At 69.3% G+C, this 56,324-nt stretch carries 53 protein-coding genes (1 of these 53 only partly in view); 29 read left to right on the top strand and 24 right to left on the bottom strand.

Annotated features, from left to right (window positions below; all coding sequences use genetic code 11):
- A protein-coding gene (locus tag FOH10_RS28725) for a hypothetical protein (RefSeq protein WP_143983023.1) crosses the window boundary here: on the top strand, positions 1 to 202 show its 3' portion. The gene continues 128 nt to the left of window position 1, outside the view; 202 of the gene's 330 nt are visible here — the last part of the coding sequence; its start codon lies beyond the left edge, outside the window; the stop codon is at positions 200 to 202.
- 9 nt (positions 203 to 211) lie between these two features.
- On the opposite strand, the gene FOH10_RS28720 is transcribed toward FOH10_RS28725, so the two are convergent.
- Together FOH10_RS28720 and FOH10_RS28715 are read right to left on the bottom strand one after the other, a co-directional pair.
- Entirely contained in the window at positions 212 to 622 is a 411-nt protein-coding gene (locus tag FOH10_RS28720; protein ID WP_029925341.1) for a cupin domain-containing protein, read from the bottom strand.
- A gap of 130 nt (positions 623 to 752) precedes the next feature.
- Positions 753 to 1,805 carry a saccharopine dehydrogenase NADP-binding domain-containing protein gene (locus FOH10_RS28715; RefSeq protein WP_143983022.1) on the bottom strand — a complete coding sequence of 351 codons (1,053 nt, stop codon included), beginning with the start codon at positions 1,803 to 1,805 and terminating at the stop codon, positions 753 to 755.
- A gap of 96 nt (positions 1,806 to 1,901) precedes the next feature.
- Here FOH10_RS28715 and FOH10_RS28710 point away from each other — a divergent pair, with 96 nt between their 5' ends.
- The 6 genes from FOH10_RS28710 to FOH10_RS28690 all read left to right on the top strand — a co-directional run bounded on the left by FOH10_RS28710 (position 1,902) and on the right by FOH10_RS28690 (position 8,978).
- A complete protein-coding gene (locus FOH10_RS28710) occupies positions 1,902 to 2,819 on the top strand; it encodes an AraC family transcriptional regulator (protein WP_143983021.1) in 918 nt (305 codons plus the stop codon).
- An 89-nt stretch (positions 2,820 to 2,908) separates the two neighbouring features.
- Complete coding sequence (locus tag FOH10_RS28705; RefSeq protein WP_143983020.1) at positions 2,909 to 4,450, top strand: ABC transporter substrate-binding protein; 1,542 nt, start codon at positions 2,909 to 2,911, stop codon at positions 4,448 to 4,450.
- Between the two features lie 449 nt (positions 4,451 to 4,899).
- A complete protein-coding gene (locus FOH10_RS28700) occupies positions 4,900 to 5,826 on the top strand; it encodes an ABC transporter permease (protein WP_244961414.1) in 927 nt (308 codons plus the stop codon).
- Positions 5,827 to 6,052: 226 nt separating this feature from the next.
- Positions 6,053 to 6,892 carry an ABC transporter permease gene (locus FOH10_RS28695; RefSeq protein ID WP_143983018.1) on the top strand — a complete coding sequence of 280 codons (840 nt, stop codon included), beginning with the start codon at positions 6,053 to 6,055 and terminating at the stop codon, positions 6,890 to 6,892.
- Positions 6,889 to 7,062: a hypothetical protein gene (locus FOH10_RS35060; RefSeq protein ID WP_157533574.1), complete on the top strand. Its 174-nt coding sequence runs from the start codon at positions 6,889 to 6,891 to the stop codon at positions 7,060 to 7,062. The genes FOH10_RS28695 and FOH10_RS35060 overlap by 4 nt, the downstream gene beginning before the upstream one ends.
- Positions 7,062 to 8,978, top strand: a complete 1,917-nt coding sequence (locus FOH10_RS28690; protein ID WP_221937890.1) for an ABC transporter ATP-binding protein — start codon at positions 7,062 to 7,064, stop codon at positions 8,976 to 8,978. Before FOH10_RS35060 ends, FOH10_RS28690 begins: the two co-directional genes overlap by 1 nt.
- A gap of 13 nt (positions 8,979 to 8,991) precedes the next feature.
- Here FOH10_RS28690 and FOH10_RS28685 read toward each other — a convergent pair whose 3' ends face one another.
- Entirely contained in the window at positions 8,992 to 9,744 is a 753-nt protein-coding gene (locus FOH10_RS28685) for a DUF427 domain-containing protein (RefSeq protein WP_143983017.1), read from the bottom strand.
- Positions 9,745 to 9,965: 221 nt separating this feature from the next.
- Here FOH10_RS28685 and FOH10_RS28680 point away from each other — a divergent pair, with 221 nt between their 5' ends.
- Positions 9,966 to 11,363, top strand: a complete 1,398-nt coding sequence (locus tag FOH10_RS28680; RefSeq protein WP_244961413.1) for an amino acid permease — start codon at positions 9,966 to 9,968, stop codon at positions 11,361 to 11,363.
- Here the strand turns inward: FOH10_RS28680 and FOH10_RS28675 are convergent.
- From FOH10_RS28675 to FOH10_RS28665, 3 genes are all read right to left on the bottom strand, one after another.
- Positions 11,360 to 11,605, bottom strand: a complete 246-nt coding sequence (locus FOH10_RS28675; RefSeq protein ID WP_143983016.1) for a hypothetical protein — start codon at positions 11,603 to 11,605, stop codon at positions 11,360 to 11,362. The two genes, FOH10_RS28680 and FOH10_RS28675, sit on opposite strands and share 4 nt — an antisense overlap.
- Before the next feature lie 152 nt (positions 11,606 to 11,757).
- Complete coding sequence (locus tag FOH10_RS28670) at positions 11,758 to 13,008, bottom strand: MFS transporter (protein ID WP_143984374.1); 1,251 nt, start codon at positions 13,006 to 13,008, stop codon at positions 11,758 to 11,760.
- Positions 13,009 to 13,275: 267 nt separating this feature from the next.
- Positions 13,276 to 13,776: a hypothetical protein gene (locus FOH10_RS28665; RefSeq protein WP_244961412.1), complete on the bottom strand. Its 501-nt coding sequence runs from the start codon at positions 13,774 to 13,776 to the stop codon at positions 13,276 to 13,278.
- 218 nt (positions 13,777 to 13,994) lie between these two features.
- Here FOH10_RS28665 and FOH10_RS28660 point away from each other — a divergent pair, with 218 nt between their 5' ends.
- From FOH10_RS28660 to FOH10_RS28650, 3 genes are read left to right on the top strand one after another with little or no spacing between them, the layout of a single operon-like run.
- Positions 13,995 to 14,321, top strand: a complete 327-nt coding sequence (locus FOH10_RS28660; protein WP_143983015.1) for a hypothetical protein — start codon at positions 13,995 to 13,997, stop codon at positions 14,319 to 14,321.
- A gap of 55 nt (positions 14,322 to 14,376) precedes the next feature.
- Complete coding sequence (locus FOH10_RS28655; RefSeq protein ID WP_244961411.1) at positions 14,377 to 14,814, top strand: DUF6879 family protein; 438 nt, start codon at positions 14,377 to 14,379, stop codon at positions 14,812 to 14,814.
- Positions 14,811 to 15,656 (top strand): helix-turn-helix domain-containing protein, encoded by an 846-nt coding sequence (locus FOH10_RS28650; protein WP_143983013.1) that lies wholly within the window; start codon positions 14,811 to 14,813, stop codon positions 15,654 to 15,656. Before FOH10_RS28655 ends, FOH10_RS28650 begins: the two co-directional genes overlap by 4 nt.
- 87 nt (positions 15,657 to 15,743) lie before the next feature.
- On the opposite strand, the gene FOH10_RS28645 is transcribed toward FOH10_RS28650, so the two are convergent.
- The 5 genes from FOH10_RS28645 to FOH10_RS28625 form a co-directional block, all read right to left on the bottom strand.
- A complete protein-coding gene (locus FOH10_RS28645; protein ID WP_143983012.1) occupies positions 15,744 to 16,787 on the bottom strand; it encodes an acyl-CoA dehydrogenase family protein in 1,044 nt (347 codons plus the stop codon).
- Positions 16,788 to 16,995: 208 nt separating this feature from the next.
- Positions 16,996 to 18,018, bottom strand: coding sequence for an acyl-CoA dehydrogenase family protein (locus FOH10_RS28640; protein ID WP_143983011.1), 1,023 nt, complete (start codon positions 18,016 to 18,018; stop codon positions 16,996 to 16,998).
- A gap of 16 nt (positions 18,019 to 18,034) precedes the next feature.
- Complete coding sequence (locus FOH10_RS28635) at positions 18,035 to 19,165, bottom strand: acyl-CoA dehydrogenase family protein (protein WP_143983010.1); 1,131 nt, start codon at positions 19,163 to 19,165, stop codon at positions 18,035 to 18,037.
- Positions 19,166 to 20,047 carry an enoyl-CoA hydratase gene (locus tag FOH10_RS28630; RefSeq protein WP_143983009.1) on the bottom strand — a complete coding sequence of 294 codons (882 nt, stop codon included), beginning with the start codon at positions 20,045 to 20,047 and terminating at the stop codon, positions 19,166 to 19,168.
- Positions 20,044 to 21,714, bottom strand: coding sequence for a FadD3 family acyl-CoA ligase (locus tag FOH10_RS28625; protein WP_143983008.1), 1,671 nt, complete (start codon positions 21,712 to 21,714; stop codon positions 20,044 to 20,046). Before FOH10_RS28625 ends, FOH10_RS28630 begins: the two co-directional genes overlap by 4 nt.
- Before the next feature lie 100 nt (positions 21,715 to 21,814).
- On the opposite strand from FOH10_RS28625, the gene FOH10_RS28620 reads away from it, so the two are divergent.
- The 6 genes from FOH10_RS28620 (at position 21,815) to FOH10_RS28595 (ending at position 28,481) form a co-directional block, all read left to right on the top strand.
- Positions 21,815 to 23,005 carry an acyl-CoA dehydrogenase family protein gene (locus tag FOH10_RS28620; RefSeq protein WP_438804750.1) on the top strand — a complete coding sequence of 397 codons (1,191 nt, stop codon included), beginning with the start codon at positions 21,815 to 21,817 and terminating at the stop codon, positions 23,003 to 23,005.
- Complete coding sequence (locus FOH10_RS28615; RefSeq protein WP_143983007.1) at positions 23,002 to 23,796, top strand: SDR family oxidoreductase; 795 nt, start codon at positions 23,002 to 23,004, stop codon at positions 23,794 to 23,796. Before FOH10_RS28620 ends, FOH10_RS28615 begins: the two co-directional genes overlap by 4 nt.
- Before the next feature lie 120 nt (positions 23,797 to 23,916).
- Positions 23,917 to 24,651: a hypothetical protein gene (locus tag FOH10_RS28610; protein ID WP_143983006.1), complete on the top strand. Its 735-nt coding sequence runs from the start codon at positions 23,917 to 23,919 to the stop codon at positions 24,649 to 24,651.
- Positions 24,652 to 24,687: 36 nt separating this feature from the next.
- Positions 24,688 to 25,302, top strand: coding sequence for a TetR/AcrR family transcriptional regulator (locus FOH10_RS28605; protein ID WP_029925372.1), 615 nt, complete (start codon positions 24,688 to 24,690; stop codon positions 25,300 to 25,302).
- A gap of 42 nt (positions 25,303 to 25,344) precedes the next feature.
- Complete coding sequence (locus FOH10_RS28600) at positions 25,345 to 26,496, top strand: acetyl-CoA C-acetyltransferase (protein ID WP_143984371.1); 1,152 nt, start codon at positions 25,345 to 25,347, stop codon at positions 26,494 to 26,496.
- Positions 26,497 to 26,654: 158 nt separating this feature from the next.
- A complete protein-coding gene (locus tag FOH10_RS28595; protein WP_143983005.1) occupies positions 26,655 to 28,481 on the top strand; it encodes a multicopper oxidase family protein in 1,827 nt (608 codons plus the stop codon).
- A 1-nt stretch (position 28,482) separates the two neighbouring features.
- On the opposite strand, the gene FOH10_RS28590 is transcribed toward FOH10_RS28595, so the two are convergent.
- Positions 28,483 to 29,916, bottom strand: coding sequence for an FAD-dependent monooxygenase (locus FOH10_RS28590; protein ID WP_244961410.1), 1,434 nt, complete (start codon positions 29,914 to 29,916; stop codon positions 28,483 to 28,485).
- A 106-nt stretch (positions 29,917 to 30,022) separates the two neighbouring features.
- Here FOH10_RS28590 and FOH10_RS28585 point away from each other — a divergent pair, with 106 nt between their 5' ends.
- The 5 genes from FOH10_RS28585 to FOH10_RS28565 all read left to right on the top strand — a co-directional run bounded on the left by FOH10_RS28585 (position 30,023) and on the right by FOH10_RS28565 (position 33,996).
- Positions 30,023 to 30,598, top strand: coding sequence for a TetR/AcrR family transcriptional regulator (locus FOH10_RS28585; RefSeq protein ID WP_143983004.1), 576 nt, complete (start codon positions 30,023 to 30,025; stop codon positions 30,596 to 30,598).
- A gap of 168 nt (positions 30,599 to 30,766) precedes the next feature.
- Positions 30,767 to 31,219: a YbaB/EbfC family nucleoid-associated protein gene (locus tag FOH10_RS28580; RefSeq protein WP_143983003.1), complete on the top strand. Its 453-nt coding sequence runs from the start codon at positions 30,767 to 30,769 to the stop codon at positions 31,217 to 31,219.
- Between the two features lie 196 nt (positions 31,220 to 31,415).
- The gene (locus FOH10_RS28575) at positions 31,416 to 32,798 is read left to right on the top strand and encodes a uracil-xanthine permease family protein (RefSeq protein ID WP_143984369.1); all 1,383 of its coding nucleotides are present in this window, start codon (positions 31,416 to 31,418) and stop codon (positions 32,796 to 32,798) included.
- Between the two features lie 68 nt (positions 32,799 to 32,866).
- Complete coding sequence (locus FOH10_RS28570; RefSeq protein ID WP_221937889.1) at positions 32,867 to 33,499, top strand: hypothetical protein; 633 nt, start codon at positions 32,867 to 32,869, stop codon at positions 33,497 to 33,499.
- A gap of 68 nt (positions 33,500 to 33,567) precedes the next feature.
- Positions 33,568 to 33,996 (top strand): DUF4189 domain-containing protein, encoded by a 429-nt coding sequence (locus FOH10_RS28565; RefSeq protein ID WP_143983002.1) that lies wholly within the window; start codon positions 33,568 to 33,570, stop codon positions 33,994 to 33,996.
- Positions 33,997 to 34,001: 5 nt separating this feature from the next.
- On the opposite strand, the gene FOH10_RS35310 is transcribed toward FOH10_RS28565, so the two are convergent.
- The 5 genes from FOH10_RS35310 to FOH10_RS28540 all read right to left on the bottom strand — a co-directional run bounded on the left by FOH10_RS35310 (position 34,002) and on the right by FOH10_RS28540 (position 41,377).
- Positions 34,002 to 37,448: an AfsR/SARP family transcriptional regulator gene (locus FOH10_RS35310; protein WP_221937888.1), complete on the bottom strand. Its 3,447-nt coding sequence runs from the start codon at positions 37,446 to 37,448 to the stop codon at positions 34,002 to 34,004.
- 446 nt (positions 37,449 to 37,894) lie between these two features.
- Positions 37,895 to 38,983, bottom strand: coding sequence for an NAD(P)H-dependent flavin oxidoreductase (locus FOH10_RS28555; protein WP_143983001.1), 1,089 nt, complete (start codon positions 38,981 to 38,983; stop codon positions 37,895 to 37,897).
- The gene (locus FOH10_RS28550; protein WP_143983000.1) at positions 38,980 to 39,735 is read right to left on the bottom strand and encodes a CoA-transferase subunit beta; all 756 of its coding nucleotides are present in this window, start codon (positions 39,733 to 39,735) and stop codon (positions 38,980 to 38,982) included. The genes FOH10_RS28555 and FOH10_RS28550 overlap by 4 nt, the downstream gene beginning before the upstream one ends.
- Complete coding sequence (locus FOH10_RS28545) at positions 39,732 to 40,607, bottom strand: CoA transferase subunit A (protein ID WP_143982999.1); 876 nt, start codon at positions 40,605 to 40,607, stop codon at positions 39,732 to 39,734. The genes FOH10_RS28550 and FOH10_RS28545 overlap by 4 nt, the downstream gene beginning before the upstream one ends.
- Positions 40,608 to 40,612: 5 nt before the next feature.
- Entirely contained in the window at positions 40,613 to 41,377 is a 765-nt protein-coding gene (locus tag FOH10_RS28540; RefSeq protein WP_039809088.1) for an enoyl-CoA hydratase family protein, read from the bottom strand.
- A gap of 50 nt (positions 41,378 to 41,427) precedes the next feature.
- On the opposite strand from FOH10_RS28540, the gene FOH10_RS28535 reads away from it, so the two are divergent.
- The 5 genes from FOH10_RS28535 (at position 41,428) to FOH10_RS28515 (ending at position 46,904) form a co-directional block, all read left to right on the top strand.
- On the top strand, positions 41,428 to 42,222 hold the full coding sequence (locus FOH10_RS28535) for an SDR family oxidoreductase (RefSeq protein WP_425326108.1): 795 nt from the start codon (positions 41,428 to 41,430) through the stop codon (positions 42,220 to 42,222).
- Positions 42,223 to 42,358: 136 nt separating this feature from the next.
- A complete protein-coding gene (locus FOH10_RS28530) occupies positions 42,359 to 43,270 on the top strand; it encodes an SDR family oxidoreductase (RefSeq protein WP_143982998.1) in 912 nt (303 codons plus the stop codon).
- Positions 43,271 to 43,689: 419 nt separating this feature from the next.
- Positions 43,690 to 45,057 (top strand): hypothetical protein, encoded by a 1,368-nt coding sequence (locus FOH10_RS28525; protein ID WP_143982997.1) that lies wholly within the window; start codon positions 43,690 to 43,692, stop codon positions 45,055 to 45,057.
- 10 nt (positions 45,058 to 45,067) lie between these two features.
- Entirely contained in the window at positions 45,068 to 45,586 is a 519-nt protein-coding gene (locus FOH10_RS28520; RefSeq protein WP_029925400.1) for an ImmA/IrrE family metallo-endopeptidase, read from the top strand.
- Between the two features lie 292 nt (positions 45,587 to 45,878).
- Entirely contained in the window at positions 45,879 to 46,904 is a 1,026-nt protein-coding gene (locus FOH10_RS28515) for a hypothetical protein (protein WP_143982996.1), read from the top strand.
- Between the two features lie 485 nt (positions 46,905 to 47,389).
- On the opposite strand, the gene FOH10_RS28510 is transcribed toward FOH10_RS28515, so the two are convergent.
- Positions 47,390 to 47,806 (bottom strand): helix-turn-helix domain-containing protein, encoded by a 417-nt coding sequence (locus FOH10_RS28510; RefSeq protein WP_011207048.1) that lies wholly within the window; start codon positions 47,804 to 47,806, stop codon positions 47,390 to 47,392.
- Positions 47,807 to 48,166: 360 nt separating this feature from the next.
- Entirely contained in the window at positions 48,167 to 49,333 is a 1,167-nt protein-coding gene (locus FOH10_RS28505; protein WP_039809188.1) for a steroid 3-ketoacyl-CoA thiolase, read from the bottom strand.
- Positions 49,334 to 49,482: 149 nt separating this feature from the next.
- Here FOH10_RS28505 and FOH10_RS28500 point away from each other — a divergent pair, with 149 nt between their 5' ends.
- On the top strand, positions 49,483 to 50,724 hold the full coding sequence (locus tag FOH10_RS28500) for a cytochrome P450 (protein ID WP_143984366.1): 1,242 nt from the start codon (positions 49,483 to 49,485) through the stop codon (positions 50,722 to 50,724).
- A gap of 122 nt (positions 50,725 to 50,846) precedes the next feature.
- Here the strand turns inward: FOH10_RS28500 and FOH10_RS28495 are convergent, their stop codons facing one another.
- The 4 genes from FOH10_RS28495 to FOH10_RS28480 are packed head-to-tail and all read right to left on the bottom strand — an operon-like array spanning position 50,847 to position 54,486.
- Positions 50,847 to 51,272 (bottom strand): nuclear transport factor 2 family protein, encoded by a 426-nt coding sequence (locus FOH10_RS28495; protein ID WP_029925404.1) that lies wholly within the window; start codon positions 51,270 to 51,272, stop codon positions 50,847 to 50,849.
- A complete protein-coding gene (locus FOH10_RS28490; protein ID WP_143982995.1) occupies positions 51,269 to 52,435 on the bottom strand; it encodes a thiolase domain-containing protein in 1,167 nt (388 codons plus the stop codon). Before FOH10_RS28490 ends, FOH10_RS28495 begins: the two co-directional genes overlap by 4 nt.
- Complete coding sequence (locus FOH10_RS28485) at positions 52,432 to 53,508, bottom strand: thiolase domain-containing protein (protein WP_143982994.1); 1,077 nt, start codon at positions 53,506 to 53,508, stop codon at positions 52,432 to 52,434. The genes FOH10_RS28490 and FOH10_RS28485 overlap by 4 nt, the downstream gene beginning before the upstream one ends.
- A gap of 15 nt (positions 53,509 to 53,523) precedes the next feature.
- A complete protein-coding gene (locus tag FOH10_RS28480) occupies positions 53,524 to 54,486 on the bottom strand; it encodes a Zn-ribbon domain-containing OB-fold protein (RefSeq protein ID WP_143982993.1) in 963 nt (320 codons plus the stop codon).
- Positions 54,487 to 54,548: 62 nt separating this feature from the next.
- Between FOH10_RS28480 and FOH10_RS28475 the strand changes: the two genes are divergently transcribed.
- Positions 54,549 to 55,586, top strand: coding sequence for an LLM class F420-dependent oxidoreductase (locus tag FOH10_RS28475; RefSeq protein WP_143982992.1), 1,038 nt, complete (start codon positions 54,549 to 54,551; stop codon positions 55,584 to 55,586).
- Between the two features lie 22 nt (positions 55,587 to 55,608).
- On the opposite strand, the gene FOH10_RS28470 is transcribed toward FOH10_RS28475, so the two are convergent.
- Positions 55,609 to 56,304: a maleylpyruvate isomerase family mycothiol-dependent enzyme gene (locus tag FOH10_RS28470; RefSeq protein WP_143982991.1), complete on the bottom strand. Its 696-nt coding sequence runs from the start codon at positions 56,302 to 56,304 to the stop codon at positions 55,609 to 55,611.
- Positions 56,305 to 56,324: the final 20 nt, after the last annotated feature.

Below are 56,324 nucleotides of genomic sequence, written 5' to 3'. Positions count from 1 at the left end.
CTGCGGGACCGAGGTGCTGGTGCGCAAGCACAGCACCCACCAGAAGACGGTGCAGTGGACGGTCGACCCGGCCGCACACTGCCCGGTCTTCCGCCGCATGGCCGAAGCCGGGCCGATCTTCGGCAAGCCCGACTCCTGCCCCAATCTGGAGAAGACCATCGAGCACGCCGTGGCCGAGGGGATACTCGAGATCGATTCCTGACGTATTCGGCTAGTCCAGCCGGAAATCCGCGAAGTCGAAGCCCGGGGCGACCACGCAGCTCACCAGCACGTAGTCGTCGCCGAGCGGGCGGGCCGCCTGCGAGACGCCGCCGGGCACGATCGCCTGCGGTCGCTGGCCCCGCTCGACATCGGGGCCGAGGATGATCTCCTCGCCGTCGATGTTCAGCGCCAGCGGTCCGCCGCGATGCCACAGCCACAGCTCGTCCGAGGTCACCGTGTGCGGGGCGGACTTCTCGCCGGGCAGCAGCAGGAAGTAGATGGCCGTGGCGCTGGCGCGCGGTCCGCCGTAGCCCGGTGGCGTGAATTCCACCGGGCTGCGCCAGGTTTCCCGATACCAGCCGCCTTCCGGATGCGGGAGCAGATCCAGTTCGGCGGCCAGTGGCGGTCGGTCGTCGCTCATGCCCACCAATCTAGGCTCATGCCCGCCACGTTGAGGCCGCCGCGCTGGGCAGTGCCGCGCTGACGCTGCCGCGCTGGGCAATGCCGCGCTGACGCTGCCGCGCTGAGCCCCGCCGCATGACCGTCACCAACTAGCCCTCGATGCGCCACGTGATGCCGTGCGGCGCTAGCGCGTCCAGCACCTCCGCGGCGTCGAACGCCTCGGCCGGGGCCAGCGCGCCGGACTTGGCCGTTCCGGCGGTCAGCCGGACGCCCACCTCCACCGCCATGAGGGCGGAATCTCGGTAGGAGTCCACGCCGCTCACCACCCCGCGCACCCGCTCGCCGCGTGCCCCGAAAGCGTCCACCACCAGGTCGTAGCGCAGATCCGAACTCGGCTCGTCCGGCATGGCGGCCAGCGCCTCGGCGGTGAATCCGCTGAGGTGACCGAGGATTCGGGTATCGAGCGCACCGGCCACGTACGACACCTCGGAATGTCGGGGCACGGTCAGCACCGGCGGCTGCGCGAACTTCGCCACCTCGGTCGGGGCGCTGTCGCCGGGGAAGGTCATGGCGGTGTGGCGGGCGGTGGGCCCGGTGCGCAGTTCGCCGCCCTCGTAGTGCCAGCCGCCGGAGATGAACCAATCCCGGCTGGCCAGAATCGTTTTCGCGCTGCCCTTGGAGCCATTGCCACCACTGCGGCTCAGGTGGCTGATCACGATCTCGGCCGGGCCGGACACCCGGCGCGCGGTCAGATGGGACAGCAGATCGCCGGGCAGGTTGCTGTCGGTGATGCCGGAAACCACTGTGACACCGGCGGCTTCGGCGCGTGGCCCGTACTCGTCCAGGACGCGTTTCAGGAACAGCTGCTCCCCGGAGGTGTCGGTGTAGTGCGCGCCCGCGTCGATAGCGGCGGCCAGGATCGGTTCGCCGAGTTCGACATAGGCGGGCAGGGTGCTGATCACCGTGTCCGCTCCGGTGAAGGCGCGGACCAGTGCGGCGTGATCGCGCACCGCGGCGACTCGGATATCGGCGGCGGGGATTCCCGCCGCCGCGGCGGCGGCGCGCAGCCGGTCGGCATCGCGGCCGACCAGGATCGGGGTGAGCTCGCGGCGGCGGAGTTCGGCGAGCACGTATCCGCCGGTGTGGCCGGTGGCCCCGTAGACGGCGATGGTGGGCTGCGCGGTGCTGTTCGTCGATGTCATGGCACCGACGGTATTGCGTCGGAGTGAGCTTATGAATGGTTGTGAAGCTCAGATATATGTTCTTAACGCTCACTCGGTGAGCGCTATGGTGTAGCGGTGGACGTTCTCAGCGAGACCATCGCCGCCATCCGCACCGGCAACCCCACCTCCGGCATGTTCATTCGCCACGCACCCTGGGGGCGGCACTACCCGGTCATGCCCGGCGCGGGCTTCCACGTGATCCTCCAGGGCTCGTGCTGGCTGCTGCGGCCCGACGCCGAACCCGTCGCGCTCGGGGTGGGCGATGTGCTGCTCATGCCGCGCGGGGCCGATCACACGCTGGTCGACAGCCTGGACAGTGCGGTCACCGAGACGGCGCGCCCCGGCGAGCCGCGTGAGATCGCCGGGACCGGCGCGCGGACCGCATTGCTGTGCGGCGCTTACGAACTCGGTCGGCAGCGCAGCCATCCGATACTCGACGACCTGCCCGAGTTCATTCATCTGCCCGCCCGCCCCGGCCGCCATCCGGCGCTGCGCGGAGCCGTCGACCTGCTGGCCGCCGAGGTCGCCGAACCGCGGCCCGGCACCGATGCGGCCATTCCGGCACTGCTGGACACCCTGCTGCTGTTCTTCCTGCGCGCCTGGTTCGACGAGCAGGCCGAGGCTCGAACCGCCGGGTGGGCAGGCGCTTTCGCCGATCCCGCCGTCGCCGCCGCGCTGCGCGCCATGCACGCCGACCCCGGCCGCGCGTGGACGGTGCCCGAACTCGGGGCCGCCGCCGGGGTCTCGCGTGCCACGCTGGCCCGCCGCTTCACCGCCACCGTGGGTGAACCGCCGCTGTCGTATCTGACCCGCTGGCGTCTGCTCACCGCCGCATGCCTGCTGCGCGACACCGACACGCCCCTGGCGGCCGTGGCGCGCCGGATCGGCTACCGGTCCGAATTCGCCTTCGCCAAGGCGTTCAAGCGCGAATACGGCCTGGCCCCGGGGCAGTACCGGCGGGCCGTGGACAAGCCCGAGGTGATCGCGGTCTGAACGGCTGTGTCCCGGCCGACTTGTGTACGACAATCAAACAGGGTAGGCAAACCTAATCGTATTGTGTCGCCAGTCGAAACGAGGACGACGTGGATCTGTCCAGACGCCAGTTGTTCCAGGCCGGTGGCGGGCTCAGCCTCGCCCTGCTGCTCGCCGCCTGCGGCGGCACCGAAACCGATGCGCCGGTCGATGAGTCCGGACCGCCGCGGCGGGGCGGCACGCTGCGGGTGGGAGCGCTGGGGCGGCCCGGGGCCATCACCCGCGACCCACACGGGTCGCAGGCCAACGAGAGCGACTACCTGATTCTCAGCCTGCGTTACGACACCCTCACCGTGCCGGGCGAGAACACCATCACCGCACCGCGATTGGCCAGTGAATGGCAGGCGTCGCCGGACCTGAAGACCTGGCGCTTCACCATCGCGCCCGGTGCGACATTCCACGACGGCAAGCCGGTCACCGCCGCCGATGTCGTGTATTCGCTGCGGCGACTGCGGGAAACGCCCGCCGGGGCCTCGCGTCTACCGGGCATCCAGGCGCGCAATATCACCGCCGACGGCGACGGCACGGTGGTGCTCGTCTCCGACTACCCGAATGCCGAACTGCCGCAACTGACCCGGCTCACCACCTTCGTGGTGCCCGACGGAACCACCGATATCGAGAACGCATCGGGCACCGGGCCATTCGTGCTGGAGTGGTTCCGCGGCGGCAATGCCCGGCTGGTGCGCAACGAGAAGTGGTACGGCGGCGAGGTGCATCTCGACGCCATCGAGGTGAGCATTTTCGAGAGCCCGCAGGCCATGGCCACGGCGCTCATGTCCGGGCAGATCGACCTGGCGTCCAATGTGGGCGCGGTGGCGGCTCGAACGGCGGAGGGCCGCGGGGATATTCGCACCGTCCGGCGCGCCGACGACATGGCCATGCCCATTGTCATGCGCACCGCCGAGGGCAGCCCCTTCGCCGATCCACGAGTGCGGGAGGCGCTGCGGTTGGCCGTCGACCGCGAGGCCATGGTGGCCCAGGTGCTGTCGGGCTACGGCACCGTCGGCAACGACATCCTCGGCACCGGCGATCCGGAGTACGCCCGCGACATCCCGCAGCGGACCCGAGATCTCGACGCGGCGAAGAAGCTGCTGCGCGAGGCCGGATTCGACACCGCCAAGACCTACTCGCTGTACACCACCGAGGACATCGCCGGGCTGGCCGAATCGGCGACGCTGTTCGCCACCCAGGTCCGCGAAGCCGGGGTGAAGGTGGAAGTGGTCAAACAGGAGTCGGGCTCGTTCTGGGACGACACCTGGTTGAAAGGCGACCTCTACACCACCTACTGGGGCACCAACGACTCCGTCCTGTTCTTCGCCAGCAAGACCATGGTCTCCGACAGCGGGCAGAACGAAGCCGGTTGGCGCGATAGCGAATTCGACGACACCTACCGCACCGCCGTGGCGACCGCCGACGCCGGGGCGCGCGCGGACCTGCTGCGCAAGCTCCAGAGCATCCAGTACGACCGCTCCGGATACCTGCTGTGGGGCATGGCCGACGGCATCGACCTCGCGGGCTCGGCCGTCCGCGGCCTGCCGAAGCTCCCCGGATACGGAAGGGTGCAACTCGAAGGCGCATGGCTGGCCCGCTGACACCCCTCGACCACACCGCCGACCCGGACGAGCCGGGCCGGGCGGCGGTGCCGGGCTCAGCTGTGTCGGGCGCGGCTGTGTCGGGCGCGGCTGTGTCGGGTGGGGCTGTGTCGGAGTCGGTGTCTTCGGGCGGGATTGTGCCGGACGCGGCGGCATCGGCTGGGCCGGTGTCGGACGCGCTTGGGCAGTCTGCGCCAGGGGCGCAGGGTGGGCAAGCGCAGCCGCGCACCCCGGAGGCGGACTCGTCCTCGATGGCTGGTCCGGGCCGCGGGTCCGCGGCGGAGCACGGCGCGCTACCGGAACAACGGAGTCGGCGCCACGAAGGCGGCGATGGATCGTTTCGCTCGGTGCGGCGAGACGGGGGGTGGCGCACCGCGGGACGACCGGGCTCATGGCGTTCGGGTGCGTCCCGGGATCGCACGCCGGCGCATCCGCGACCGCTGCGCTGGGTGGGACGCGTCGCACTGCTCCTCGCCAAACGCGCACTGCTGCTGGTGATCCTGCTGGTACTGGTGTTCGTGACCGTCGACCTGCTGCCCGGTGATGCCGCGTCGGCCACCGCCGAACGGGGCGAGAGCGCCGCGGACGTCGAGCGGCGGCGGGTCATGCTGGGGCTGGATCGTCCGGTGCTGCAACGCTGTTGGGAATGGCTGAGCGGGCTGCCGACCGGGGACCTCGGTCTGTCGGCGCGGGGTGTGCCGGTGCGGGAGCTGGTGTCGGGGGCCTTCCCGAACACCCTGCTGCTCGGCGGGCTGGCGCTGCTGCTCACCGCCGTGGCCGCACTCGCCCTGGGCTGCTGGGCGGCGCTGCGCCCCGGCAGTCCGCTCGACCGCGCCATCTCCGGCACCGCCACCGCCATGCTGGCCCTGCCCGAATTCGTGGTGGCGGTGGCGCTGGTCGCGCTGCTCTCGCTCTGGGCCGGATGGCTGCCCGCCGTCACCATCACCGGTGCGGACGGCGGCCCGGCCAGCCCGGACATGCTCATCCTGCCGGTGCTGGCGCTCACCATTCCGCAGACCGGCTGGAACATCCGCATCGTGCGCGCGGCCCTCGCCGACGAGGCCCGCGAGCCGCATGTGGAGGCCGCCGTCCTGGACGGTCTCGCACCGTCGCGAATCCTGCTGCGCCACATGCTGCCCGGCGCGCTGCCCGCCATCGTCACCGGACTGGCCACCTCCACCGGCATGCTGCTCGGCGGGGCCGTCGTGGTGGAGGCCGTCTTCAACTATCCCGGCGTCGGCTCGGTCCTCGCCTCCGCCGCCGCCGACCGCGACGCACCCCTGGTGGCGGGCGTGACCGCGCTCGCCGGTGCCGTCATCACCCTCATGCTGCTCACCGCCGACCTGATCCGCGACGCTCTCGGAGGCCGCCGATGACTCGACTCCGGCCCGCCGCGACGGATACTGGTCACGCCGCGAATGCCGACCGCGCCCGGCTCCCCCTGGCCGAGGTCGGCTGCGGCGGGCGAGTTGTCCGCAGCAGGCCCGCTCCGGGGGCGCGATCGCACTCGGTTCCCGTCCCACCCGGCGGCGCGTGGCCGGTCGGCACCCTGAAGCGGCTCGGCGGCTCGGTCCTCCCCGGAGGGTCGGGTGAGGTCCGGTGATGCGCCCGCGCCCGGCCGCTGTCCGTCCTCGCACACGGCTGCTGTTCATCGCGCGGTTGCTGCCCGCGCTGGTGCTGGTGGCGGTGGCGCTGGCCGGGCCGTGGCTGGCCCCGCATCCCATCGACACTCCGGTGACCGGACCGTACGCCGAACCCGGCGGTGCCGCTACGCTCGGCGGCGATCTGCTCGGGCGCGATGTGTGGAGCCGGGTGCTGGCGGGGGGACGGGAACTGGTGGTGTCCGCATTGCTGGCCGCCGTGCTGGTCACCGTGGTCGCGGCCGGGCTCGGCGCGGTGAGCGCGCTGCGGCCGGGGTTCGGGCGGGTGGTGGACCGGACGGCCGATCTGCTGATCCTGCTGCCCGCCGTGCTCGGGCTGTTGCTCATCGCACTGTCATGGCCGGGCGGGGGAAGAGTGGCGATCATCACGGCGGCGGTGGTGCTGGGGGTGCCGTACGCGGTGCGGCTGGTGACCGGCGCGGCGGCCCCCATCGCGGCATCCGGCTACGTCGAGGCCGCCGCCGCGGGTGGTGAGCACCTGTGGCATCTGGTGTTCCGCGAGGTGCTGCCCAATCTGCGTGCCATTCTGCTGGCTTTGTTCGGGCTGCGGTTCGTGGCCGCCGTCTATATCGTGGCGACCGCGGGCTTCCTCCAGATCGGTCCGCAACCCCCGGCCGCCGACTGGGCACTCATGATCCGGGAGAACGGTCCCGGCGTCCTCCTCAACCCTTGGGCGGTGATCGCCCCTAGTCTGCTTATCGGGGTGCTCGCCATGAGCGTCAATCTCGCGGCGGCCGCCCTGGCACCACAGGTAGGACGAAAGGCGGTGAGCCTGCGATGAACTCCGCACGGCTACCCAAGCGGCAGCTCCAGACCGGCGACGAGATCACGCCGGAGCACGAGGAACAGACCCTCACCCTGCCCGCCGACGGCGCGGCGCCCGCGGATCGCCCCGGCCTCGCACGCGTCGTGCGCGCCGTCCAACTCGGTAGGGAGGCGACCAAACGCTGATGGCCGACGCCGGTCCCACCACACCGCCCGGCCGCCCCGCCGTGCGGGTGCGCAATCTCGCGGTCGCCGCGACGGACGGGCGGATGCTGCTGCGCGACGCGTCCCTCGATGCCGAGCCCGGTCGAGTCGTGGCGCTGACCGGACTCTCCGGCGCCGGCAAGACCACCCTGCTGCGCGCGCTCACCGGCATTCTGCCGCCCGGCACCACCCGCACCAACGGCACCGTGGAGGTGCTCGGCCACGACGTATTCGCCCTGGACACCACTGCTCTGCGCGAGCTTCGCCGCACCCGCATCGCCTTCGTGGGCCAGGATCCCGGCTCCGCCCTCAACCCGCGCATGCGCGTACGCGCCCTCGTCCGCGAACTCGCCACCGATCCGTCCTCGGTGACCGACCTGCTCGCCGAGGTCCGCCTCCCCACCGACCTCCGCTTCACCACCCGCCGCCCCACCGCCCTCTCCGGCGGTCAGCAGCGCCGCGTGGCCCTGGCCCGCGCCCTGGCCCGCCGCCCCGACGTCCTCCTGCTCGACGAACCCACCGCGGGCCTGCACCCCGAACTCCGCGACGACATCGCCGACCTGCTCCGCACCCTGGCCCACACCCGCGCCCTGGCCATCGTCCTCACCTGCCACGACCGCGCCCTGGTCGACCGCATCGCGGATGCCGAAGTCCACCTCGAATCGGGCGACCCCGCGGTCCATACCGGCACCCGCGCGGCTGACCGGGCCGTTCCGCCGTTCGTGGACGGCTCACCAGCGCCGACAGTGGACCGGTGCGCCGAATCAGGCCCCCGCCGTCGCGGCGGAAGCCCGAACCTCGACAACAGGCGGTGCGCCGCCGCTGTGGCGTCCACCGGCGCGCCTGCCGAATCACCCCGGCCTGCGGCAGCCGTGGCCGCCGCTGACGCCGACCGGCCGCGGCGAGAGGCAGTGCTGCCCGTTCGCTCGGATGATCCGGTGCCTTCCAACGGTCTGCCGAGCGGCCCGAGCGACTGCGGCCCGACCGCCGCGGCGACAACGGCCGCCGACGTCGACACATCGACCGAACCGGTTGCGACGGTCGTCGGCACGCAGGGCGACCCGAGCGGTTCCGGCCCGTTCCCGGCCGCTGCCCGCAGTGCCGTGCGTGGCGCGGAAGCCACTGCCGGGGTAGAGGATTCGCTGCTGGTGGTGCGAGGTCTGGAGGTGGTTTTCGAGAGCGGGCAGCGGGTGCTGCACGGAGTCGATCTCGCCGTCGGGGCGGGGCGGGCGGTGGGGATCGTGGGGCCGTCGGGGTCGGGGAAGACGAGTGTGGCGCGGGCGGTGGTGGGGTTGCATCCGCCCGAGCGGGGGACGGTGACGCTCGACGGGGTGGCGTTGCGTGGGGAGTCGCGGCGGCGGAGCCGGGAGCAGCGGCGGCGGGTGCAGTTGGTGCCGCAGTCGCCGCTGGGGGCCTTGAATCCGAGCCGGAGCGTGGGGGAGACGCTGGGACGGCCGCTGCGGCTGCATCGGCGCTGCGCGGTGGGGGAGCGCGCGCGGCGGGTGGCGGAGCTGCTGCGGCAGGTGGAGCTCGCACCGGATTACGCGCGGCGGTATCCGCACGAACTGTCCGGCGGGCAGCGGCAGCGGGTCGCCATCGCGCGGGCACTGGCCGCCGAGCCGGATGTGCTCATCTGTGACGAGGTGACCTCCGCACTCGACGACCGCACCGGCGCGGCGATCATGGACCTGCTGGCCGGGCTGCGCACGAGTCACCGGCTCGCGCTCGTGCTCATCGCGCACGATCTGCCGCTCATCGCCGAACGCACCGACACCGTCACCGTGCTGGACGCTGGACGCGTGGTCGAATCCGGCAGTACGGCAAGTGTTTTCGCCGCACCGGCGCACGAGACCACCCGCGCCCTGCTGGCCCCGGACGCGTTGACGCGAGCGGGTTGACGGCCGCCGCTGCTCAGCTGAACGGACTCGCGGGCCGGGCCTGCAACTCCCCGTCCACCCAGATGTCGACCTTCTCGTTGTAGAAGCACACCAGCCCGGCAACCTTCTGGCTCTCCGGCAGCGGCGTCGGGTACCCCCACACGATGTCCGGATACTCCCGCTCGCCGATCCGCACCGTCCAGTACGAGGCGGTCCCCTTGTACGGGCACTGGCTGGTGGTGTCCGACTCGCGCAGCAGATCCATGCGCACATCGGTCATCGGCAGGTAATACCGTGCGGGCAGCCCGGTTTCGAAGAGGATGCGCGGATTGCGGGAGTCGGCGACGGTGGTGCCGTCGATATCCACGCGGATATGGCGCGAGCTCGCGAGGACGTCCACCCGGCTGTAGGGATCGCGCGGGTGGACGTAGATCGGCTCGTCCTCCTCGAACCAGGCGTCCATGGCGTCGAAGTCCAGCCGCACCAGCTCCCGCAGTTCCGGTACGGGGGAGTCCAGGTAGCGCACGGCCGCGCCGAAGGCGGTGGCATTGTCGGCCAGCACGTCGAAGGCGGTGCCGTCGCCGAGTTCGGTGGAGCCGCGGGCGTCGCCGGACGGCTCGAGCTTGGCCGTCAGGTCGGCGGCGGGCAGATAGTAGGTGGGGTAGTGGGGGTGTTCCCACACCAGGACGGGATGGCGGGTGTCGGCGACCAGGTGACCTCCGAGATAGGTCCGCACGCGCTTGGCACACGGCTCGACGCGGACCCCGCTCCGATTCGTCTCGCTCATACCTTCCGACGCTACGCCGAATTCGTTTGCGCCCGCCCGGCTCCGGCCGTCGGCGCACCTCGGGGACGTCGGATCACCCCGCTCCGCCCTGCCGAGTTCGGGACCGCGAACGGCGGGTCCCCTCGGCGGCCGAGCTCACACCTCGGGTTCTGGTCGCATGACCAGGGCCGATATGGTGTAGCCGCAACATTCGAGCAACAACCCAGAAGGTGGCGGTCAGAGTGACGGTGCCGATCACACAGGAGCGGGAGGGGCTGCGGCCCGGACTGCGGCGACGTCATATGACGATGATCGCCATCGGCGGCGCGATCGGCGCGGGCCTGTTCGTCGGCTCCGGCTCGGTCATCCGGACCGCCGGACCCGCGGCGGTGCTGTCCTACGCGGCGGCCGGGCTGCTGGTGCTGTGCGTACTGCGGGCGCTGGGCGAGATGGTGGTGGCCCGCCCGGTGGCCGGATCGCTGGCCGAGTACGCGCGCATGTCCATGGGGCCGTTCGCCGGATTCGTGGTCGGCTGGCTGTACTGGTACCTGTACGTCATCCTGGTCGGCGCGGAGGCCGTGGCCGGTGCCGCGATCCTCGGCGCATGGGTCGAGCTGCCGCAGTGGGTGCTGTCCGCCGCCCTGCTGGTGATCATGACCGCCGTCAATCTGGTGTCGGTGAAATCCTTCGGCGAATTCGAATTCTGGTTCGCCTCCATCAAAGTCGTGGCCATCGTGCTGTTCCTGGTGCTGGGCGCGGTGTACCTGTTCGGGCTGTGGCCCGACGCCGACGGCGGCCTGCACAATCTGACCGGGCACGGCGGCTTCGCGCCCAACGGCGTCACCGGGGTGTTCTCCGCCATCGTGGTGGTGATGTTCGCCTTCGGCGGCACCGAGATCGTCACCGTGGCGGCCGCGGAATCCAAGGAGCCTGGCCAGGCCGTCGCCCGCGCCACCAACAATGTGCTGTGGCGGGTCGGCCTGTTCTATGTGGCCTCGATCTTCCTCATCGTCTGCATCCTGCCCTGGAACGACGCCGAGGTGTTGCAGAGCCCGTTCGTCAGCGCCCTGGACCACATGGGCGTTCCCGCCGCGGGCACCATCATGCAGGTGGTCATCCTGACCGCCGTGCTGTCGGTGCTCAACTCGGCCATCTACGTCTCCTCCCGCATGCTCTACGTCCTCACTCGTGACGGCGACGCCCCCGCCGGTCTGGTGAAGGTGAACAGGCGCGGCGTCCCCGCCCGCGCGGTGCTGCTCGGCACCGTCGCCGCCTGGGGTGCGGTCATCGCCTCCTACGTCTCCCCGGACCAGGTCTTCACCTTCCTGGTGAACTCCATCGGCGTGGTGCTGGCCTTCGTCTACGTAGCGATCATGTTCTCCCAGCTGAAACTCCGCTCCCGCCTGCGCCGCGAGGACCCCTCCGCCCTCACCTACCGCATGTGGGGCTACCCCTACCTCAGTTGGCTCGTCATCTCCGCCATCGCCATCGTCTTCATAGCGATGGCCCGCAACCCCGACCAGCGCAACCAACTCCTTGCCTCCACCATCAGCCTCCTGGTGGTGGCCGCCCTCTACCCCCTGCGCGCCAAGTTCGGCAGCAAGCCCCCGACCCGCGAGGTGGAAGTCCTGCACCATTAGTCGTGGCGGCGTATGTCGGGTTCGTCATCGGGATCGTCCGAACCCCGCCCGATCGGTTCGGACTTCCCCGGCCCGCCGAAGTCCTCCTGGATAACCGTTCCCGGCGGTACACCCCCGTACCCCAAGGTCGCGAACGGATGGTTGAACTCCCCGCCACCGATCCCATACCGCTTGATCTTCCGCCGCCGCAACCACAGCAGCCAGATCGGCGCTAACGCCACCACTACCGCCATGATCAGCACAACCCACGCTCCGCCGTCCATAGCGAACCCCTCTCGCCGCCGGGTATACCGTCCTGCGGAGATTGTGCGGCACCGCGTTCCGGAAGACCCGCAACCGCGCTGCGTCACGAGGGTGGGAACGGCCACAGGGGTGGGGCGACCGGAGACCGGGGTCAGTCGTCGCCGAGGGTGATGGCCTGGGCCTCCGTGACGCTGTGTGGCGCGGGGTCGTGGTCGTCCACGCCACGCAGGAGTCCGCGGCCGGACAGCAGGACCGCGACGGCGGCGGCGGTGCAGGCCGCGCCCACCCAGAACGGCAGGGACATGTGCTGCTCGCCGAGTTTGCCCGCCAGGTAGGGGGCGGCGGCACCGCCCGCGAAGCGGACGAAGCTGTAGGCGGCGGAGGCGGTGGAGCGTTCGACCGGGGCCGAGAGCATCACGGCCTCGGTGATGAGGGTGTTGTTCACGCCGAGGAACAGGCCCGCGAGGACGGTGCCGACCACCAGGACCGGTTTGTGTTCGGTGAGCAGGGCCATGACGGCCAGATCGGCGGCGAACAGGGCCAGCGCCAGCGCCATCATCGGCACGGTGCCGAAGGCGCGCTGGAGTTTCGGCGCGAACCAGACCGAGGCCACGGCCAGCAGCACACCCCAGCCGAAGAAGATGAAGCCGATCTCGTAGGTGCCCATGTCCAGGGGGAACGGGGCGTAGGCGAGCAGGGTGAAGAAGCCGTAGTTGTAGAGCAGGGCGGTAATGCTCACCAGCAGCAGCCCGGGGTGGGTCAGGGCCTTGAACGGTGCGGTGATGGCGGTCGGCCGGGCGGGCCTGGGCGTCTCCGGCAGCAGGATTACCAGTCCGATGAAGGCCACCGCCATGAGTACGGACACCCCGAAGAACGGTGCGCGCCAACTGAAGTGGCCGAGAAACCCGCCCACCAGCGGTCCCGCGGCGATGCCGATGCCCAGCGCCGCCTCGTACAGGATGATGGCGCGTGCCACGCCGCCGCTGGCCGCACCCACGATGGTCGCCAGTGCGGTGGCGATGAACAGCGCGTTGCCCAGCCCCCACCCCGCGCGGAAGCCGACGATCTGCCCGACCGTATCGGAGCCGCCCGCCAGAGCCGCGAACGCGACGATGATCGCCAGCCCCGCCAGCAGCGTCCTCTTGGCCCCGAAGCGGCTCGACACCACGCCGGTGATCAGCATGGCCACGCCGGTGACCAGCATGTAGCTGGTGAACAGCAGCGTCACCTGCGACGGCGACGCGTGCAACTGCTCACCGATCGGCTTCAGGATCGGATCCACCAGCCCGATACCCATGAAGGCGATCACGCTGGCGAACGCCACGGCCCACACGGCCTTGGGCTGCTTGGTGTTGGAAGGTGGGGTGGGGGTCCCGCCGGTGGCGGGCCGGGCATCCGACATGGTGCTCACAGGAGTCTCCCTCATCGTCACGGCATTCGTTGTATATGCTAACCAAAATGATTGCGTATGCTAACTATCTCTCGCCGTGACACGCAGCACAGATCGGTGGCAGAGCGAACGACCCGCTGCCACCGGCCCGCGTACGACGCCGTCCATCTCGAAGGCCCCATCGGCGGTGAGCGCCAGCAGGGGCGGCGGTCTACGCCCACTGAGGATCGTCCAAGTGCTTGCCTCCCTTCGGGTTCCCGAGCGTCGGTGTGGGCGTGTTCAGGCTCCATTCGCCTTGCTGGGCGGCAGATCCGGCAACGGTGGCATGTCGCCCCGCGCATAGGTCTCCTCCGGCGTCACGGTGATGACATCAACCTGCTTGACCAGTGATCCGGGTACCTGTCCGCCCTCGAAGTGCTCAGGGCCGGGGACTATGACCGCTTCCGCGTCCAGCCGGGAAACCTGTGCCTTCAGCCGAGCCAGCGGTGGCCGCCCGAATTTCGGGTCGTAGACGATCATGTCGGCGAAGTCGTAGCCGAGCCGTGCGGCCAGCTTCCGAATCTGGCTCTCGTCCCAGAACTGGGCCACACCGCTGATCTCGGTTCGCAGATACCCGATTGCTGTTGCCTGGTAGCGCATCTCGGTTCCTCGCTGTGCGTCGTCGGCGGCATGGTAGATCTCCAAATACACCCCCGGATGACCGTCTACAGGGTCATCGTCGTAGGCGCTGATCTCCAGCACGCCGCCGGGGAACTCTCCGAGCCTGCTGCGCCTAGCCATCCCGCTCCCCTTGGTTCGTCGGTGGTGACGACCGGGGGCGGGACGACTGCACCGCCCCCGAACGCCTGAACAGACGCTACGAAGCGGTTGCAAGGCAGGTCCACGATCATGCTCAATCGTGCACATTTCAGGTTTCCATCGGTCAATGACGACACAGCTGATCCAGAATCGAATGACACCGTGCAACAACGAGCACGGCTCACAGAGAGGCGCTAGCCATGTCGTTACGTTTTCTCGGCAAGGGCGGAAGCACTGGCAACGGATGCCCTACCTTGCTGGCAGATGACCAGCGCGGGTACGTCGTTCAAGCGTGGAGGACCGACCGGGTCGATACCGTCGAACTGCCCCACCTACTGCTCGGGTTCCTGGAGCCGGATACCTTCATCGGTGCGCCGATGACCGATACCGGTCGAGGAACGTTCCTGGTGTCCGGCCTGCCGGTCACCGATGACGAAACGCTGAACCAACTCGATATGGCCGACGATGAGGGCGTGATCTCGGTTCCCAAGCGAGAGAGGACGTTCTACGGTGCGGCTAGTACCTGATGAAGGGTTTCCGGACCTGCTACGGACCTGTAAGCGGGATGCCTTCCACCTCGAAGTGCTCGACTCCTACGCCGAGCCGCACGAACACGAACCGCTCAGGAGGTTCCTGGCAGGCGAGCCAGATGATTGCGCCTGGTTCCGGCCCTGGACGGATCTCGTGCAAGAGACGGTCGGCCGGGCTGTTTCGATGACCAGGGTGCGTATCGTCACCGAGCCGCATGCCGACTACACCCGCTTCGCCCTGAAGGTGGCGGAACTGAACACCCAAGCGGGGGAAGACATCAGGTACTTGCCCAGACACCATGCGGGAGAAGTGCCGCCAGATGATTTCTGGTTGTTCGATGATGAATTAGTGATCTTCTCAGCGTTCGGTGAGGCGGGCGGCTGGTCCGGCGCGGTTACCGCCGATCCGCACATCGCCGCCTATTGTCGTCAACTCAAACACCGGTTCTGGTCGTTGGCTACGCCGTACACGGAGTACGTCAACCAGTGACGGAATCTCTGCATCAACAGCGCGAATCTCTCGGGGCCCGGCTTCGGGAGATTCGTTTTCATGCTGGGCTCAGTGGTGCGGAACTGGCGCGCCGAAACCGTTGGGACGCCAGTAAGGTTTCCAAACTCGAGTACGGCAAGATCAAGCCATCTCGCGAAGACCTCGAAGCGTACTGCCGACACTGCGACGCTGAGGATCAGCTAGCAGACCTGATAGCCACTCGGCAGAACATCGACTCCGCATATCTCGAGTGGCGGAAGGTTCTGAGCACAGGGACCAGGAGACGCCAACAGGCGTCGATCAAGTGGGAGTCAGAGGCTCGGATACTTCGCTGGTTCGAACCAGTACTGATCCCTGGTCTACTGCAAACCGCAGACTATGCGGCTGGAATTCTCCGGAAGGTGATCGAGTTTCAGCAGATACCGAACGATCTCGATCAGGGCGTGTCCAAGCGCATGGAGCGCCAGCAGGTCTTGTACCAGCGAGAACACCTGTTCCACTTCGTGATTGCCGAACAAGCGTTGTACACAACGGTCGGGGACGACCAGACCATGGCAGGGCAGATGGACCGGCTGATGGCTGTTCTGGGGATGCCACGGGTAACGCTGGGCATCATTCCACGTGCAGCACCCTTTGAGACTGTCACCACCGGTTTCGTGATGTTCGACTCCAAAAGGGTCTTGGTTGAGGGGATTACGGCCGAGCTGAGCATTACTCAGCCTCGGGAGATCAAGGTCTACCACCAGACCTTTGATGTCCTGGTGAATCAGTCGGTTACCGGGGACGCTGCCCGAGCATTGATCCGTAAAGCGCTTGAAACGCGGTCTACTGGTCGGCGGTAGCCCTGCCTTTCCGCCGTGAACGGCACACAGGCCGGGTGGCCAGGGCGAATGCCCGGTACCACCGGCCTGTGCCGAGGAAACTCCACGCTAAGCCGGTCGTGCCAGCGGCCGCGCGGGCGATCCGAACAACTGCGCCAGACCGTGCGCCCGCTTGAAGAACAGGTGCGCGTCATGCTCCCAGGTGATCGCGATACCGCCGTGCATCTGCACCATCTCCGACGCCACCGCATTGAGCGCGTCGGTGCAGTACAGTCGCGCCGCCGCCACATCCACCGGGTCCACGTCGCCGGCGGCCAGCGCCGCGATGGCATGGTGGGCGATCGACCGGGCCGACTCCACCTGCACGTACATATCGGCCATCCGATGCTTGAGCGCCTGGAAGCTGCCGATGGGCCGCCCGAACTGCACCCGCGAACCGGTGTAGTCGACGGTCAGGTCCAGGCACCGCTGCGCCGCCCCGACCTGCTCGGCCGCGACCGCCAGCCAGGCGGTCTCCCGCAGCCGATCCACGGCGACGGTGCCGAGCCGCCGCGTGGCCACACCGTCGAAACCGATCTCGGCCAGCCGCCGCGAGGGATCCTGGGTCGGCACCGTCGTCCGCGCGACCCCGTCCGCCGTGCCGTCCACCTCGAACAGCCCGTCGGCGGTCAGCACCAGCAGGGTGTCGGCATACGCGCCGTCGAGCACGTAATGCGCGGTGCCGGTGAGCTTTCCGTCCGTGACCGCGACCCCGAACTCGTCCCAGCCGCGCCGCCCGGCCCAGCACAGGGCGAGGGTGCGCGCACCCTCGGCCACCTCCGGCAGCAGCCGCTCGTTCGCCTCGGCATCCCCGGCGAGCAGCAGCGCCCGCACCCCCAGCACCGCCGACCCGAGCATGGGCGGCGCACTCAGCGTGTGGCCCAATTCCTCGACCACGAGCAGAGATTCGACCAGCCCGGCCCCGATACCGCCGAACTCCTCCGGAATCGCCAGCGCCGCCACCCCGACCTGTTCGCACAGCAGCTGCCACAGGTGCTCGTCGTATCCGCGCGGCCCCTCGATCCCACGCCGCACGGCGGCACTGTCGCCGTGCTTGGCCAGCACCGCGCGCACGGTGCTCGCGAGTTCCTGCTGCTCCGCACTCAGACTCATGCTGATTCCCTCTCGGCCCGGACGAAGCGCCGCACGACGCCCCGCCGCGTACAACCGTCCACGCTGTTCTCGTTCCGACGTCCGCTGGGCGTCGGGCGATGGGGCCGGGCTGTCGTGCCCGCCCGTGAATCGCGCCCGCCGCGTTGATTCCCGTGTGCGTGCCCCGCCGCGTGGTGACGCCCCGCCGCTCGCCGCCCGACCTGAAACCTCACGCCGCCGACCCTTCCGAGCGCAACGCCCCGGCGATCCGGGCACGATGGAAATCCGGTGTTCCCCACGCCGAGCGCAGCGCGGTCACCTTCGTGATCCACAGCGACAGATCGCATTCGGCGGTGTACCCGATGGCCCCGTGCACCTGAAGCGCGGTGCGCGCGGCCCGGTACGCGGCCTCCCCGGCGGCCAGTTTGGCCGCGGAGATGTCGCGCGCCGTGGTCGCGGTCGCGTCCTGTGCCGAGAGTGCCGCCCGGTAGAGCAGCGGCTGCGCCATATCGAGGCCGATGAGCACGTCCGCCAGCTGATGCTTGATGGCCTGGTACTGCCCGATCGGCTTGCCGAACTGGTGGCGCTGCTTCACGTACTCCACGCTGATGTCCAGCAGCGCCCGCCCCGCGCCCAGTAGTTGGGCGGCGGTGGCGAGCGCGCCCGCGTCGAAGGCGGTGTCGATGGCCGCGCGCACCCCGTCACCCTCGGCGAGCACGGTCTCCTCGATGACGGGGAACAGCCGCCGCGCCGCGTCCACCGAGCGAATGTGCTCCTGCGGCGCGGCCAGTGACACCCGGTCACCGGTCGCCACCAGCACCACATCGGCGGTATCGGCATCCAGGGCGAGCGGTTCCGCGGCGGTGCCCGGCGCGGGCAGGGCGATGGTGCCCAGCGTGGCCCCCTCGGCGAAGCCGCCGAGCCAGCCGCCGGTCCGTTCGGTGACCGGAAGCGCCTGTAGCAGTGCGGGAAGCACCGCGGCCGTCTCCACCAGCGGTCCGGGTACGGCGGCCCGGCCGAGTTCGGTGCACGCCACCACCAGTTCCACCGGACCGGCCCCGAAACCACCGTTGTCCTCGGTGACGGTGAGCCCGAGCGCACCGGCCTCGGCCAGCTGCCGGATGAGCGTCTTCCCGGCGGTCGCGTCCCCGGCGGCCCAGGCGCGCACGGTATTCGGCGTCTTGGCGGCCTCGCACATCTTGCGCAGGCTGGCCGCGAAGTCGAGTTGTTCTGCTGTCAGAGCGAATCGCATGTCGTTCTCCGGTCGACTATCGCGGCAGGCCGAGCAGGCGTTCGGCGATGATGTTGCGCTGAATCTCATTGGTGCCCGCGTAGATCGGGCCGGCCAGCGAGAAGAGGTAGCCGTCGGTCCACGCCGACTCCTGTTCGGCGGCGGCACCGTGCAGCTCCAGCGCGGTTTCGTGCATGGCGATATCGAGGTCGGACCAGAACACCTTGTTCACCGAGGATTCCGCGCCCAGCTGGCCGCCCTCGGCGAGCCGGGTGACGGTGGCCCAGGTGTTCAGCCGGTACGCCTCCGCACCCACCCAGGCGTCCACCACGCGATCCCGCGCCGCGGTATCGGCGGCGTCGGCGACGGTGCGCCACAGGTCGATGAGCTTGGCCGCGGTGGCGGTGAACCGTCCGGGGCTGCGCAGCGAGAGTCCGCGCTCATTGCTGGAGGTGGCCATGGCGACCTTCCAGCCGTTGTTCGGTTCGCCGATCACGTCCCGGTCGGGCACGAACACATTGTCCAGGAAGATCTCCGCGAACCCCGGCTCTCCGTCCAACTGCGGGATCGGACGCACGGTGACGCCCTCGGCGGTGAGCGGGAACATCAGATAGGTCAGCCCGCGATGCCGCTGCGCCTCCGGGTCGCTGCGGAACAGGCCGAAGCCCCAATCCGCGTAGGACGCCCGCGAACTCCAGGTCTTCTGCCCATTGAGCAGCCAGCCTCCGTCGGTGCGCTTGGCGGTGGACCGGATCCCGGCGAGGTCGCTGCCCGCCTCGGGTTCCGACCACGCCTGCGCCCAGATATCCTCGGCGCGAGCCATTCTCGGCAGAATGCGAGCCAACTGCTCGGGCGAGCCGTGTTCGAACAGGGTCGGCGCGAGCAGGAAGATGCCGTTCTGACTCACCCGCCCGGGCGCTCCGGCCGCGTAGTACTCCTCCTCGAAGATCACCCATTCGGTGAGCGAGGCGTCCCGGCCGCCGTACTCGGCGGGCCAGGCCACACACGACAGCCGGGCGTCGGCCAGCGTGGCCTCCCATTCCCGGTGCGCCTCGAAACCCGCCTGGGTGTCCATGGATGGCAAGGGAGCGGCGGGTACGTTGGCGGCCAGGAACTCCCGCACCTCACGCCGGAATTCCTCGGTCCTGGCATCGAATTCGAGATCCATCTACTTCACCCCGTTCCGGTCGGCGGCCGCCTTCATGGATCTGGCGTTCATGCCGCCGAGTGAATCCGCGCCGACCTCGGCATTGTGCGCATGTGCGAAATGGTGCAGTCCGAAGACCGAATCCATGCCGGCGCGCATGCCCATCAGGTCCTCGCACTGGTTGACGGCCTTCTTGGTGAGCGCCAGCCCGAACTGCGGCATCTCCGCGATCCGCTCGGCCAGCGCCAGGGTGTGGCCCTCCAGCTCCGCGCGCGGCACCACGCGATTCACCATTCCCCACTCGTATGCCTGTGCGGCACTGAAGCGTTCACCGGTGAACAGGATCTCCTTGGCGCGGCGCGGGCCCAGCACCCACGGATGCGCGAAATACTCGACACCCGGAATGCCCATGCGCACCACCGGATCGGAGAAGAACGCGTCCTCCGACGCCACGATCATGTCGCAGGACCAGGCCAGCATGAGCGCGCCCGCGATGCACGCGCCCTGCACCATGGCGATGGTGGGCTTGGGGATCTCCCGCCAGCGGCGGCACATACCCAGGTACACCTCGGATTCGCGGGCGAAGCGCTGGTCGCCGCCTTGGCGATCGACGTGGTCCCACCACAGCGCGGCCTTGTTCTCGTAGGTGACGTGGTGATCGCGCCCCGGCGTGCCGATATCGTGTCCGGCGCTGAAATGCTTTCCGGCGCCGGCCAAGACGATCACCTTGACCTCGGGATCCTCGACCGCCCGGGTGAAGGCGGCGTCGAGGGCGTAGGTCATGACCGAGTTCTGCGCATTGCGGTAGTCGGGTCGGTTGAGGGTGACGATCGCGATCGGTCCGCGCGTCTCGTAGCGCACCACCTCGCCCTCGTCGGGGATCGGCCCTGGTTCCTGGCTCACGCTCTCTCCTCGTTCTCCGCACGGCCGGTGTCGTCGCGCAGCTGCCGCTTGAGCACCTTCCCGGCGGCGCTGTAGGGCAGCTGATCACGGAATTCGACGTAGCGCGGCACCTTGAAATTGGCCAGCAGCGTCTTGGCGTGCGCCACCACGTCGTCGGCGGTGAGGCCCGATCCGGCCTTGCGCACCACGAACGCCTTGCCGACCTCGCCCATCCGTTCGTCCGGCACCCCGATGACCGCGGTCTCGGCGACGCCGTCGAGCCGAGCCAGGGCCTGTTCGACCTCGGCGGGGTACACATTGAACCCGCCGCAGATGTACATGTCCTTGAGCCGGTCGGTGATCTTCAGGTAGCCGCGTCCGTCCAAGGTGCCGACATCGCCGGTGTGCAGCCAGCCGTCACAGTCGATGGTGTCGGCGGTGGCCACCGGATCGTCGAGATAGCCCAGCATCACCTGGGATCCGCGGATGAGCACCTCGCCGTTGTCGGCGAGTGCGACCTCGAAGTCGCCGATGGCACGACCGCAGGTGTTGGCGATGGTCTCGGCGTCGTCCTCCGGACGGCACATGGTGCCGAAGCCGCCGGACTCCGAGAGCCCGTAGGCGGTGAGCACCACATCGAATTCCAGTTCGGTGCGCATTCTTTCGATGAGTACGACCGGCACGGTGGCCGCGCCGGTGACTGCCACCCGCAGGCTGCTCAGATCGGCGTCGCGGCGCGCGGGATGCTCCAGGATGGTCTGGTAGATGGTGGGCGGCCCGGTCAGCACGGTGATGCGGTGGTCCTGCACCAGCCGCATGGTCTCGGGCACGTCGAAGGTGGCCTGCGGCACGATGGTCGCACCGGTCACCAGGCACGCGAGAATGCCTGCCTTGTAACCGAAGTTGTGGAAGAACGGCGGCACCACCAGGTAGCGGTCGGTGCTGTTGAGGGTGGCGCATTCGGACCAGGCCCGCGCGCCCGCGAGTGCCTGGCGGTGCGCGATGAGCGTGCCCTTGCTGCGCCCGGTGGTGCCGGAGGTGAACAGGATGTCGGAAAGGTCGTCCGGGGAAACGGATTCCGCGCGGGCGATGGCGTCCGCGGCGGTGACCTGTACGGCCAGCGCGGCCAGGTCACGCCACGTCAGGGTGTCGTCACCGGTGCGCGCGGCTGCATCGCCCGCGGCGGACACGCCGACGCCACCCGTGCCGATCGCGGCGGCATCATCCGTGACAGCCGTGCCAGCATCATCGGTGCCGCCCGGGCCGGTGTCGCCCGGTATCACGATGGTCGTCCCGATCTTCAGATCCGGTGCGGCTGCGCGCAATTCGGCCAGTCGGTCGCGGCCCAGGAACGGCCCGGCGATGAACAGCGCCTTGGCGTCCACCCGCGCCAGCACATCCGCGGCCTCCTCGGCGACGTAGCGGGTGTTGAGCGGGACGATGACCGCGCCCACGTAGTGGGTGGCCAGTACGGCCGTCACCCAGTGGTGCGTATTGGGAGCCCAGATGCCGATCCGGTCGCCGCCGCCGATCCCGCGCGCCAGCAGCGCCCGGGCCGTCTCACGCACCGAGTCGAGCAGTTCCGCCCAGCTCAGTCGTACGGCACCGTCGACGACGGCGGGGGCGTCGCCGTAGGCGCGCGCCGCGTCGTGCAGAGCCAGCGGAGTGGTCTGCGGAGGTGGTGTCATCGGAATTCCTGCCGTCCGGGAATGGGTCTAACAAAGCAAGTGCTTGGTAGGTTACTCTACCGACGTGAGCATGATCCAGACCCCCGAACCGGCCAGTGGGATGGAGGCGGGACGCGACGCCGAATTCCGCGCCGAAGTGCGTGAATGGCTGGCCGAGAGCCTCACCGGGCAGTTCCGCGAACTCCGCGGTCTGGGCGGTCCCGGCCGCGAACACGAAGCCTTCGACGAACGCCTCGAATGGGATCGCGCCCTGGCCGCCGCCGGGTTGACCTGTCTGGGCTGGCCGGTGGAATGGGGCGGTCGCGACGCCACCCTGCGGCAGCAGATCATCTTCCACGAGGAGTACGCCAAGGCGGACGCGCCCAGCCGGGTCTCGCACCTGGGCGAGGAACTGCTCGGCCCCACCCTCATCGCCTTCGGTACCGAGGAGCAGAAGCGGCGCTTCCTGCCGGGCATCCGCGGTGTCACCGAACTGTGGTGCCAGGGCTATTCCGAGCCCGGCGCGGGATCGGATCTGGCGGCCGTCTCCACCGCCGCGCACCTGGACGGCGACGAGTGGTCGATCACCGGGCAGAAGATCTGGACCTCGCTGGCGCACCTGTCCGACTGGTGCTTCGTGGTGGCGCGCACCGAGAAGGGATCGCAGCGGCATCGGGGCTTGTCCTACCTGCTGGTGCCCATGAAGCAGCCCGGTATCGAGGTGCGGCCCATCATCCAGCTCACCGGGACCGCCGAGTTCAACGAGGTCTTCTTCGACAATGCCCGCACCGCCGCCGATCTGGTGGTCGGCCAGCCCGGCGACGGCTGGCGGGTGGCCATGGGCACGCTCACCTTCGAGCGCGGCATTTCCACCGTGGGACAGTCGATTCGATACGCCCGCGAACTCGCCGACCTGGAGGCGGTGGCGCGGGAGAACGGGGCGATCGACAATCCGGTGATCGCCGACCGGCTGGACCGGGCCTGGGTGGGGCTGCGGGTGCTGCGCGCCCACGTGCTGCGCACCCTGGACGACGGCCACGGTTCGGCCACCGTCGACGCCCGCACCGCCGCCGGGCACGCGTCGGTCACCAAACTGCTGTGGGCGAATTGGCATCGCGGCCTGGGGGAGCTGGCCATGGATGTGCTCGGCGCGCCCGGCCTCATCGCCGACGCGTCGGGTGACGACCTCAATGCCTGGCAGCGGCTGTTCCTGTTCAGCCGCGCCGACACCATCTACGGGGGATCGAACGAAGTGCAGCGCAACATCATCTCCGAGCGGGTGCTCGGACTTCCGCGAGAGGCTCGGCCGTGACCGATTTGTCCATTGCTCCCGAACCGACCCCCGGCCACGGCCTGCTGGCCGGCAAGATCGCCGTGGTGACCGCCGCCGCGGGCACCGGCATCGGCTCCGCCACCGCCCGTCGGCTGCTGTCCGAGGGTGCGGACGTGGTCGTCTCGGATTGGCACGAACGTCGGCTGAAGGAGACCGAGGCGGCGCTGCAGGCCGAATTCCCGGATCGCCGGGTGGCCTCTTTGGCCTGCGACGTGAGCAGCACCGAACAGGTGGACGCGCTGTTCACCGGGGCCGTGGCCGCGCTGGGGCGGATCGACATCGTGGTCAACAATGCCGGGCTCGGCGGTGAGACGCCCGTGGTCGACATGACCGACGAGCAGTGGGACCGGGTCGTCGACATCACCCTGAACGGCACCTTCCGCGCCACCCGGGCCGCGCTGCGGTACTTCCGCGCGGCGGCCCACGGCGGCGTGATCGTCAACAATGCCAGCGTGCTGGGCTGGCGCGCCCAGCACGGCCAAGCGCACTACGCCGCCGCCAAGGCCGGGGTGATGGCGCTGACCCGCTGCTCCGCCGTCGAGGCGGCCGAATACGGGGTGCGGATCAATGCCGTGGCGCCGAGCATCGCGCGGCACGCCTTCCTGGACAAGGTCACCTCGCCCGATCTGCTCGACCACCTCACCTCGCAGGAGGCTTTCGGCCGCGCCGCCGAGCCGTGGGAGGTGGCGGCGACCATCGCCATGCTCGCCAGTGACTACACCACCTATCTGACCGGTGAAGTCATTTCGATCAGCAGTCAGCGCGCCTGATTTCATTCGCCTTCTGTCGGATCGCTGATTTATCCACAGGAAAGAAAATGGCTGGCGCGCCCATGCGCTCGGTGTGCAATCCTGGTTTAGGCCGATGCCACACGTCGAAGGGCGCGACCCATGGGTCGGGATCAGCGACAACAAGCCCAGGAAGCACTGGAACTCGAGCTGGTGCGCGAGGTGGTACTCGCGCGCCGCCGTATCGACAATGCGGTACTCGCCGCTCTCACACTGGGAGCGGAATTACTGGACCACGATTCCGAACGCGCCACCGCCATGCGCGCGGCGCGGATTCTCGAACAGCACGCGGTGGCGGAGGACGACGTCACCCGCGATCCGCGTGGCGCGCTCCGCCACGACCTCGCCCGTGATCGCGAACGGGCGCGCCGAATCGGCCTGTCCCGCGACTCCTTCGGCGACAGCGAGGAGGCGCGCCGCCGCCACAAACGCACCGCCCTGCTGTGCGAGGTCCGGGCGGATCTGCTGGAGGTGGTTCGGCGCTGCCGTCAATTCCATTACGACAATGTGGCTTTCGCCGACGGCATCGCCGAGGGGCTGTGTGCCGCCACCGACAAGCTGGTGGTGGGCGCGGATATGGAGACCTACCGCGCGTGGCAGCGCGGCATGGTGCTCAAGCTCAGTGAGGAACGCGGTGACGGCGGTGTCCCCCGGGTCATGGCCACCGTGGACGCGGGCCCGGGCCGCGATCCACTCACCGTCGAATGGGACAGCCCCGAACGTCGCCTCGCCCTGGTGGCCCGCATGGCCCGGGCCGGAATCTCGCCCATAGTCATCTGTGACCGCCTGCTGGCCGACCTGTCCGTTGCCTCGCCGCTGCGCTACTCGGTGCGCTGACTCGACCAAGCAAATGCTTGGTTGTATATTGGCGAGGTGACCCCACCACCTGACCCCTCCAAATCAGCACGTCGCAGCGAGCTGCTGGGCCTGGCCGCCGATCTCTTCGCCGAGCGGGGCCTGCGCGCCACCACGGTCCGCGATATCGCCGACGCGGCGGGGATTCTATCGGGGAGTCTCTACCACCACTTCGATTCCAAGGAAGCGATGGTGGACGAAATCCTGCGCGGCTTCCTCGACGACCTCTTCGGCCGCTACCGGGAGATCGTCGACGCGGGCCTGCCCACTCGCGACACCCTGGAAGCCCTGGTGATCGCGTCGTACGAATCGTTCGACCGATCGCACGCCGCGGTGGCCATCTACCAGGCCGAGGCCAAACGCCTCAGCGGCACACCGCGATTCGGCTACATCGAGGAATACAACAAAGAGTTCCGGGAGCTGTGGCACCGGGTGCTGACCAATGGCGTCGCCGACGGCAGCTTCCGGCCGGAACTGGATATCGAACTGGCCTACCGGTTCCTGCGCGACACCGTCTGGGTGTCGGTGCGCTGGTACCGCCCCGGCGGCCGCATCACGGTCGACAGCCTGGCCAAGCAGTATCTGACCATCGTGCTCGACGGGCTGACCAATCCCGAACAGCCCAGCAAGTAGGAGTTCTTCATGTCTGCACCCACCCGCCGCCGGTACGCCCCCATGCGCGAGGCGTACGTGATCGACGCCGTGCGCACCCCGGTCGGCAAGCGCGGCGGCGCGCTGGCCGAGGTGCACCCGGCCGACCTGGGCGCGGCGGCGATCCAGGGACTGCTGGGCCGCAGCGCTGTCGACCCGGTGGCGGTCGACGACGTGGTCTTCGGCTGCTGCGACACCATCGGCCCGCAGGCGGGCAATATCGCCCGCACCACCTGGCTGGCCGCCGGCTACCCGGAATCGGTGCCGGGCGTCACCGTCGACCGCCAGTGCGGGTCCTCGCAGCAGGCCATCACCTTCGGCGCGCAGGCCGTCATGTCCGGCACCGCCGAGGTGATCGTGGCGGGCGGGGTGCAGAACATGAGCGCCATTCCGATCTCGGCCGCCATGCTCGCGGGTCAGCAGTACGGCTTCGACGCGCCCTTCGTCGGCGCGCAGGGCTGGGACCACCGCTACGGCACCGGTGAGGTGTCGCAGTTCAATTCCGCGAACATGATCGCCGAGAAGTGGGACATCTCCCGCGAGGCGATGGAGGCGTGGGCGCTGCGCAGCCACGACCGCGCCCGCAAGGCCATCGTCGAGGGCAAGTTCGACCGCGAGATCGTGCCGGTCGGAGACTTCTGGATCGACGAGGGTCCGCGCGAGACCAGCATGGAGAAGATGGCGGGCCTGAAGCCGCTCGCCGAGGGCAGCCGCATCACCGCGGCGGTGGCCAGCCAGATCTCCGACGGTGCGAGCGCCACCCTGCTGGCCTCGGAGTGGGCGGTGCAGGAGTACGGCCTCACCCCGCGCGCCCGCATCCACCACGTGAGCGCCCGCGGCGCGGATCCGATCCTCATGCTCACCGCACCCATTCCGGCCACCAGGTGGGCGCTGGAGCAGACCGGGCTGACCATCGACGACATGGATGTCATCGAGATCAACGAGGCATTCGCGTCGGTGGTGCTGGCGTGGATCGAAGAGACCGGGGCCGATCCGGAGAAGGTGAACGTCAACGGCGGCGCGATCGCGCTCGGCCATCCGCTCGGCGCGACCGGTGCGAAGCTGTTCGCCTCGCTGCTCAACGAGTTGGAGCGGGTGAACGGCCGCTACGGGATGCTCACCATCTGCGAGGGCGGCGGCACCGCCAATGTGACGATCATCGAACGCCTGGGCTGACCGTCGGTCGCATTCGGACGCCGTGCACCCTCGGGTGCGCGGCGTCCGCCGTTTCGGCGGGTAATGGCGGTGGTGTCCGGGCCGATGAGTCTGTTGGATAACGAAAACGCCAGAGCCTCGGTCTCTCTCGGGTACCGCGGCGCAGAATCGGTGTGGTCATGAGTGAGAACCTGCCCAGACGGGGGTTCCTGATGGGGGCTCTCGGTATCGCCGCATCGGGCTTCGCCGTGCCCGCGGCGGGTGCCCCGGTCCCGCTGCCGCCCGCACCGCTGCCGGTGCCCCCGATACCGCCGCCGCCCATCACGCCGCTCAACTATCACTCACCGCCCCTGCAACCCTTCGTGGACGCCCTGCCCATTCCGGAGACCCGCCCCGCCGCCGGGAACTTCGCGGCCCGGTCGGGGACGCACCGCTTCCATCGCGACCTGCCGGAAACCCGCACCTGGGGCTACGACCGGGCGTATCTGGGACCGAATCTGGAAGCCTGGCGAGATCACCCGGCTCGCATCAGCTTTCGCAATGAACTCGGCACCCATGTGCTCGCCTCGCACGTGGACCTCACCATGCACGGCGTCACCGAGCTGGATCGCACCGATCCCCGCATGACGGTGCACGTGCACGGCGGCGCGAACGCCCCGGACGCCGACGGACATCCGCTCGTCACCTGGCGCAACGGCCGCCGCGCCACCTACGAGCCGAGCAATCGCCAGGAGGCCGCCACGCTGTGGTATCACGATCACGCCATGGGGATCACCCGGCTCAACATCCAGGCGGGTCTGGCCGGAATGTATTACGTGCGGGACGAATTCGACACCGGAGCGGCGGACAATCCGCTCGGACTGCCCGCCGGGGAGTTCGAGATCCCGCTGATCGTGCAGGACCGCACCTTCAACCCGGACGGGAGCATCCAGCCCATGGTGGGGATCTACATTCCCGAGGGCTACAACCAGTCCGGGCAGTTGGGTGACGTGGCGTGCGTGAACGGGGTGGTCTGGCCGCGTCTGGAGGTGCGCCGCACCCTGTACCGGTTCCGGCTGCTCAACGGGTCCAATTCGCGCCCTTATATTTTCGAGCTCACCAACGGGCTGCCACTGTGGGCCATCGGCACCGATCTCGGACTGCTGGACGCGCCGGTTGCGACGCCGTCCATTCGCGTCAGCCCGGGGGAGCGGGTGGACCTGCTCGTGGATTTCAGCGGCATGCGCGACGGCGAGTCCGTGGACCTGATCAACACCGCCTACAACGATCTCGGCAATACCGTGTTCATGGTGCCGGAGCTGCGGCCCATCATGCGGTTCGCGGTGGCCGGGAGCGGGCCGCCCGCGATCGTGCCGCCGGTGCTGCGCGGTGGTCCGGGACTACCGGAACCGCTTGCGCCGGTGCCGGTTCCGGATTCGGTGCGCACCATGACGCTGCTCGGACTCAACGACGATTCGCGCGCGGCCGCCGTCTTCCCGACCATGATGTCGCAGAACAATCTGCCGTTCCTCACCGAGGACATCGACCGCGCGCGGGCGGGATCGGTGGAGCAGTGGGACATCGTGAACTGCACGCCCTTCGACCATCCCATCCACATCCATCTGGCGCGGATGCGGGTGCTCGGGCGGCAGCCCATTCTCACCTCGGCCTACTGGTGGTCGAATCTGCCGCCCGCCTTCGGAATTCGCTGGGCTCCGTCGGCCGATCCGTACGCGCTCGGCCCCCAGCAGCTGCCACCGCCATGGGAATACGGCTGGAAGGACACGGTGGAGTGTCCGACCGACACCATCACCCGGGTGCTGGTGCACTGGCCGTCGGTGGCGGAGCTGGGCTTCGATCCGGATGCCGCACTGCGTGTGCCGCCGGGTGCGGAGGCGATCGCACCCGGCGGCATGCACGGTGGACATTCCGTGGCGGCTCCGGAGATTCGCGGCTACGTCTGGCACTGCCACAATCTCGACCACGCCGACCACGACATGATGTCGCAGATCCGGATCCTGTCCTGACTCAGTGGACCCAAGCCGCCAGTGCCGCATCCAGATCCACGGCGCCCCGGGCTCCGACCCAGGCGATGTAGCCGTCCGGGCGGACCAGCATGGGCCGCTGGTCGGGGTCCGCGGCGACGGCGATCCGGACCCGGTCGTCCTGCCCGTGCACCGCCGTCGCGGCGGCGGTGACCAGCACGAACTTGCCGTCGCGCAGCGCCTCGTAGAGCCGGCCGTCGGTGAGCTCGACATCCGCGGCGCGGGTGCCCACCAGGTGATCCGTGCCGTGCTTGCGCGGATAGGCGAACCCGATGCCCGACAGCGATCCGGCCACCTTGTGCGCGACGGGCGGCAGCGACAGCGCGCCACCGGCCAGGGTGTTGCGCACCAGCTGCCCGAGCTTGGATTCCAGCATGGCCGCGCGGATGATGGCGCCGCTGCTGCGCAGCACCTCCGCGCCGACCGGATGCCGTTCGGCGTGGTAGGTGTCCAGCAGGCCCTCCGGAGCCCAACCCTGCACGGCCGCGGCGAGCTTCCAGCCCAGATTGGCGGCGTCCTGGATGCCGGTGTTCATACCCTGACCGCCGGCGGGTGAATGCACGTGCGCCGCATCGCCGGCCAGGAACACCCGGCCGACCCGGTAGGACTCGACCTGCCGCTCGTCGCTGTGGAAGCGCGAGAGCCAGCGCGGGCTGTGCATGCCGAAATCGGTGCCGAGCGCCCGGGTGACGACCTCGCGCAGTTCCTCCAGCGTCACCGGTTCGCTGTCGGGCACCTGATTGCGGCGGTTCCAGGCGAAGATCCGGTACCAGCCGTCGCCGAAGGGCGCGATGAAGGCGAAGGCGTCGCCGACGCCGTTGACCGCCAGCAGATCCTGGGGCGGTTCGCTGAGCTGCACGTCGGCCAGCGTGATGGACTTCAGCACCGACTTGCCGGGGAACTCCAGGCCGAGGGTTTCGCGCACCCGGCTGTGGTAGCCGTCCGCGCCCACCAGGTACCGCGCCCGCACGGGGTGGACCGCATCCTGGTAGCGCACCTCGGCGTCGACGCCGTCACCGGTGTCGGTGAAGGTGATCAGCTCGGCGGCGGTCACCAGATTCGCGCCCGCCTCCAGCGCGCGCTTGCGCAGCACGTCCTCGACGTGGGTCTGCGGGGTGATGAGCAGGTAGGGGAAGCGGCTGTCGAGCAGCTTGCCCAGATCGACCACGGCGTGCTCGAACAGTCGCAGCTTGTCCAGGGTGGCTCCGCCGCTGACCACCTCGTCCGCGATGCCGCGGGCGTCGAACTGCTCCAGGGTGCGGGCGTGCACGCCGAACGCGCGGGTGAGTTCCGAGCCGTGTGCGTGCTTCTCCACCAGGGTCACCGTGACGCCCGCTCGCGCGAGATCCCCGGCGAGCATGAGTCCGGTGGGTCCGCCGCCGATCACCAGGACATCGGTCTTTTCGGGAATCATCATGTCCTCCAAGGGTTTTATTCGGTCAACATCTGTTGGCCAACGCTTGTTGACAACAATAGAGCCACGACGGCGTTTGGTCAACACTTGTTGGCCTACACTTGTTGACATGACTGCGGAACGAACCAGACGGTCCGACGCGACTCGGGCCGCGATCCTCACCGCCGCGCGCGAACGCTTCGCCCGCGACGGCTACGACCGCGCCACCATTCGCGCCATCGCGGCCGACGCCGGCATCGACCCGGCCATGGTGATGCGCTACTACGGCTCCAAGGACAAACTGTTCGCCCTGGCCGCCGAAATCGACCTCCGCCTGCCGGACTTCGCCGACGTCCCCGCCGCCGACCTGGGCACGGCCCTGATGTCCTTCGCCGTCCAGCGGTGGGACGCCGACGAATCCCTCGCCGCCCTGCTGCGCGCCGCGGTCACCAACGACGGTGCGGCCCAGAAGATGCGCGAGGTGTTCGGCGGCCAGGTGGTGCCCATGATCGTGGCGCGCGGCGCCGAACCGGCCGACGCGATCACCCGCGCGGGCCTCATCGCCACCCAAATGCTCGGCGTCGCCCTGTGCCGCTACGTCCTGCGCCTGCCCCCGGTGGTGGCCATGAGCGCCGACGAACTCATCGCCTGGCTCGGCCCCACGGTGCAGCGCTACTTCGACGGAACCCCGAACCCATCCGCCTGAAACCGGTGCGAGAACACCCGATCCGCCCCCGACGAGCACCGGATCGACCACCATGGACCGTGCGACCCGAGCCACGTCGCGATCTGAGCCGCGCAGGAACGTGAAGCGTGAGAACGACGCCGATCGCGCGATGGTGTGGCTGTCACGGACGCGGGAGGTGAGGTCAGCATGTCGGCATCGGCCGCCGGACGGTTCGAGGAGATCGCCCGCACGGCCCGCCGCGTGCAGGACGGGATCGAGCGGGTGCGCGGAACCGCGGCGGCGGCCGGGATCCGCATCGAGGTGGCCGCCGATGGCCGTATCACCGCCCTCGAGCTCGCCGACCCGGTGCTGGCACAGTCGATTTCGGCCGCGCACAACGAAGCCCTACGGCAGGCCGCCGACCAGGTTGTGAACCTGCGCCGGGAATTGGTCACCGACCCGACCATTGCCGCGGCGCTGCACCACTTCATCGAGATCGAGGCGGAGTCCGCCGAGCGCACGCAGCCCCACCCGCCGACGCAGCGGCCCGCCCGACCCGCACCCCGCCACCCGCGGCAACTTCCCGGTGAAGACCTCGACCTCACCGACGAGAACCCGCACGCCCTACCCCCGCACATCCGTCGGCGTTACGGCCTCTAGCCCGCCGCAGCGGGACCGGTTGCTCGTCGCCGATCGTCGGCTCCCGGCCGGGTGCACATGTCGAAGTCTCATTCACGCTCGTGGGGGTCGGGCCTCCCGGTATCGGACGCCGCCCCTCCGCCGTGGCGCGAAGCCGAGCGTTTGCTCGCCTACGATGCTCGCAGCATTGTTCGGACCCGTAGAAAGCGGAGTGAGTATGGACCTCGGCGTGCGTTGGACGCTGCACGGCGACGGGCGGACTCCCGCCCCGGGCGCGGTCGTCAAGCCCGATGAGCGGTTGTCGTGGCCGCGCACGTTCGGGCTCGGCGCCCAGCATGTGGTCGCCATGTTCGGCGCGAGCTTCGTGGCCCCGGTGCTGATGGGGCTGGATCCGAACCTCGCCATCATGATGTCCGGCGTCGCCACCGCCATCTTCCTGCTCGCCACCCGCGGCAAGGTGCCCAGCTACCTGGGCTGTTCGCTCTCGTTCGTGGGCGTGGCCGCGGTGATCAAGGCCGACGGCGGCAGTATCGCCACCATCACCGGCGCCTGCCTGGCGGTCGGCGCGGCCCTGTTCCTCATCGGTCTGGCGGTGCGCAGGTTCGGTGCGGGCATCATCCACGCCGCCATGCCGCCGGTGGTCACCGGCGCGGTGGTCATGCTCATCGGCTTCAACCTGGCGCCGGTCACCGCCTCCACCTACTGGCCGCAGGACCAGTGGACAGCGCTGCTCACCATGCTGTTCACCGGTCTGGCGGTCGTCGCGCTGCGTGGCTTCTGGGCGCGCATCGCGATCTTCCTGGGGCTGCTGTTCGGCTACGGCCTGTCGTGGGTGCTGGACCGGATTCTCGGCCCGATCACCTCCGCCGAAGGCAGCGGGGCGGTCACCGAGCACTGGCGGCTGGATCTGTCCGGGGTGGCCGACGCCGCCTGGATCGGCCTGCCGGACTTCCACGCCCCGGCCTTCGAGCTGTCGGCGATCCTGGTCGCGCTGCCCGTGGTCATCGCGCTGGTCGCCGAGAATGTCGGCCATGTCAAGGCCGTCGGCGAGATGACCGGCGACGATCTGGACGGCAAACTCGGCACCGCCATCGCCGCCGACGGCGCGGCCTCCATGCTCTCCACCGGTTTCGGCGGCCCGCCCAACACCACCTACTCCGAGAACATCGGCGTCATGGCCGCCACCCGCGTCTATTCGACGGCCGCCTACTGGGCGGCGGCCCTGTTCGCGCTGCTGTTCGGCCTGTGCCCCAAGTTCGGCGCGGTGGTCGCCGCCATTCCGGGCGGTGTGCTCGGCGGCATCACCGTCATCCTGTACGGCATGATCGGCCTGCTCGGCGCGCAGATCTGGACCAATGCCAAGGTCGACCTGCGCAATCCGCTCAACCTGGTGCCGTGCGCCGCGGGCCTGATCATCGGCATCGGCAATGTGAGCATGGAGATCACCGAGAACTTCACCCTCTCCGGCATCGCGCTGGGCACCATTGTCGTGATCACCGGCTACCACGTGCTGCGCCTGTTCGCCCCGGCGCATTTCAAGGTGGAGGAGCCGCTGCTGGACGAGGGCACCTCCTCCTACGACGAGCCGCCCACCCGGTAGCCGCCCGCCGACAGCGGGATGACAGTCATCCGACAGCGCCCACCGGCATGGTCGAGCCAGGAGGTGCTGTGACGATGATGTTCATCGAATTGTTCATATCCCGTGGAGCTCTCGACCCCGAGCGGCGGCGCCGGGTGGCGCAGCGGCTCGGCACGATCGAGGAACTGGGCGACGGTGACGGGACGGGGGAGCGGATGGCTCCCCGCTCGGCGGCGGTCTACGCCGAGATGTTCCAGGTGGTGGTGCACGAGCCGGAGACCTGGGTGGTGGCCGAGAACGAGTTGGCGGCGACGGATGCGCCGCGCTGCCTGGTCCGCATCTCGGTGCCGGGGCCGTGGCGCAAGGATCTGAGCGAAACCCTGATCTCGTATGCGACCCGGATCATCGCCGACGAGTTCGACGACTCGGAGTTGCCCTACCGTCTCCCCACGGTGCAGGTGCACGTGATCGGCGTGACCGAGGGCAGTATCGGCATGCTCGGCAGGGCCGTGTCGTCCACCGATCTCGTCGACATGCTCAGTGATCCCTACCGTGATGACGCCGAAGCCGGTCGGGCACTGCGTGATCCGCTGTGCGGCGTGCTGGTGCCGCTCGACGAGCACACTCCCACAGTGGAATTGGACGGCGAGCTGTACGCGTTCTGCTGTGACGGCTGCCGTACCGAGTTCCTGGCGAAACGCGAGCGTGCGCCCAAAGTGTGAATCGCAGCCGTTTCGTGGATGATCGCTGTAGCTCCGAAACGGAGCTATGTGAGTGAGGAACACGCAATATGCGCAAGATGAGCAAGATCGGCGGCTTCGTGGCCGCCGCTGGGTTGGTTGTGGGATCGCTGGCCGGTGCCGGCGCCGCGAATGCGGCGGGGGATCAGTTCGCCTCGATAGCCTTCAGTCCGTTGACGTGGCAGTCCGGCGTTGGCGTCAACACGCCGAGCTTCGAAACGGCCGAGCAGGCCGCCCTCGCGGACTGCGGTATGGACGACTGTGAGATCTGGGCGTCGTGGGCCAATGGGTGTGGGGTCATCGTGGAGAGTGGCGACGGCTTCGCCGTGGCGAGCGGCCCGACCCGAAAGGCGGCCGAGGACGCGGCGTATTCCAGCCTGGGCGAGTACACGCCCACCGCGCCGCTGGCCAGCTTCGGCTCCTCCGAACTGAGTGGTGCGTGGGTGCACACCGTGGTGTGCACCGCCAACGCCGTCTGAGTACCTCAGGGCTGATGGGCGGCTGATTCGAGCGGCTCTCCGGAGCCGAGTGCCGCCACGGCCCGGGCCCGGTCCAGGGTGCGGCCGCGCGTGTAATCGGTCTCGTACTCGCGACCGCGATCGTCGAGCCGGAGGCGCAGCCGTGCGACATCGGGATTGCCCGAGTTCGGCCCGCCGCGAATCGCGTCGGCGATGCCGAGCAGTTCGGCGGCCCCGCGCGGATCGCCGCGCCGCCAACGCAATTCCGCCGAGCCGACCGCCACCTGGGCGAGCATCGGCGGATCCGGCATGGATGCGGCCAGGGCTCGTGCCTCGGACAGGTGGCGGTCGGCGGCGTCGAGATCGCCGACCGCCGCGACGAGGAATCCGGCCGCGGTGGCGTAGAGGGCGCGTTCCGGCGGTGCGGCGCAATGCGGTTCGGCCAGGTCGAGCTGTCGCCGGGCCGCGTCCAGATCGCCGTCGTAACGGGCCAGGGTGGCGAGGCCGACGCGTGCGAGGGCGTGGTCGCGCGGTGCGGCCGCCCGGTCCAACGTCTCGAGCAGTTGCGCGCGCGCACCGACGCGGTCACCGGCGTCGATGCGCACCATGGCGAGCCACACCCGCTGTCCGTCATGGGTGCCGAGTTCTCGGGCGAGCGCGGTCGCCTCGTCCAGCATGCCGAGCGCGGCGTCGAGTTCCGCACCCGCCGTGATCAGTACGCTCGCCCGGGACATCAGCGACAGCGACAATCCCCACCGCTCTCCGGCCGCCCGGAATCCAGCCACGGCTTCCTCGAGATCGCCGCTGCCGCGACCGATATCGCCCGCCGCACCGTGCAGCAGCGAGCGCACCAGCCAGCTCATGCCGCGCAGCCACGAATCCCGGTGTGCCAGATTGGGTTCTACCGTCGCGACACCGGCTGAGAAGTCGCCGTCGCACAGCGCCCGCAGGGCGCGGACGAGAACCGTGAAGGGGTCCGGCGGTTCGGCCGCGAGAGCCGGATCGGTAACCGTTGCCGCGCCGACGGCGGTCACAGGACCGCGAATGGGTTCGCCAGCGGTCGGCGTGTCCGGTGCGACGAGTGTCGCGAGATTCCCTGGTGTGGGCGTGTTCTCGATCCCGGTGGTCACGTCGGTGTTCGCGACGGCGGTGTCGTCCTCGGCCGGGGCACCGGCGAATACCGCATTGAGCAGCAGCGCGGTGTGTGCGCGTGCCCGCGCGTCGCCGGGTCCCGCGCCGGGCAGGCGCAGGGCCGCGCGCAATCGCGCGGTAGCGGTGGCGTGATCGCCATGCACGGTCCAGAACATGCCCAGCGCGGCGGCCAATCGCAGGGCGGTGTCCGTATCGCCGCTCGCGGTGGCGAAACGCAAGGCGGCGTCCAGGTTCTCGCGTTCCTCCGCCAGACGCGTGAGCCACGGGAGTTGCCCGGAGCCGCGCAGGTGCGGTTCCGCCCGTACGGCCAGCTCCAGATAGCATGCGGCGTGGTCGGCGCGGGCGGTGCGCAGGCGACCGGTGTCGGCCAACCGCTGGCATCCGTACTCGCGAATGGTGTCCAGCATGCGGAATCGTCCCGCACCGAAGGTCAGCAGCGACTTGTCCACCAGGCCGTGCAGCAGGTCCACGGTCAGGCCCACATATTCGGCGGCCTCGACCGTGAAACCCGCGGAAAAGACCGAGACCTGTTCCGCCGCAGCGCGTTCGGCATCGGTGAGCAGGTCCCAGCTCCACGCCACCACCGCCCCCAGCGTGCGGTGCCTGGGCGGCGCGGTGCGGCTACCGGCGGTCAGAATGCGAAATCGATCGTCCAGGCGGTCCACCAGACTCGCCAGGGACATGGACCGCAGGCGTACGGCGGCCAGCTCGATCGCCAGCGGCAGGCCGTCCAGCAGGCGGCAGATCCGTTCGACGCCGCCGGAATCGGTTGTGAAGTCGGGCCGGACCGCTGTGAAGTCGGGCTGGACCGCCGTGGAGTCGGGCTGGACCGCTGTGAAGTCGGGCTGGACCGCCCGCGCTCGCTCGATGAAAAGCGCTGCGGCGGAGGCTGGGTCGAGCGGTTGCACCGGATAGATAGCCTCACCGGTGATGCCCAGCGGTTCGCGGCTGGTGGCGAGTATTCGCAGGGAGGGGCAGCGACCGAGCGCCTCGTCCGCCAGCCGGGCGGCCGCGCCGACGACGTGTTCACAGCCGTCCAGGATGAGCAGCGTCCCAGGGGCCGACAGGGCCTCGGCTACCCGCGCCGAGATATCCCCCTGCTCCCGGATGCCGAGGGTTCGCGCGAGCAGCCGCGGCAGACCGTCGGGCTCCGCCGCGGCGGCCAGATCCACGATCCACACGGTGCCGGACACCTCGGCGGCGACGGTCACGGCGAGCCGGGTCTTGCCGACCCCACCCGGACCGACCAGTGTGGTCAGGCGGCCGTCGCGCAACCGCTCGGCAACCTCACGCCGTTCGGTGACGCGGCCGATACAGCTGGTCAGGGGAGCGCGAAGGTTGCCGCCCACCCGCCCGGCCGCGCTTCCCGCGCCCGGCAACGGGACGCCGCGCGGCGGTCGCGGGTGTGGCTCGCGTGGTTCGGTGTGTGTGTCGAGTGGTGGATTGCCGCGCAGCAGTCGCAGATGCAACCGCGGCGGTTGCAGATGCAACTCGCGTGGTTCGGTCGGCGGGTGCGTGTCGAGTGGCAGGTTGCTGCGCGACGGTTGTGGGTGCGGCTCGCGTGGTTCGGCAGGCGGGTGTGTGTCGAGTGGCGGGTTGCCGCGCAGCAGTCGCAGATGCAGCTCGCGTAGTTCGGGCGGCGGGTCCACGCCGAGCTCTTCGGCGAGCACGGCGCGGTATGCCTCGTAGGCGGTCAGGGCCTCGGCCTGGCGGCCGCCGTGCGCGAGGGACCTGATCAGCAGTACCCGTGGACGCTCCCGCAGCGGATCGGCGGCGACGAGTTCGCGTAGTTCGGCCGACAGCAGCGCCGGGTCGGCGCGGCCCAGTCGCGCTTCGGCACGGTCCTCTACGGCCTGCCGCCGCACTTCGGCCAGCCGTGCGATGGGCGCGGTCGCGAACGGCAGCCGGGCGACATCGGCCAGCGGCTCCCCGCGCCACAGCGCCAATGCCCTGGTGAGCAGCTCCTCGGCCGCCCCAGCCCGCCCCGCCCGCAGCGCGCGCCGCCCTTCTCCCGCCAGCGTCTCGAAGCGGACCGCATCCACGGCGTCGGCCGGAATGTCGAGCCGGTACCCGCCCGCCTCCGCACACACCACCGCCGCCGGCAGTGTTCTGCGCAGTCGCGATACCGCCGACTGCAAAGCCGCCGCCGGATGCTCGGGTACCCCGTCCGCCCACAACGCCTCGACCAGCGCCGCGCCCCCCACGACACGTCCCGCGTCCAACGCCAACCGCGTCACCAGCGCCCGCAGCCGCGCACCGCCCACCCCGACGGTCCGGCCGTCCACCTCCACCCGGAGCGGCCCCAGCACATCTACGCGCACACCGCCATTCTCCAGATTCCGGGGCGCGCCGACCCCGCGTCCGCCACCCCTGCCGTTCCCGCCGTTCAGCACAGCGGGCGGTATCCGCGAGCGATGACAACCGCACGCAGGGGCAGCGGGGCTCGAATCCTCACCGATAGACAGCATAGGTCGAATGCTTTGCCGCAGGTCGGCGCTTGCAGGTGCGAGGGCGGTGTTGCCCAGTCCGCTGAAAAGCGCGAAGGCCGCCCCCGGGCGAGAGGAACCGGGGGCGGCTCGCGCGACCGGTAGGTGGTGGTCGCGCCGCGGATCGGACGGGATGGTCCGGATCCGTCGGGTTGCGCGGCGAATCGTGTCTGCCGCGCGGCTCAGGGGGTCACGGGCACGGGCCGTGACGCACAGATCGGTCACGGGTCCGGGCCGTGATGCACACGTCGGGCGGTTGCAGGGGCCTGCGGTCGCAGGGTTCAGGCGGTCGCGGATTCGGGGTCGGTGACGCGGTAGGAGTTCAGGTCGTCGATGCGGGCGACCGCGTCGTCGATGATGCGGTCGATGAGGTCCGCGACCGTGGGGAGGTCCTCGATGATGCCGGTGACCTGGCCCGCGGCCAGCACACCCGCCTGCGTATTGCCCTCGACCAGACCGGCTTTCAGCAGCATGGGGGTATTGGCCGCCATGATGACCTGCGACCAGGTGAGGTCCTTGTGCTTGCGCATGGCCAGACCGTCCTTGACGATGGTGGACCATGTCATGCCGGTCATGCCCTTGAACTTCAGCGCGTTCGCCGCCGCGGCGACGAACCCGCGGGTTCGGCCCGAATGTTCCAGCCGCTGCACCAGTTCGGTATTGAGCACCCGGTGCGGCATGCCGTCGACCTTGGTGGAGACCACGGTGTCCTGGAGTCCGCGCCGCAGATACTCCTGTTTCACCGCGTCCGGCACGCTGCTCTCCTGGGTGAGCAGGAAGCGGGTGCCCATGGCGACCCCGGCCGCGCCGTAGGACAGCGCCGCCGCCAGCCCGCGCCCGTCGAAGAAGCCGCCACCGGCGACCACGGGAAGGTCCACGGCGTCGAGCACCGAGGGCAGCAGCAGGGTGGTGGCGACCGGACCGGTGTGCCCGCCGCCCTCCCCGCCCTGCACGATCACCGCGTCCGCACCCCACTTCGCCACCTTCACCGCGTGCTTGGCCGCGCCGATGGACGGAACCACCACCACACCGGCGTCCTTCAGCCGCGCGATGAGCTCCTGCTTGGGTGCGAGGGCGAAGGAGGCGACCCGCACCCCCTCGCGAATGAGCAGTTCGATGCGTTCGGAGGCGTCGCTGGCGTCGGCGCGGATATTCACGCCGAACGGCTTGGTGGTCTGCGCCTTGGTCTTGGCGATGGCCGCTTCCAGCTCGGCGAAGGTCATGGTGGCCGACGCCAGAATGCCCAGGCCGCCCGCATTGGCGGTGGCCGAGACCAGGCCGGGGCCGGCGACCCAGCCCATCCCGGTCTGCACGATGGGATGTTCGATGCCGACCAGTTCGGTCAGCGGGGTGCGTAGCCGGGCGGTCACGATGTCACTTCCTTCTCCCGGAAACCCTTGGGATCCAGCACCGTTCGAATGATCCGCAGTTCCTCCTCGGTGGGCAGCCGGGTTTCGCCCGCCTCGGCCAGACCGGCGATCTCGAAGGAGGTGTTCTCGGCGACCTCGTCGGCGGTGACGCCCGGATGCAGCGACAGCGCGCGCAGCGTGTGCGCGGGTCCGCCGAAGTCGAAGACGCCCAGGTTCGACACCACCCGGTGCAGATGGTGGAACCGGTAGGCCGGATTCTCCGGATCGATCCTGTCGTAGCCGATCCCGGAGACGATGTCGACGCTCTCGCAGAACACCCGCTTGCTGTGCTTGGGCACGAAGTAGCTGGTGGCGTGGTTGATGGTGTTGCCGGGAGCGCCGCGCACCCCGAACATCTGCCGGGTCGGATGTTGCAGCGGACCGAAGGCCGACAGGTTCTGATTGCCGTACCTGTCCAGCTGATTCGCGCCCATGACCACATGGCGGCGGCCCGAGGCCACCACGTCGAACACCTTGGAGAACGGAATCCAGCCCTCGATGGGCGCCTTGCCCCCGATGGGCGGAACCTCGGCGAGCAACAGCGCCTCACCGTCGGAGAGCAGCAGATCCGGCTCGAAGGTCAGCCGTGCCAGCCGCGCGCCGATGGTGGTGACGGTGGACATGGGGCTGGCCATGATCTCGCCCGCGCCGCGGAAGATCTCGGCCGCCGCGACGACGCAGACCTCGGCCCGGGTGACGGTGGTGGCGTTCATTTCTGCTCCTCGGCGAAAGCGCGGACGGCGGACTGGTATTCGTCCTCGGAGACGTCCAGGTAGCGCGCCCTGAACTCAGCCCACGATTCGGGCGTCTTGGCGGCCTCCACGTAGTGGCGCTGGAACCGCTCGTCGCGGCCGTAGCTGCCGGAGAAGGTGAAGTGCGCGCCGCCCGGGGCCTCGACCACGCCGTCGACCATCATGCGGTTGAGGATGATCGCCTGCTGCGGAACGGCTTTCACCAGCTCGTCGGTGTCCACGAGTCGATCCACCGAGAGGTACCGGCGCTGCGCCGCCAGTGCGTACAGATCGTCGAAGTAGGGATCGACGCCGGTGTAGGCGGCATTGCCGTGCTTGTCGCCCAGGTCCAGGTGGACGAAGGAGGCGTCCAGGTCGAGTGCGGGCATGGCGACCAGGGTCTCGGTCTTGCCGTCGGTCGGGTAGGGGGAGTCGACCGTCTTCAACTCGCCCTCCCAGAAATCCAGGACGGCCGAACCCAATCCGGCCCGGATGGGCAGGAACGGCAGGCGGGCGGCGGCGGCCTGCAGGCCGCACTTCACCATGCCCTCGTCCATCTCCCGCACGGTGATCGCGCCCTCGGTGCGCGCCTTGGCGAACCACGGATCGTAGAACGGCGCGGAGTCCAGGGAGACGAAACCGTAGTACGCCTTGCGCACCTTGCCCGCCGAGCACAGCAGCCCCAGGTCCGGCCCGCCGTAGCTGACCACGGTCAGATCGGTGATGTCCGACCGCAGCAGTGCCCGCACGAAGGCCATGGGTTTGCGCCGGGAGCCCCAGCCGCCGAGGCCGATGGTCATTCCGCTGCGCAGTTCGCCGACCACGTCGTCCAGGGACATTCGCTTGTCGCGCATGGCTGCTACTTCCCCTTCTTCTGCGCGGCCAGATCGTCGTCGAAGCGCGCCCGGATCTCGTCGGCCACGCCCGCGAGATTGAGTTCCATGGTGAAGCCCTGCTCGTAGCGGTAGGAGCGGTGCACGTCCTGCACGTCGATGCCGTTCAACGCCCGCTTGGCGGCGCGGATGACCCGGCCGTCCTTGTTGGCGATGTTCTTGGCGACCTCCATCGCGGCGGCGTCGAGTTCGGGCCGCGGCACCACCTTGTAGACGGAGCCGTAGTGGTACAGCTGCTGCGCGGTGAGGGTGCCGGCGGTGTAGAACATGGTGCGCATCAGGTGCTGGGGGACCAGGCGTGCCAGATGGGTGGCCGCGCCGAGCGCACCGCGATCCACCTCGGGCAGGCCGAAGGTGGCGTCGTCGGAGGCCACGATGACGTCGGAGTTGCCGACCAGGCCGATACCGCCACCGAGGCAGAAGCCGTTCACGGCGGTCACGACGGGGACCTCGCAGTCGTAGACGGCGGCGAAGGCTTCGAAGCAGCCGTGGTTGGCGCGGATCAGGGCGGTGTGCCCGGTGTCGCGGTTCATCTCCTTGATGTCCACGCCCGCGTTGAATCCGCGCCCCTCGGCGCGCAGCACCACCACCCGGGTGTTCTGGTCGCGCCCCGCCTCGCGGACGGCGTCGGCCAGGGCGAACCAGCCGTCCGAGGGCAGGGCGTTGACCGGCGGGTAGTCGACAGTGACGACTTCCACGCCGTCGGATTCGGTGTGACGGTTGATCCCCATCGAATGTCCCATCGTTGGCAAAACAAGCAAGTGCTTGGTAGGTTAGCACGGTGGCAATCGAAGTGAACCTCTCCGGCTCCGTCGTCCTGGTGACCGGCGGTGTGCGCGGCGTCGGAGCCGGGATCAGCCGGGTTTTCCTGGAGGCCGGCGCGACCGTGGTGGCCTGTGCGCGCCGCCCCGCGGATGCGCCCGTCGAGGTGGACGGCCGGGCGATCGACTTCCTGCCGTGCGATGTGCGCGATCCGGATTCGGTGCGGAAACTCGTCGACACCGTCGTGGTGAAGTACGGGCGGCTCGACACGGTGGTGAACAATGCCGGTGGCGCGCCCTTCGCGCTGGCCGCCGACGCCAGCGCCAACTTCCACTCGAAGATCGTGCAGTTGAACCTGCTCGCGCCGCTGCTGGTGTCGCAGGCCGCCAACGAGGTGATGCAGCGACAGCGCGGCGGCGGTTCCATCGTGATGATCTCCAGCGTCAGCGGGCACCGGCCCTCGCCCGGCACCGCCGCCTACGGTGCCGCGAAAGCCGGTGTGGACAGCCTGGTTTCGTCGCTCGCCGTCGAATGGGCACCCAAGGTGCGGATCAATTCGGTCATCTGCGGCATGGTCGAGACCGAGAGCTCCCACCTGCACTACGGCGACGACGACGGCATCGCCGCGGTGAGCGGCACCGTCCCGCTGCAGCGCCTGGCCACCCCCGAGGACATCGGCCGCTCCGCCGCCTTCCTGGCCTCCCCGCTGGCCTCCTACATCAGCGGCGGCACCCTGCTGGTCCACGGCGGCGGCGAGAAACCCGCCTTCCTGGACGCCTCTACCGCCGAGGTGCCCTCGGCAGCGGGGGGCTAGCCGGGTGGGACCCCGAGAACCGCACTGCCGCCGGGGGCGCGGGGGCTGGGCCCCCGGTCGGTCGGCACCGCTCTTCCATCGGGGGCGCGGGGGCTGGGCCCCCGATCCTCAACTCTTCTGACACAGAGGTATCGATATGACGGACAACAAGATCTGCGACGGGCGTGTGGTCATCGTGACCGGTGCGGGCCGGGGCATCGGCCGCGCGCACGCCCTCGCCTTCGCCGCCGCCGGGGCCAAGGTCGTGGTGAACGACCTCGGAGCCGAACTGGACGGTGCGCCCAGCCCCGATTCCCCGGCCGCGCAGGTGGTCGAGGAGATCAAGGCGCTCGGCGGCGAGGCCGTGGTCAACGGTGACGACATCTCCGACTGGGAGGGTGCGCGCCGCCTGATCGCCACCGCCGTCGAGACCTTCGGCCGCCTCGACGTGCTGGTCAACAATGCGGGCATCGTGCGGGACCGGATGCTGGTGAATCTCGGCGAGGACGAGTGGGACGCCGTGATCAAGGTCCATCTCAAGGGCCATTTCGCGCCCATGCGGCATGCCGCCGAGTACTGGCGCAACGAATCCAAGGCGGGGCGGCGGCCCGAGGCGCGCATCATCAACACCAGTTCCGGCGCGGGTCTGCTCGGCAGTGTCGGCCAGGGCAACTACGCCGCCGCCAAGTCCGGTATCGCGGGCCTGACCCTGACCGCGGCGGCGGAGTTCGCGCGCTACGGCATCACCGTCAACGCCATCGCGCCCGCCGCGCGCACCCGCATGACCGAAACCGTCTTCGCGGACATGATGGCGGCCCCGGAGGACGGTTTCGACGCCATGGCGCCGGAGAATGTCTCACCCCTGGTGGTCTGGCTGGGCAGTACGGACTCCGCCGGTGTCACCGGTCGCATGTTCGAGGTCGAGGGCGGCAAGGTGACCGTCGCCGACGGATGGCGGCACGGCGTCTCGGTGGACCGCGGCGCGCGCTGGGAGCCCGCCGAGCTCGGTCCGGTCGTCCGCGATCTGCTGAGCAAGGCCACCGAACCCGAGCCGGTCTACGGGGCATAGCACTCGTAGATCTCACGTCGCCGGTACCGCTCGCGGGGTACCGGCGACGTTTGTTTGTGTCCATCATCACATTTCGCGATGGCGGCTATGGTGGACCACTCTCCCGCAACCTCTTTCGTTTCCGACACAGCAAACCAATCGGTCGCGTGCGGACCAGGCAGTCTCACAATGGTGCGCCGGGTGGGGTGAGCTGCGCGGTGGTGCGGGTGTTACGCCCGAATTGTCCTGGGGCGGTTTGTGATATTCGGCGTGTCGGGGCGGGGGTGGACGTACGGTTGGTTGCAGCCCCTAATGCCGGGAAGAGTTGTGCGGGGTGGGTGGGTTGTCGGTAGCATGACCCGCGTTCCGCAAAGGTCCGGCAATCGGGGCGACCGGGCGATTGGACTGCGCAGTAAAACCGATGAGGGGAAGGCTGTCGCGTGAGTGTTGGTCGCACCTTGCGCATAGTGGCGGTGGCCGGGATGGTCGCCGGTACGACGCTGCTCGGGCCCATGGCGGCCCTGGCCCAACCCGGCGGCATCGACCTCGAACCCGCGCCCGAACCCCAGCCCGTCCAAGCACCCCTGGAGCCGACTCCCGCCGCCGGTCCGTGGGATCTGGTCGGCGCACTGCTCGGCACCGGCTCGGCCGGAATCGGCTCGGCCGCCACCGGCTCGGCGGGCGTGGGCTCCGCCGCCACCGGATCCGCCGTCGGCGGAACGGGTTCCGCCGCCCTGGGTACCGGCTCCGCCGCCACCGGCTCGGCCGGGGCCGCCCTCGGCTCGGCGGGCGCGGGAGCCGGTTCGGTGGTCGTCGGCTCCGGTTCCGCCGCCCTGACCACGGGTTCCGCCGCGCTCGGAACGGGTTCCGCCGCAGTGGGTTCCGCCGGTCTGGGTGCGGGCACCGTACTCGGCACCGGATCCGCGGGTATGGCGGCACTGCTCGGCCTCACCGGTTCGGCCGGACTCGGGACCGGTTCGGCGGCAGTGGGTTCCGCCGCTGTCGGGACGGGTTCGGCCGCCGCGACTCTCGCCACGCTGTTGGGTATCACGGGTTCGGCGGGGCTCGGGACGGGTTCGGCCGCTGTGGGTTCCGCGGCAGTGGGATCGGCCGCTACCGGGTCGGCCGCGCTGGCCGCGCTGTGTACCGGTTCGGCGGCCGTCGGCTCGGCCGGGGTGGGCTCCGCGGGTGCGGGGTCCGCCGCCGGGTCCGCCGCGACGGGTTCGGGTGCCGGGTCGGCCGCGCTCGGCTCGGCCGCGACCGGTTCGACCGGGGTCGGTTCGGCGGCCGTCGGTTCTGCCGGGATCGGTTCGGCGGCGGTCGGTTCCGCGGGTGCCGGTTCGGCGGCGACGGGTTCGGGCGCGCTCGGCTCGGCCGGGGTCGGCTCGGCCGCCGTCTGCGCCTCCCCGCTGCTGCTTCTGCTGATCCCGCAGCCGACACCCGCACCGGTGCCCCCGCCCGTACCGCTGGAGATTCCGAAACCGCCCGCACCCGCGGCACCCCAGGTACCGCTGCCCGTGGTGGCTCCGCTGGTCGTGCCGCCCGCGGTGGAGGCGGCTCCGGCGCCGCCCGCGCCTCCCGCCCCGCCGGCGGCGCCCGATCCGGTGCTGGCACAGCCGGATCCGCAGGTGCGGCCCACCTCCGACTCGGGTCTGCTGCCACCGATCAAACTGCTGTCGGTCATCGGCGGACTCATTGCGCTCACGCTGGCGGGCGTGGGTTCCGGTGCGGTGAGCGCGCAGAGCGCGTCCGCGGCGCAGGCGCGGATCGATGCCGCGCGCGCCCAGTTCTTCGGCCCGAGGGCGTGAGGGGGCAGCGATGACCGAGAGTCGAGCGCATAGCAGCGCCAGCAGGTCCTACCGTCGGGTGGCGGCCGCCGTCGACGCGGTGTGCGCGGTCGCCGCCGATTTCGACGCCACCACCCTCGACGAGGTGGTCGACGCCATCTCGCTGGAGCGGCGGCGGCCCATCGAGATCGCCAGCGCGCAGTTGGGGCCGGGTGTGTGCGGTCAGCGCCGCAGCTACCCGGACCGCGATGTGATCGTGCTGGCCGCCGCGCTACCCACGCGCGAGCACACGCTCGCGCACGAGCTGGGCCATATCGTGTTCGACCATCCGGGCGAGGCCGCGACCGAGGTCACGCTGGAGGCCAGCGAGGACCTCATCGCCTACATGCTCAGCCAGCGCGCGCACCAGCAGATCGTGGATCTCGGCGAGGACGAACTGTGCGAGTGGGAGGCGGAGACCTTCGCGAACATGCTCATGACCCGACTGCGCGTATTCAACAGCCGCGGCGCGGGCGTCTCGGTCCTGCGCTTCGACGAGGCACTCGGATGACCGGGGCAGGGCCCGGAGGAGGCAGCGTGCGTAACCACGGAGGGTCCCCCGGGCATCCGCGTCGGACGCTGCTGACCGGGTCAGGGCCCGGAGGAGGCAGCGTGCGTAACCACGGAGGGTCCCCCGGGCATCCGCGCCGGACGCTGCTGACCGGGGCAGGGCCCGGAGGAGGCAGCGTGCGTAACCACGGAGGGCCCCCCGGGCATCCGCGCCGGACGCTGCTGACCGGGGCAGGGCCCGGAGGAGGCAGCGTGCGTGATCATGGTCACCCCCTCGAGCGGGAGGACACAGTATGACCTTCTGGTTGACGGCTCTACTGGTCTGGATGGCGGCCGGGGCGCGGGTGGGCCGGGTGCTCGTCAAACCCGCGACGACCGCGCGGGTGGCGATCGTGATCGCGGTGGCGTCCGTCGCGGCGGCCTCCACCGTGGCGATTCCGGATGTGGCGGTGGCGGTCGATCACATCGCGCCGGCCGGGGTGCGCGGAATGTGGTTGTCCGACAGGCTCACTCCCATGCTCTGGACGCTGTTCGTGACGGCGACCTCGGTGGTGGCCGCGGCGGCGTGGCCGGTGGTGTCACGCCGGAATCTGCGCCAGATCTCCTGGATGATCTATGCGGGCGGCCTCATCGCCATGACCATCACCCTGGTGTGGTCCACCACCTTCGGCTGGGTGGTCGCCCTGCTCGGCTGCGTCTTCATCGTCGTCACCGGCGTGCGCAACCTGGACTGGACCACCCTGGGCCGCGGCATCGCGCTCTACACCACCGGCACCCTGGTGGTCGGTGTGCTGTCGACACTGTCGCTGCGACGTGAGATCGATCACGCCGCCATGCCGAAACCGCAGCAGCCGGACTGGTTCTGGCCCGCCTGGCAGATCGCGTCACTGCTGATCGCCATGGGCGCGGTGTGGATCGTGATCGAGCTCTGGCTGCGAGCTCGCCTGCTGCTGCGGGAGATTCGCACCCTGCACCGGGTGCTGGTGGCGCGCTTCCCGGAGGTGGTGACCAAGGATCAGACCGGGTCCACCACCCAGCTCAAGGCATCCGACCAGGTGGCGCAGATCATGGACGCCCTGTTCCTGCAGTCCGGTGGCGGCGTGGAGTTGGCCGATGCCGGCGCGCCGCCCGAATCGGTGGCCGAACGGGCCGAGCGGGTGGCGTTGTGGGCGCGGAATCCCTTCGGCGAGACCGTGGTCGACGGTCGATGGATCGCCCCGCCCCCCGGCGTGAGCCCACGCGGCTGGGCTCAGGCCATTGCTCGCGCCTTCGACGAGGCGTTGGAAAGTGGGGCCGGTCAGCCGTCCGCGCAGCGCTGAAACGCTCTATTCGACCGGGGTCCACCTTTCGGTGGATTCCGGTCATAAGTGCGCCGGAATGGCGATGGTCCTGACCGTTGTGTGCATCTGAAAGTGCACTGTGCACAGATCGCGTGTGCGGTTTGCACAACTCGATCGGAAATCCAGCAAAACGAAACGACCCCCCGTGGCCGTATCCGGTACATCGCCCGACAATCTGCGCGATGTACACCAGGGGAGGTCGTCTCACCGATATGTGCTCGGACCCCGCGCAGCGATATGCCAGGAGTGCGCATATCTGCTCCGCGCAGGGGTGTACGCCACATGGTCTCTGTGCCCTGAGACCGGTGCAACACCCCACGTGCCAGCCGCACGATGGCGACGCTGCCCTGCAAGCAGCGCCGTATCGTTCGAACGCTCCTCGTGGAACCGGCTGGAAGAGTCCTGTGACAAACCAACACAGTGCGGTTCCGAGTCACCCGCACTGTGTTGCCTTGAGGCAGGGCCTATTCCGTGCCGTCCGGAGGAATTTCGGGCAGCCCCTCTGATGCCCGCAACTTCTCCGCCATGGAGGTGAGGAGGTTCTGTGATTCTTCGGAGAGGTCGAAGGCCCTACTCGACAACCGACGCAGTCCGTAGCCCTGCAGCTGGGACAGCAGCTCCAGATCATGATCGATCTTGGCAGCGTAGATGTCGTTGAAGAAGTAGTCCGGCTTGACCTTGAAGAACTTCGCCAGCGCAGCCACCGTCTCGTCCGACGGATTCGTGCGCTGTCCCGACCGCAGCTGTGACAGATACGGTTTCGAGATCGGATGGCCGGAGGCCGTCAAGGCCGCCGCCACCTCTGCGTTGGTGTGCGGCTTACGCCCCGGGGGATGCACGGTTTCGAACAGCTTGTTCAGCCGCGCCGCGAAATCAGCCATTGTGAGCCGCCCAATTCCCTTCGCTGTACTAACAGTCGTTATCTCGGATACGTATCATTGATATTAGCGGCTCAGTAACTGAAAACCTACGCCTGATTCGCGATTTCCTTGAACCTTCTCGGCGGTGATCCGGTGAAGCCGCTGTGGCTTGGGCGTTTGCGGGCCACCCTCACGGTTCTTGCGGATGGCTTAAGAGCCCCGGTTCTGGCCCGTCGCGAAGGTCTTCCGTAACAAGCCGCTAGTAGCTATAAGATAGCTGACGAGTCATCATCTTGTCTGTACCGAAGTTTGTGTGGCGTACGCCACGTTTGAGCGGTCGTAGGATGAATGTTCAACCTCATGGCCGAAAATGGTTGGGGACTAGACCCGTTCGATGATCGTGCCCGTCGCGAGTGCGCCACCGCAGCACATGAGGATCATGGCGGTGCTCTTGCCCGAGCGCTCCAGCTCGTGCAAAGCCGTTGTGATCAACCGCGATCCGGTGCTGCCGACCGGGTGACCGAGCGCGATGGCTCCGCCGTTGACATTCACCCGGTCGAAGTCGGGCTTGTGCACCGAGGCCCAGGACAGCACCACGGATGCGAAAGCCTCGTTGATTTCGAACAAGTCGATATCGCTCATGCTCATGCCGCTGCGCTCCAGCAGGCGGGCGCACGCCTGCACCGGCCCGTCGAGTTGGTATTCGGGCTCACCGCCGACCAGGCACTGCGCCACGATGCGGGCGCGTGGGCGCAAACCATTGCGCGCGGCGGCCCTTTCGTCCATGAGTAGAACGGCTGCGGCACCGTCGGAAATCTGCGAGGAGGTGCCCGCGGTATGAATACCGCCCTCCTGCACCGGCTTCAGCTTCGCCAGGCCCTCGCGGGTGGTCTCGCGCAGGCCCTGATCGCGGCTGACGTCCATGGTCTCGCCGGTGAGGTTGCCCTCCTTGTCCACCTGCGGCGCGCCCTTGACGGTCAGCACCTCGCGGTCGAAGCGGCCCTCCGCCCACGCCTGCGCGGCCAGCCGCTGCGAGCGCTCACCCAGGGCGTCGGTGTCGTCGCGAGTTATGCCGCGCCGCTTGGCAATTCGTTCCGCGCCGGTGAACTGGTCGGGCATGTCGATATCCCAGCTGGCCGGACGGCGGGGCCCGGCGTGGGTGCCGACATTGGCGCCCAGCGGTACGTGGCTCATGGACTCGATGCCGCAGGCCAGGCCGACCTCGATGGCCCCGGTCGAGATGAGTCCGGCGACCAGGCCCGCGGCCTGCTGGGCGGAGCCGCACTGGTTGTCGATGGTCACTGCGCCGGTCTGCCAGGGCAGACCCGCGTGCAGCCAGGCGGTGCGGGTGACATTGTTCGACTGCTCGCCGACCTGCATGACGCAGCCGCCGACGACCTGTTCCACCAGCAGGGGGTCCAGGGCCGCTCGCTCGAGCACGCCCCGCTGTGCCGCGCCGAGCAGTTCGGCGGCGTGCAGACCGGCCAGCCAGCCGTTGCGCTTGCCGATGGGCGTGCGCGCGGCCTCGACGATGACGGGAGTTCCCATGTCGTTCCTTTCGGGTACAAACTGAAACAGGTTCGGATTCTGTTACAGCTGTTTACTAATTCGTCTTCCTCAGTCGTACCACCTGTGCTTCAATGATGGTAGAACGTGTTTCAGTCGGTCAAAGGAGACTGCTGGTGGTCGACACCTCAATGCGTCCCAATCTTCCGGACGGATTCGATGTCACGGACCCGGACATGTGGGAGAGCCGAGTCCCGGTCGAAGAATTCGCCGAACTGCGGCGAACCGCCCCCATCTGGTGGAACCCCAAATCGCCGGACGTGGGCGGCTTCCACGACGACGGCTTCTGGGTGGTCAGCAAGCACGCTGACGTCAAGGAGGTCTCCCGGCGCAGCGACGTGTTCTCCAACTACGAGAACACCGCCATCCCGCGCTTCAACGACGACATCACCCGTGAACAGATCGAAATGCAGCGGTTCGTGATGTTGAACAAGGACGCGCCCGAGCACACCAAACTGCGCAAGATCATCGCCAAGGGCTTCACGCCGCGCGTGATCAACGGCCTGCGCGCCGAGCTGACCGCGCGGGCGGAGCGGATCGTGCGGGCCGCCGCCGAGTCCGGGCGCGGTGACTTCGTCGAGCAGGTGGCGGCCGAACTGCCGCTGCAGGCCATCGCCGAGCTGATCGGCGTGCCGCAGGAGGACCGTAAGAAGATCTTCCGCTGGTCCAACGAGATGACCGGCTACGACGATCCGGACAGCGATGCCGACCCGCTGGTCGCCTCCACCGAGATCCTCGGCTACTCGTACCAGATGGCCGAGGAACGCAAGCGGTGTCCGGCCAGCGATATCGTCACCGAACTGGTGCAGGCCGAGATCGACGGGGAGTCGCTGTCGTCGGAGGAGTTCGGCTTCTTCGTCATGATGCTCGCCGTGGCGGGCAACGAGACCACCCGCAACGCCACCACGCACGGCATGCTCGCTTTCCTCGAGAATCCGGAGCAGTGGGAGCTGTTCAAGGAGAAGCGGCCCCTGACAGCGGCGGACGAGATCATCCGCTGGGCCACGCCGGTCAGCATGTTTCAGCGCACGGCGTTGGAGGATACGGAGCTGTCGGGCGTCCAGATCAAGAAGGGGCAGCGCTTGGTGCTGCTCTACCGGTCGGCCAACTTCGACGAAGAGGTGTTCGAGGACCCGTTCACCTTCGATATCCTGCGGGACCCCAATCCGCACCTGTCCTTCGGCGGCACCGGCGCGCACTTCTGCATCGGCGCGAACCTGGCCCGCCTCGAGGTGGAGATCATCTTCAATGCCATCGCCGATCACATGCCGGATATCACCGGCATCGGCGATCCGCGGCGACTGCGCTCCGGCTGGCTCAACGGCATCAAGGAGTTCCAGGTCGACTACCAGACCTGCCCCGTGCGGCACTGAGGCGAATCGACAGCGCCGATACGAAAAGCGCGGCGGGCGTCCGGAATCCGGACGCCCGCCGCGCTTTTCGGGTCGCATCGAGCGAGGATCGTGCCCGCTCGCGTAGCGGGCGGGCACGAGTTCTAGCGTGTTCCAGCCGGTTTCATGGTCGCCATGGCGCGCTCCTGCTCCCAGAAGGCGCGCAGGGCCAGGATCTTGCCGTCCTCGTCCACCTTGTAGGTGAAGACACCCTCGGCGTCGATCACCTGGCCGCCCATGTAGGTGCGGATCTTGCCGGTGAAGGCGATCTCGCGACCGCAGGCGAAGGAGTCCTCGAAGAGGAATTCGATCTGCTCGGTCGGGGCGATCGCCTTGTCCCAGAACGCCGCGATGGCCTCGGCGCCGCGGTGTCCCCTGCCCTCCGGATCGAAGAAGGACGGGCCGACCGGATCCTCCACGATGCCGTCGGCGGCGAAGAGCGCGACCCAGGCCGCCTTGTCACGCGCCCGGACCGCGGCCTGCGAGGCGGCTCCGGCGACCCGCGCCGGATGCTCGGTGGTGGTGGTCACGGCTGCTCACTCCCCACTACCCACATCGAGAAGTACTGCGAGCCACCACCATAGGCGTGCCCGAAGGCCTTGCGGGCGTTTTCCACCTGATAGTCGCCCGCGCGGCCCATGACCTGCTTGGCGGCCTCGGCGAAGCGGATGAGCCCGGAGGCCCCGATCGGATTGGACGACAGCACACCGCCGGACGGATTGACCGGCAGCTTGCCGCCGATGGCGGTGTCGCCGGAGTCGGTGAGCTTCCAGCCCTCGCCCTCGGGCATGAACCCGAGGTTCTCCAGCCACATTGGCTCGAACCACGAGAACGGCACATAGATCTCGGCCGCGTCGATCTCCTCGAGCGGATTGGTGATACCGGCCTGCTCCCACAGGGCGCGGGCAGCGTCCTGTCCGGCAAGCGGATTCACCTGATCGCGACCCGCGTAGGCGAGTGGTTCGGTGCGCATGGCGGTGCCGTGCACCCACGCCACCGTCCGGCCGCGGGCCTCCTGCTCCTTGGCCGAAGACTCGTCGCCGATGACGAGCGCGCACGCACCGTCCGAGGACGGGCAGGTCTCGTCGAAACGAATGGGATCCCAGAGCATTTGGGAGGCCAGCACCGAATCCATGGTGATATCGGCCTGCCGCAGGTGGGCGAGCGGATTGCGGGCGCCGTTGCGGCGGTCCTTCACCGCGACCATGGCCCCGATGTGCAGCGGGGCATTGGCGCGGCGGATGTAGGCGCGCACGTGCGGGGCGAAGTAGCCGCCCGCACCCGCGCCGACCGGTTTGGTGAACGGCACCGGATTCGACAGCGCCCACATGGCGTTGGATTCCGACTGCTTCTCCCAGGCGACGGCGAGCACCTTGCCGTACACGCCCGCCTGCACGTGATTGGCGGCCACGATGCCGGTGGAGCCGCCCACCGAACCGGCGGTGTGCACGCGCAGCAGCGGCTTCCCGGTCGCGCCCAGGGCGTCGGCCATGAACAGCTCCGGCATCATGGAGCCCTCGAAGAAGTCGGGGGCCTTGCCGATGACGACCGCGTCGATATCGGCCATGGTGAGCTCGGCGTCGGCGAGGGCGCGGTCGATCGCCTCGCGGCACATACCCGCCATGGACACGTCCGACCGCTTGGTCACATGGTTGGTCTGTCCGGTGCCGAGTACGGCGGCAGGGTATGTCATCGTGCCTCCAAAGTGGCGACCAGGTTCTGCTGCAACGCCGGACCGCTGCTGGCGTGGGCCAGGGCGCGATTCGCATTGCCGTTGATGATTTCGGTGGCGGCGAAGCCGATGCGCTCCAGACCCGCCGCGAACAGGGGGTTGCCCGCCAGCGGCCCGCCGGAGGGGTTGATGCGGGTCGAACCGTTCAGCCCGATGGCATGCCGGAGAATGATCTGCTCATGGCTGTACTGCGCGTTCAGCTCGGCGACGTCGAATCCGGCCGGGCCGTCGCCGATGGCGGCGCGGGCCGCGCGGGCCGTCGACTCCGAGATGGTGAGATCGCGCGCACCCAGCATCGGGGTGTCGATGTAGTGCGCCATACCGGTGAGCCAGGCGGGCCGCTCGCACAGTTCGCGCGCCCGGTCGCCCACGGCCAGCACGATGGCGGCCGCGCCGTCGGTGATGGGCGCGATGTCGTGGGCCCGGAACGGGTCGGCCACGTACGGCGCGGCCAGCAGCTTCTCGATATCGGTCTCGGTCCGGGCGGTCTCGGTCGCCTCGCCGTAGGCGGCCGCCGCGGCGGCGCTCTCGGCGGCGACGGCGGCCATGTCCTGTTCGGTCCAGCGTCCGGCGTCCAGTCCGGCCCGCGCCTGCAACCCGGCCATGGACACCGCGTCCGGCCACAGCGGCGCGACGACGTAGGGGTCGGTCTGGAGGGTGAGGACCTGGCGCAGGGTGCCCGCCGAGGGCTTGCCGAAGCCGTACACCAGCGCCGTCTTCGCTTGTCCGGAGCGCAGTTTCACCCACGCCTCGTACAGTGCCCAGGCCGCGTCCATCTCCACATGGGATTCGTTGATGGGTGGTACCGCGCCGATGGAGTCGATGGCGGAGATGAAGGAGAAGGCGCGCCCGGCAAGGTAATCCGAAGAGCCGGAGCACCAGAAGTCGATATCGGCGGTTTTGATGCCGAGGTCGTCGTAGAGCCGCGTGAAGCAGGGGTGCAGCATCTCCACGCCGTTGGTGGTGCCGAAGGTCTCCGGCACGTGCGGTGCGTGCGCGAAGCCCACCACCGCGATATCCGTTGTGTTCGTCAAGGTTTCAGCGCCTCTCTACAGGTGGTGCGCGAAGGTCTCGTAGTCGGCGTCGGGCTCGCCGGTGGGCTCGAAATGGGAGATGTTGTCCAGCCCGTAGTCCCATTCCTCGCGCGGCTTCCACACCGCCTTCACCCGCATGCCCATGCGCACCTCGGCGGCGTCGATACCGAGCACCAGGTGCAGGAAGGGAATGTCCGCGCCGTCCAGCAGGATGTAGGCGGCCACGTACGGCGGCTTGATGCGCTGGCCCTGGAACGGCACGTTGACCACGCAGTAGGTGGTGACGATGCCGGTATCGGGCAGGTCGACGTAGTCCTCGGTGGGTGCGCCGGTGCGCGGGTCAGCCCCGCGCGGCGGGAAGTACACCTTGCCGTCGTTGCCCGCCTTCGCGCCGAGCAGCCTGCCCTCCACGAGGGCCTTCAGGAAGGCGGTCTCCTGCGGTGCGGCGGTGTGCTTGAAGCTCAGGTCGATCGGCGTCACGATGCCGGTGATCGGCTCGGCCTCCTCCGCAGGCGTTGCGGCGACCGAGAATTCGCCCGGCTCGAAGCAGGCGATGTCGTGAATGAAGCCCTTGCGCTCGGTCGCCCAGCGCGCCCGCACCCGCATCCCGGTGCTGATGTCCGCGGGCGAGGCCACGTCCACGGCGTGCAGCAGGGCGGTGTCCGCGCCGTCGAGTTGGATGAGCGCCCAGGCGAACGGGCGGTCGAAGGGCTGGCCCGGCAGCGGTTCGGCCACCCAGCTCCACGACCGCACGGTGCCCACATCGGCGACCTCGACGAACTCGGTCAGCCGTTCGGCGGTGATCGGATCGAATTCCGCTGGCGGCACGATCACGCGCCCGTCGGAGCCGCGCACACCGACGATCTGCCCGGCGCGCAGGCCGGTCAGGAAGCGGCCGATGGTCGGACCGGTGGAGCGGGTGTAGTCGAACTGCATCCGCAGCGGTGCGGCGAGTACTTCGGTGTTCCCCAGAGTCACGAGATCGAGTAGAACAGGTTCTTATTATGGTCGCAAGAGGCCAGTTGGGAAGGGAGTCGATCATGCGGTTCGGGTTGCAGCTCGGTTATTGGGGTGCACAGCCGCCCGGCAATGCCCAGGAGTTGGTCGTCGCGGCCGAGCAGGCCGGGTGGGACGCCGTCTTCACGGCGGAGTCCTGGGGGTCCGACGCGTTCACGCCGCTGGCGTGGTGGGGTTCGAGCACCGACCGGGTGCGGCTGGGAACGTCGGTGGTGCAGATGTCGGCGCGCACGCCCACGGGCACGGCCATGGCCGCGCTGACCCTGGATCATCTCAGTGGCGGACGGCACATCCTCGGGCTCGGGGTCTCCGGACCGCAGGTGGTCGAGGGCTGGTACGGGCAGCCGTTCGCCAAGCCGTTGCAGCGGACCCGCGAATACGTGTCGATCGTGCGGCAGGTGCTGGCCCGCGAGGCCAAGGTGACCAGCGACGGACCGCACTATCCGCTGCCCTACACCGGTCCGGGCGCGACCGGCCTGGGTAAGCCGCTCAAGCCCATCACCCATCCGCTGCGCGCGGATCTGCCCATCTGGCTGGGGGCCGAGGGGCCGAAGAACGTGGCGCTGACCGCCGAGATCGCCGACGGCTGGCTGGCCATCTACTACACGCCCCGGCTCGCGGACATGTACAACTCCTGGCTGGACGAGGGCTTCGCGCGGGCGGGTGCCCGGCGTTCGCGGGCGGACTTCGAGATCGCCGCCACCGCCCAGGTGATCCTCACCGATGACCCGAAGGCCGAGCTCGATCGGATGCGACCGGTCATGGCGCTCTACATCGGCGGCATGGGCGCGGAGGAGCTGAACTTCCACGCCGAGGTGTACCGGCGGATGGGGTACGGCGAGCAGGTCGAGGAGATCACCCGGTTGTTCCGGAGCGGCCGCAAGGACGAGGCGGCGGCCGCCGTGCCGGACGAGCTCATGCTCGACACCATGATCGTCGGCAATGAGGCGCAGGTGCGCGAGCAGCTGAAGGTGTGGGAGGACGCGGGCGTGACCATGCTGCTCGTCGGGGTCCGCGACACCGAGCAGCTGGCCCGCCTCACCCCCCTCGTGCAGTCGTAGAACGAGTTCTATATTCCCGGTGTCACGGCGTGAGCGGCCCGGCCAGCACGCTCTCGCCGGACTCCCGGTCGCCCTGCCAGGCGAAGGCCGGGTCCGAACTCGGTTTGCGCTGCCACAGCAACAGGAGCAGATCCGCTGCGGGCGCGGCGATCTCGGCGGTCGGCTCGCCCTTGCCGTAGGTCCGGATGGTCCCGGTGTCGGTGGACCGCACCTGTACGGCGGCCTCGGGCGGGGTCGCCAGCCCGCGGTCGATCATGCGCTGCGCGAACATGTCGAAGACCTCGGCGATACCGTCGTCGGCCAGCGCGGCGTCGATCGGCGCGGCGGTGCCGAGCGCGAACTGCGCGTCCCACAGGTGCATGACCGTCTCGTGGGTGCGGCGGCGCCGCCAGAATCCGACGGTGCGCGGGGCCAGCCGCGTGAAAGTCCATGCCTCCGTGGCCGGATCGGCCGACAGTGCGGTGACGAGAGCGTCGGAGGTCCGGTCGAACCAGGCCCGCAGTTCGGCCGGATCGTGCGGCGCGGGTTCGCCGTCGTCGTTTCCGCGCAGTTCGGCGACCGCCGTCACCACCCATTGATTCCCGCGCCCCATGTGCTCGACCAGATCGTGGAGGGTCCAGTCGCCGCAGGTGGGCACCGGTGCGGTGAGATCGACGTCCGCGGTGATGAGCTCACCGAAAGCCGTGAGCCGGTCGCGCAAGATCGCCAAGAAGTCCATGCGCCCACGGTAAACGACGT

Origin of the sequence: Nocardia otitidiscaviarum (assembly GCF_007362295.1) — a bacterium.
Taxonomy (GTDB): Bacteria; Actinomycetota; Actinomycetes; order Mycobacteriales; family Mycobacteriaceae; genus Nocardia; species Nocardia otitidiscaviarum.
The sequence above is the reverse complement of the archived record's forward strand: the minus strand, read 5'-3'. Positions and strand labels throughout refer to the sequence as shown.

Excerpts from the sequence above, each read along its gene's own strand:
- FOH10_RS28720 (WP_029925341.1), bottom strand. The coding sequence starts at position 622 with ATGAGCGACGACCGACCGCCACTGGCCGCCGAACTGGATCTGCTCCCG.
- FOH10_RS28715 (WP_143983022.1), bottom strand. The coding sequence starts at position 1,805 with ATGACATCGACGAACAGCACCGCGCAGCCCACCATCGCCGTCTACGGG.
- FOH10_RS28695 (WP_143983018.1), top strand. The coding sequence starts at position 6,053 with ATGCGCCCGCGCCCGGCCGCTGTCCGTCCTCGCACACGGCTGCTGTTC.
- FOH10_RS35060 (WP_157533574.1), top strand. The coding sequence starts at position 6,889 with ATGAACTCCGCACGGCTACCCAAGCGGCAGCTCCAGACCGGCGACGAG.
- FOH10_RS28690 (WP_221937890.1), top strand. The coding sequence starts at position 7,062 with ATGGCCGACGCCGGTCCCACCACACCGCCCGGCCGCCCCGCCGTGCGG.
- FOH10_RS28685 (WP_143983017.1), bottom strand. The coding sequence starts at position 9,744 with ATGAGCGAGACGAATCGGAGCGGGGTCCGCGTCGAGCCGTGTGCCAAG.
- FOH10_RS28670 (WP_143984374.1), bottom strand. The coding sequence starts at position 13,008 with ATGTCGGATGCCCGGCCCGCCACCGGCGGGACCCCCACCCCACCTTCC.
- FOH10_RS28665 (WP_244961412.1), bottom strand. The coding sequence starts at position 13,776 with ATGGCTAGGCGCAGCAGGCTCGGAGAGTTCCCCGGCGGCGTGCTGGAG.
- FOH10_RS28660 (WP_143983015.1), top strand. The coding sequence starts at position 13,995 with ATGTCGTTACGTTTTCTCGGCAAGGGCGGAAGCACTGGCAACGGATGC.
- FOH10_RS28645 (WP_143983012.1), bottom strand. The coding sequence starts at position 16,787 with ATGAGTCTGAGTGCGGAGCAGCAGGAACTCGCGAGCACCGTGCGCGCG.
- FOH10_RS28640 (WP_143983011.1), bottom strand. The coding sequence starts at position 18,018 with ATGCGATTCGCTCTGACAGCAGAACAACTCGACTTCGCGGCCAGCCTG.
- FOH10_RS28635 (WP_143983010.1), bottom strand. The coding sequence starts at position 19,165 with ATGGATCTCGAATTCGATGCCAGGACCGAGGAATTCCGGCGTGAGGTG.
- FOH10_RS28625 (WP_143983008.1), bottom strand. The coding sequence starts at position 21,714 with ATGACACCACCTCCGCAGACCACTCCGCTGGCTCTGCACGACGCGGCG.
- FOH10_RS28620 (WP_438804750.1), top strand. The coding sequence starts at position 21,815 with ATGGAGGCGGGACGCGACGCCGAATTCCGCGCCGAAGTGCGTGAATGG.
- FOH10_RS28610 (WP_143983006.1), top strand. The coding sequence starts at position 23,917 with ATGGGTCGGGATCAGCGACAACAAGCCCAGGAAGCACTGGAACTCGAG.
- FOH10_RS28600 (WP_143984371.1), top strand. The coding sequence starts at position 25,345 with ATGCGCGAGGCGTACGTGATCGACGCCGTGCGCACCCCGGTCGGCAAG.
- FOH10_RS28595 (WP_143983005.1), top strand. The coding sequence starts at position 26,655 with ATGAGTGAGAACCTGCCCAGACGGGGGTTCCTGATGGGGGCTCTCGGT.
- FOH10_RS28590 (WP_244961410.1), bottom strand. The coding sequence starts at position 29,916 with ATGATGATTCCCGAAAAGACCGATGTCCTGGTGATCGGCGGCGGACCC.
- FOH10_RS28585 (WP_143983004.1), top strand. The coding sequence starts at position 30,023 with ATGACTGCGGAACGAACCAGACGGTCCGACGCGACTCGGGCCGCGATC.
- FOH10_RS28580 (WP_143983003.1), top strand. The coding sequence starts at position 30,767 with ATGTCGGCATCGGCCGCCGGACGGTTCGAGGAGATCGCCCGCACGGCC.
- FOH10_RS28575 (WP_143984369.1), top strand. The coding sequence starts at position 31,416 with ATGGACCTCGGCGTGCGTTGGACGCTGCACGGCGACGGGCGGACTCCC.
- FOH10_RS28565 (WP_143983002.1), top strand. The coding sequence starts at position 33,568 with ATGCGCAAGATGAGCAAGATCGGCGGCTTCGTGGCCGCCGCTGGGTTG.
- FOH10_RS28550 (WP_143983000.1), bottom strand. The coding sequence starts at position 39,735 with ATGAACGCCACCACCGTCACCCGGGCCGAGGTCTGCGTCGTCGCGGCG.
- FOH10_RS28545 (WP_143982999.1), bottom strand. The coding sequence starts at position 40,607 with ATGCGCGACAAGCGAATGTCCCTGGACGACGTGGTCGGCGAACTGCGC.
- FOH10_RS28540 (WP_039809088.1), bottom strand. The coding sequence starts at position 41,377 with ATGGGGATCAACCGTCACACCGAATCCGACGGCGTGGAAGTCGTCACT.
- FOH10_RS28530 (WP_143982998.1), top strand. The coding sequence starts at position 42,359 with ATGACGGACAACAAGATCTGCGACGGGCGTGTGGTCATCGTGACCGGT.
- FOH10_RS28520 (WP_029925400.1), top strand. The coding sequence starts at position 45,068 with ATGACCGAGAGTCGAGCGCATAGCAGCGCCAGCAGGTCCTACCGTCGG.
- FOH10_RS28515 (WP_143982996.1), top strand. The coding sequence starts at position 45,879 with ATGACCTTCTGGTTGACGGCTCTACTGGTCTGGATGGCGGCCGGGGCG.
- FOH10_RS28510 (WP_011207048.1), bottom strand. The coding sequence starts at position 47,806 with ATGGCTGATTTCGCGGCGCGGCTGAACAAGCTGTTCGAAACCGTGCAT.
- FOH10_RS28505 (WP_039809188.1), bottom strand. The coding sequence starts at position 49,333 with ATGGGAACTCCCGTCATCGTCGAGGCCGCGCGCACGCCCATCGGCAAG.
- FOH10_RS28500 (WP_143984366.1), top strand. The coding sequence starts at position 49,483 with ATGCGTCCCAATCTTCCGGACGGATTCGATGTCACGGACCCGGACATG.
- FOH10_RS28490 (WP_143982995.1), bottom strand. The coding sequence starts at position 52,435 with ATGACATACCCTGCCGCCGTACTCGGCACCGGACAGACCAACCATGTG.
- FOH10_RS28475 (WP_143982992.1), top strand. The coding sequence starts at position 54,549 with ATGCGGTTCGGGTTGCAGCTCGGTTATTGGGGTGCACAGCCGCCCGGC.
- FOH10_RS28470 (WP_143982991.1), bottom strand. The coding sequence starts at position 56,304 with ATGGACTTCTTGGCGATCTTGCGCGACCGGCTCACGGCTTTCGGTGAG.